Origin of the sequence: Paenibacillus sp. PK1-4R (assembly GCF_030369595.1) — a bacterium.
Lineage (GTDB): Bacteria > Bacillota > Bacilli > Paenibacillales > Paenibacillaceae > Paenibacillus.
Genome location: NZ_CP126535.1, coordinates 6,168,288 through 6,225,958, shown reverse-complemented (window position 1 = coordinate 6,225,958; position 57,671 = coordinate 6,168,288). Strand labels below are relative to the sequence as shown.

The window sequence follows — 57,671 nt, the reverse complement described above, 5'->3', positions numbered from 1 at the left end:
GACATTCAGGGCAGTCTGGCCCATGTGACGATGCTGGGCAAATGCGGTATTCTTCCGGCGGAAGATGTAGAGACGATCAAAGAAGGGCTGATCACCGTTTTGCACAAAATCCGTGCAGGTGAAGTGGAATTCTCCGTATCGGACGAAGACATCCACATGAATATTGAGAAAAACCTGATCGAGACGATTGGCCCTGTAGGCGGCAAATTACATACAGGCCGTAGCCGGAACGATCAAGTTGCAACAGATATGCACTTGTACCTGCGTGAGCGCGTGGTCGGATTTGTGGGCATGCTGCATTCCTTGCAGGAAGCACTGATTGGACAAGCAAAAGATAACCTCGATACAATTGTACCGGGTTATACGCATCTTCAACGGGCACAGCCAATTCTGTTCGCCCATCACCTGATGGCGTATGTATCCATGTTCCAACGGGATGCGGAGCGTCTGATGGACAGCTACAAACGCATTAACATCCTGCCACTGGGCGCAGGTGCGCTCGCGGGCACAACATTCCCGATTGACCGTCATTTTGTGGCGGAACAACTGGGCTTCGACGGCGTGTACGAGAACAGTCTGGACGCAGTAAGCGACCGTGACTTCATCGTTGAGTTTCTTGCGGCAGCTTCGCTGATCATGACTCACTTGTCCCGTCTGAGTGAAGAGTTGGTGCTGTGGAGCAGCACAGAGTTTGGATTCGTTGAACTGGACGATGCATTCTGCACAGGCAGCAGCATCATGCCTCAGAAGAAAAATCCGGACGTTCCTGAACTCGTTCGTGGTAAAACAGGACGTGTATACGGCAACCTGATCGGCTTGCTGACAGTATTGAAATCTCTTCCACTGGCATACAACAAAGACATGCAGGAAGACAAAGAAGGCATGTTTGATACAGTAGCGACGCTGGAGGGCGCACTGCAACTGTTTGCTCCAATGATCGCAACAATGACAGTGAACAAGGATCGGATGCGTCAAGCGGTCAACCAGGATTTCTCCAACGCTACGGATATTGCCGACTTCCTCGTGGGTGAAGGCTTGCCTTTCCGTCAGGCGCATGAAGTGATTGGTAAAACGGTGCTGTACTGCATCCAGAACAGCAAGTATTTGCTGGATCTGACGATTGATGAATTCCGTCAGTTCTCACCACTGTTTGATGACCGGATCTATGATGTGCTGCAACCGGAAGCGGTTGTGAACGCTCGTAATGTTTACGGCGGAACAGCTTCGGGTCAAGTCGCTGAAGCCATCGGACGCAGTGAAAAGGTACTTGAGATCACCGAGCAATGGATTACGAACCGCGGTTAATACCACCGCTAATATAAGGTACCCTTACAGATACGACAGTACAATAAAAAAAGCAGGCCAGAGAACTTTGTTCTCAGCGGCCTGCTTTTTGTGTTATACAGCGATATGCTTTAAATATATTCAATTCAACTGCGAATGGAAGGAAGGTTGTTCTGTCATCGGAGTACCAGCCTTCTTTATCCTCAGTAGCTCCCAATGATCCACTAATCGCGCTTGGGCAAAGGCAACCATTTCAATACATCCTGGATCTTGGCATCCCAGTAGCCCCACTCATGTTCACCAGGCCCTTCCTCGTATGTCAATGCGAAGTTCGTTTGTTCACAGGCATGACGGAAGGTTTGATTATCCTCATACAGGAAATCTTCCGTTCCGCAACATTGGTAGAGCAAAGGTCGAGGACTTTCGCTAGATTGATTTTCTTTTAACAGATGGATCAGATCGTTCTCTGTACCTGTCACCTCTGGTCCGAAAATACGTTGTAACTCAGTCTGTTGCAATGCTGAGGATGCGTTTCTATCCATATGTGCAGACATATCGAGTGCTCCAGACAAACTTGCAGCTGCAGCGTATTGATCTGGTTTACGAAGGGCCAGCTTGAACGCGCCATAACCACCCATAGATAAACCAGCAACGAAATTGTCCTCCCGTTGATCTGACAATGGGAAGAAAGAACGAGCAAGTGCCGGCAGTTCTTCACTGATAAAGCTCCAATAACGTCCGCCTTCTACCATATCTGTATAGAAGCTACGATGTACCTGTGGCATAACAACGGCGATCCCGAGGTTGGCCACATAACGTTCGATCGATGTGCGACGCAGCCAGATGGAATCATCATCAGACAGACCGTGCAGCAGGTATAGGGTTGGGTGCAGTCCTTTGCCGGTCACATTCTCCATACCGATCTGATTGTGGGTTTGTTGCGGCAGAATGACATGCATGCTGGTGCTAAGCCCGAGCGTATCTGAGTAAAAATCACATTTAATAAGTGCCATAAGTGTAAGAGACCCCTTTCATAAGTTCGTTAACCACGTGTTCTGACATGAGACGATGGGATGGAAATCGGATGCCTAAGCCTCCAAAGTGTTTATATGTAACAGGTTATACGCATTACTCTTCCATTGCAATAACAAGATCTACAGTAGAAAACAAAGAATTTCACACCAGTGGTCAATATGGAAGTATGTAATTGGATTATCGATTTTTAACGCACTTTACAACGTAACAATGTTATGTTACACTCGTTTCAATAAAAAGGGGGACCATATATGACGGATGATTTGATCTCCAAGAAAGAATTGTTGGACCTGACAGGAATCTCATACGGCCAGTTGTACCGCTGGAAGCGGAAAAATCTCATTCCGGAAGAATGGTTCATTCGGAAATCGTCCTACACCGGACAAGAGACCTTTTTTCCCAAACAACAGATTTTACTGCGCATTGACAAGATTCTCAATATGAAAGACGGATTATCGCTGGATGAACTGGCAGACGTGTTCTCACCTACATTGGGTGAAGTGGAGATGTCTGCACAGCTACTATTAGAGCGAAACATTGTTTCACAAATCTCGCTGGATCTGTTGAAAGAAGCAGGTCGGGAACAATCGCTGTATGCTTTGGAGCAGATTATGATGCTCTACGTCCTTGATAAGCTGTTAATGAGCGGAGATATTACTCGGCAAGAGGGTGCTTTGCTGATCGAAGTGATGTCCGAACATTATTATCGTTTTACAGGCAAACCCAGCGAACTCGTGCTTATTCGTAAGATGGGTGTTCCTTCATTCATGCTGGTAACAGCAGGAACGGAGTTTTATTTTGACAATGGTGTGAAGGTGGTTCTTAGGAAGCCGATGGGAACATTTATGGAAGAACTAAAACTCAAATTGGGATAAGGAGAGGATCATCTATGGAAGAGCGGAATAAGCGGAATGATCTGAATGTGGCGGGCATAAGTCAAACGGCAGGCGGGAATTTTCACCGTGTATCTATTGATGGCATGGCTAAGGTGAACGGCAACCTGGACTGCACCTCTATGGAAGTGAATGGAACATTGAAGATGCACGGCGCTTTGAGCTCCGAGAGTGTAACGATTAACGGCATGTGTACGTTGAATGGCCCTTTGACCAGTTCTCGTGTTCGGGTGGATGGCTTAACTACGATTAACGGAGATCTCCATAGCCCTGAGCTTGAAGTGAACGGAAAGTGTACCGTACGTGGAAGAGTGGATGGGGAACGAATTGATATTGGCGGTGTGATCGATATTGAAGGGGATGTCCAATGTGAGTCCCTGAATGTACGGGGCAATATTAAGATCAGCGGCTTACTGAATGCGGGAACAGTGGAGATCAGGCTGCATACATCTTCTTCGGCTAAAGAGATTGGCGGAGAGCGTATCGATATTCGTCGCAAGGAACAACAGAATGGATTTTGGAAAAGTATTGGTCTGGGCGGGACCCCTTCATTTAAGACTTCCTTAATTGAGGGTGATGAGATTGTGCTGGAAGATACTGAAGCTGATATTGTTCGGGGGAGTAACATTTTTATCGGTCGCGGCTGTAACATCAGGCTGGTCGAGTATTCGGGTGAACTTGAGATAGATCAGGATGCCAAGGTGGGCAGCAGTCAGCAAATTTAAAGTTTGGATATGGAGAGAAAGGGATGGGATCGAAATGAATAACAATCCTGGGCGTTCATTGGACAAAAAAATGGATATCAGCATCGTTGGTGATGGCAGTTCTTCTGGTGGCGTGTACGGCAAGATCAAGGTCGTAGGGGACGCGTCCTTTAACGACAATCTATCTTGTGATCGATTCAAATGTACGGGTACATCGGTCATATACGGATCGCTTGAATCCACAGATATTAAAATTACCGGCACCCTTACTCTGACAGAGCGAGAGGCCAGCAACGATGTTGAGGATGGAATCCAGGTATCTGGCCTGCATGCCAAAGCTGAGCATATAAAAGTTGTCGGTGAACTTCATCTGTCAGGGGATTGTCAGGCAGAAAATATCAAGCTGAACGGACGATTGACGATAGCAGGGATGCTCAGCGCTGAACACATGACACTCAAAATCATGGGTCCTTCAGAGGTGAAGGAAATGGGCGGTTCCATCATCTCGGTGAAGAGTGGGCGGTTGAATGACTTGTTTACGGGGAATAAATCAATTCTTAAAGCACAGATTATCGAAGGTGACGACATTGAATTAGAGAATACGGAGGCCGAGATTGTCCGTGGCGATAAAATAAAAATCGGTCCTGGCTGCCGGATTGGTACAGTGGAATACCGTTCATCTCTGCAAATTCATCCGCAATCGGAAGTTTTGCTGCAAAGCAATCGGTCCTTGGACTGATTAACGAAAACTTCTTTTCGGATATACTAATGCAGTCATATGAATAGAGCGTGAATGGAGAGATTGAGTACAATGGTTGCACGTAAAAACAGTATTGGATTGGTGCTGGCAGGGTTACTGCTCAGCATACTTATGGCTTCGATGGATAACACCATCGTGGCAACAGCTATGGGGGACATTGTCGGGAAGCTGGGTGGGCTCGACAAGTTCGTCTGGGTTACCTCCGCGTACATGGTGGCTGAGATGGCAGGGATGCCGATCTTTGGTAAGCTATCCGATATGTATGGACGGAAGAAGTTTTTTGTATTTGGTATTATTGTGTTTATGCTTGGCTCAGCGCTGTGCGGAACGGCAACGTCTATTGTGGAATTGACGATGTACAGAGCGATTCAAGGTATTGGTGCGGGGGCCCTGGTGCCGATTGCCTTTACGATCATGTTTGATGTCGTTGCACCAGAATCACGTGGTAAATTGGGTGGATTGTTTGGAGCCGTGTTTGGCCTGTCCAGCGTATTTGGACCTCTGCTCGGTGCTTACATTACCCAGTATGCGACATGGGAATGGGTATTCTATATCAACCTGCCGCTAGGCTTGATTGCATTTGTGTTTATTGCGTTCTTCTACAAGGAGTCTCATCAGCATCAATCCCAACAGATCGACTGGCTGGGTGCTGTAACGCTGATCGGTGCTGTTGTGTGCCTGATCTTTGGTCTGGAACTGGGCGGCAAAACGTTTGCCTGGGGTTCCTGGCAGATTCTTGGCTTGTTTGCCGGATTTGTAGCATTAGCGTTGCTCTTCCTTTTTGCAGAAACAAAAGCCAAAGAACCAATCATCTCCTTTGGCATGTTCCGCAACCGGGTCTACTGGTCCAGTAACGTTATTGGTATGTTCAGTGGTGCGGCGTTCATTACAGCATCCGTGTACATTCCGATCTTCATACAGGGGGTACTTGGTGGTAAAGCGACCAACTCCGGTCTTGTGCTGCTGCCCATGATGCTTGGGTCCGTTGTGACGGCGTCCCTGGGTGGGGTGTTGATGACCAAAATCAAGTATCGCAATATCATGATCCCTACGTTGGCCTTACTTGTCATTGGACTCGGATTGCTGACTACACTGGATGAGGGTTCTTCCCTCTGGACGATACGTATTTACATGGTGATGGTAGGTCTGGGTGTCGGTGCCTCGTTCTCAGTACTCAGCAATGCAGCCATGAACGCGTTTGAACCGCAAAGACGCGGTGCGGCGAGCTCCACGCTTAACTTTTTGCGGTCCCTCGGCATGACGATGGGCATTACGATCTTTGGTATCGTACAGAGCCAGGTATTTACGCGTAAAATGAACGATGCTCACGCTGGTTCAACTGCGGAAGCAGGCGGTGCTTCAGCGGGTGGCGTGCCTCAGGGAGTGGATCTGACCGATCCACATGCGTTGCTCTCACCAGAACTCAGACAGGCGATTCCGCCTCAGGTGCTGGATACCATCACACATGCCCTGTCTTCTTCCATCGTACAGTTATTTGCCTGGGCTGTAATTCCGGCTGCACTCGCGTTGGTCGCTTCCTTCTTCATGGGAAAAGAGAAGATGGTTGTAGGCGAAGAGCAAGGCGAATACACAGGCGGTCACTAAACCGTTATGCATACGATACAGCGGCTACTCGTAATTTATAAAAACGAATAACTTATCTTAGCTTAAAACATGAAAGACACACTTCTCGCGTACCTGCAAAAGGGACGGGATGTGTGTCTTTTTGTTTTTGTTGGCTTCAGAAAAGGAACCTAAGGCTGTTTTGTATCGCTAATCCCGTCCTCGACCACAGAAGGCCCTTGTGGATCAGGCAGGCTGCTATGACCGGAGCGGGCAATCAGGCGATTCTGAGCTTTGTACGTGTCCCGTGTAATCGTTTTGGATTCGACCACTTTGCCGTCCAGCCTTTTGGTTCTTACCGTCTCGACAATATATCCGGGCTGTCCGTCTTGCAGCACCTGCTGTGCACCATCAGGCAGTACAGTACTGGACACATATTTTACTGGAACACTTAATGTTTCAATGGTACGAGATTCAAGGGCATAGCTGACATTCTCCGGGAATGTGCCGAAAAATTTCACCATCAATTGGTGGTTCTTCACCTCTGCATGAATGAGTAAGGACTTTCCAGTATTATTCTTGAAGCGAAAATTGATGGCTCCCGAGGCAAAGGTGGCATCCAATCCTTTCGGCAAATATTTGACCGGCAGGGAATGGTTGCGACGCTCAATAATATCAAGACCCGTCAATAGCGCTGCGTTATACACCGTACTGGATACCTGGCAGATCCCCCCGCCAATTCCGGGGGTAAGTCTTCCATTGACAATGACCGGTGCCTCACGAAACCCATAATCCTTCTCCGCTTTACGGATGATCTTCTCATAATCGAATGTGGCATCCGGTGGCAAAATCATGCCGTTAATCGCTTCCGCCGCTGCGCTGACATTATGTATCCGGCCTTCACTACTATTGCCCAGACCCGTGGAGAACTGGATGATCTTTCGGTCAATGCCTTCCTGGCGTAGCGAATCAAGAGTTACTTCGGGTTTCAGCGTATACAGTGGTACCTGGATCAGCAGTGGGGCGGGTTTCTCATCCGGGTTCAGTACACTGAAATCTCGGTGCAACTTGGTCTGAATGAGATTTGTGAGTGTATCCCAATCAATCCGGCGGACGCCCTTTTCCGGGATATACTGGACTTTGTCACTTGTGGTAATGCGGCGAACAGCGTCCGCAGGTGTACCGAAGGTTTCTTTTTCCCAGGCAGGGCTGAGATGTTCTTGGAGTGGTCTTGAGTTGTAGGTCATATCGAGAGAGAACTCTTTCGGAAAATGATAACGTGCATAAGCGCGTTCCCACAGGTTACCTTCCTCCAGCTGCTGTATTGCGGACTCCAAGCTGTTAACGTTGTAACTCACCCCCACCTGAGCTGCGGTATACGACATCGTCTGGGGGTTGGGTTCAGTCACTTCAAATGTGACAGGCCAGTCCTCCAGCTTTTGGATCTGTTCATCCAATTCATGCAATACGTTCTTGCGATTCTTCCCCTCCACCAGCATGCCGCCAACATGAACATCTTTGGGCAGGGCAGGTTGATTCACGTACATATACAGCAATCCATAAGACGCGGAGCCGATCAAGAGGATGGAGAATAGAACAATGACCGTCACATGTATTTTTTTCATAACCGTACGCTCCTTTATACTTCTGTTGTTCCGCACTTTGTAACACTTTCTATATATATGATCCAATGCAGGAAAACTTTCGGGTACTCAATAGGTAACAAATTTGTTACAATAAACTTCATATGAATCCATGCTTCACCATTGAAACAGGAACGAAGTGGATTTTTTCCTGATGAAATTCAGGTCTTTTTAAAGGAAATGCCGGGATTGTGTCGAAATGATAATGGCTAACTATGCGAGCAGGAAGTGATGATGTGATAGAAATGCAGGACGTGTGGAAGACCTACGCCAATGGGACCCACGCATTACAAGGGGTGTCGGTGAAGATCGACCGCAATGAATTTGTCTATATCGTCGGTCCGTCCGGCGCAGGTAAATCGACATTTATGAAATTGATGTACAGAGAAGAAGTTCCGACCAAAGGACAAATATCCATTAACGGATTTAATATTGGTAAGTTGAAGCCAAGAAAGATTCCTTATGTGCGTCGTAACATCGGCGTTGTGTTCCAGGATTTTCGTCTGCTGCCACGGATGACAGCATTTGAGAATGTGGCATTTGCCATGGAAGTTATTGAAGCACCGAAGCGTCATATCAAGAAACGGGTGATGGAAGTGCTTGATCTGGTGGGACTGCGCAGCAAGGCGAATCGTGAACCTTCACAGCTCTCGGGTGGAGAACAGCAGCGAATTGCCATTGCACGGGCTATCGTCAATAACCCATCGGTTATTATCGCGGATGAGCCTACAGGTAACCTCGATCCGGAGACGTCATGGGGCATTATGCAACTGCTGGATGAAATTAATTTCCGGGGAACAACCATTGTTATGGCAACCCACAACAAAGATATCGTGAATACGATGCGTAAGCGGGTAATCGCCATTGAACGTGGACAGATTGTACGGGATCAGATGAGAGGGGAATACGGTTATGAATTTTAGTACTCTCTTGCGCCATTTGCGGGAGGGATTCAAAAACGTATTCCGCAACGGCTGGATGTCTGTGGCCTCCATCATGTCCATCATTGTGTCCTTATTGATTCTTGGTGTGTTTATGTTGCTGGTGCTCAATGTGAACTCGATGGCGAATCAGGTTGATAGCCAGGTGGAGATCAGCACGTTCCTCGAACTGAATGTGGACGAGAACCTGCGTAACACACTGGAGCAAGAAATCAGCGCGATGCCTGAAGTAAGTGAGATTCGTTTTGTTTCCAAGGAAGAAGGACTCAAGGAGTTCCGTGAGCGTCTTGGAGAGAGTGCAGATAACGTGCTTAGCGGTTTCGATGTGGACAACAACCCACTGCCGGAGACCATTGAAGTTGAGGTCATTGAACCGGAAACCGTCACTTTTGTGGCGCAAAAAATTGAAGCTTTGAACGAAAAACACCCGGAGAAGCCGATCATGAAAGTGAACTACGGCAAGGAAACGGTGGAAGTGTTGTTCAAATTTACGAAACTTGTTCGTAACATCGGATTTATTTTTGTTGGGGGACTGGGTCTCATGTCCATGTTCCTGATCTCGAATACGATTCGCGTAACGATTCTGGCACGTCGCCGGGAGATCGGAATTATGAAGCTGGTTGGCGCAACCAATACCTTTATTCGCTGGCCTTTCTTTATTGAAGGTGCACTCATTGGATTTATTGGCTCGGTCATTACGGTTGGTGTGCTGTTTGTTGGATACAGCCAGTTGATGAACACGATTGGTCAGGATGTCTTCATGCAGATGCTTAACTTGATTCCGCTGGGCGAAATCTGGGGGCTGTTTGGAACACTGTTGATCGGACTCGGTGTGCTGGTAGGTATTTTGGGAAGTACGCTGTCCATTCGGAAATCACTCAACGTTTAAATTTTGTTTTCAACGATCGAATTGCAGAATATGTCGAAAAGAATGGTAAAGCAGGTTCATTAATGGACGCTGTTTGACGATATGTAGGAAAGACGGAGTCTTTTAAGATTGAAGAAAGCAAAGAACATGCTGTTCACCACCTGTGCAGGTTGCTTTCTTGTGAAATCATAGGATGGGGGATCATCATTTTGAAAAAAACCGCTTCGCTGCTGGCCTTTACGTTATTGGCCGGTTTGACGCTTCAACCTTCTGACGGATATGCCAAGAGTAGCATCAGCGATATTGACCAACAGATTCAGCAACTGGAGAGCAAGGCGGCTTCTGCCAAGCAGGAGCAAAAAAAAGCGGCTTCCAATAAAAAGGAAGCACAGCATTACAAGAACAAAACCAACGCTTATCTGAAGGTTGTCATGGAACAGATCAATGTCGTTAGTGATGAACTGGCGAGTGTATCCTTGCAGATCGAGAACACGGAGGAAGATCTCCGTACAACGAAAAAAGATCTGCAAGCGGCAGAAGAACGCATCGTTGCAAGGGAAAAATTGTTGGAGTCACGCGTGCGCCTGATGTATACGGACGGTGCTGTATCCTATCTGGATGTATTGTTGTCCTCTACTAGCTTCACTGACTTCCTGACCCGTGCGGATTCACTCAAAACGATTGTGGATCAGGATCAGCATCTGCTGGATGAGCACAAAGCGGACAAGCAACTTGTCGTGGACAAAAAGGCAGAATTGGATGTGCAATATGCGGAAGCCAAGAGCCTGTATGCACAGAAGAAACAGCGCAAGTCCCAATTGAATGAAAAAGAAGCGGAAAAGCAAGTGCTTCTCGCTTCATATGATGCTAAAATTGAAGAGTCAGAAGAGCTGACACAAGAGCAGGAAGATGTATTAATGCAGATTGCCAGCAAACGTTCGGCACTTCTTCAAGAGAAAAATAAATTGCGTGAACAGCAGGCTGCAGCTGCAGCCAAAGCAAAAGCCGCGGCAGCAGCCCGGGCGAAAGCTGCAGCCAAGGCGCCAACCAGAGTGAGTTCGGATAGCAGCAGTGAGGTCACGTATTCATCCGGTAATGGTATCTTCTCAAGACCGGTATCTGGAGGACGTATTTCTTCTCCATTCGGTCCCCGTACCCATCCGATTACGGGCGTAGTGGGTAAGATGCATGCCGGTGTCGATTTTGCTGTTCCTCAGGGAACTTCGGTTCACGCTGCTTCTGGCGGAATCGTGATCATGGCTGAATGGTATAGCGGTTATGGCTATACGGTTATTGTGGACCACGGCGGTGGACTATGGACGTTATATGGTCACTTGCGCGAAGGTGGATTCAAAGTCAGCAAGGGAGACACTGTAAGCAAAGGGGATACCATTGCTGAGTCAGGAAATACAGGGAACTCTACTGGACCTCACTTGCACTTTGAAGTGAGAGATAACGGTACCGCTGTAAATCCGATGAACTATTTGTAATTATTGCTCCATCGTTCGAATGGAAAAAACATATTCCGTACAAGCTAGACATATAATAAGCTGGCATGTTCAGGGAATGGATTCTGGCAACAATGGAATCGGACACGCTTCAAAACTAAAGGCGGTGACAAACGGATGATGAAGAAAAGATCGGCGCTACTGCTTGTCATTGTGGGTCTCCTTGGCGGTAGTTTACTAACCCTGGTATTAATGACGTATCCGGGAATAGCGAGCCAGGCCACACCGGGCGAAGGTTTGCTGGCCAGTGTAACCGGTAATACACAGCAGAAGAACGATTTGAAGAAGATTGAAACCGCGATGGATTTGATCTCAAGCAACTATTATAAAGATGTGGATCAGACCAAATTGATTGACGGTGCGATCAACGGCATGATGGAATCGCTTGGTGATCCGTACTCCAACTATATGGGGCAGGAAACGGCTGCTCAGTTTGAAGAGTCGATCGAAGGTTCATTTACCGGTATTGGCGCAGAGGTATCCTCACAGGATGGAAACGTTGTTGTTGTTTCCCCAATCAAAGGATCACCTGCCGAGAAAGCGGGTATTCGTGCAAAAGACATGATTATGTCGGTCAATGGCGAATCCCTGCAAGGGTTGGAACTGAACAAGGCTGTTAACAAAATCAGAGGTCCCAAGGGCAGTGAAGCGAAGGTACAGGTCAAACGTGCCGGATCTTCCGAACTGATTGAATTTGTGATTGTACGGGATGACATTGATCTGGAGACCGTATATGCTCACATGGAGGATGGCGGAATTGGCGTTATTGCCATTACTCAATTCTCTTTGAATACAGGTGATCGCTTCAAGGAAGAGTTGGCGAAGCTTGAGAAGCAGAACATGAAAGGTCTGGTCATCGATGTACGGAATGACCCAGGCGGTGTATTGCAAGTCGTTATTGATATTGCTGAACAGTTTGTTCCTAAAGGCAAGGTTATTGTGCAAGTTGAAGACAAGAACGGCAAAAAGGAACAAAGCAAGTCCAATGGATCAGCAAAGGCTTATCCAGTCACAGTCCTGATGAACAAAGGCAGTGCGAGTGCGTCGGAGATTTTGGCCGGGGCATTACAACAGTCAGCAGGCGCTAAGTTGATTGGTGAAAACTCCTTTGGTAAAGGAACCGTGCAGACGAGTTATGACAAGCAAATGGGTGACGGCAGCTTGCTGAAGATCACAATTGCCAAGTGGCTCACTCCGAACGGAGACTGGATTCATGAAAAAGGAATCAAACCGGATATTGCGGTAGACCAACCGGATTATTTCTCGGTGGCACCGATTAATAAAGAGAAGTTACCACTGAAATATGACAGCAATAGCACGGATGTGAAAAGTGCGCAGACGATGCTGAGAGGACTCGATTTCAAACCGGATCGTGTGGACGGATACTACGACCAGAAGACAGAAGAAGCGGTTAAAGCATTCCAGAAGCAAAAAGGCATTCAGGCTACAGGCCAGATTGACGAGAAAACCGCTGAATCACTGGAAGCGGCTCTGATTGAACGTATTGCCAATCCTCAATATGATGCACAGCTGAAACGCGCGATCGAAAATGTCTCGAAGGATATTTCGTCCGCTGTGTCGAAGCCATAAAGAAGGCTGATTTTCAGCCTTCTTTTTTTCTGAACCGGCTGAAAGAGAGGGGTGACCGACCACAATGGAATGGGTATGGCCGTGGTTAACTACATTAGGGGAAGCTTTGTTGCAGTTGTTTATTCAGCCGTTTTATTATATTGCGGTGATCCTGATTGCGCTGATCTATCATCGTCAGTTACTGCAGGAGCGTAAATTGTTCCATGTTCGTTTGCAAAGCTCGATAACACAGACGATTCGTGCGGTGCTCGGAGGCATACTCATCGGTACCATCGTCTCAATTGTGTCCCTATTCCTGGGTGCACATCTTACACTGGGAAGCCTGATATGCATATGGGCTGCAACATTAATTCTATCCTTGTTCCGTATCCGGTATCTGTGCTTTGCTTATGCGGCCGGGTTACTGGGTGTGTTGCAATTTGGTTTGAATCTGGCTTCAGGCTGGCAACCATCGGGTTGGATAGGGAGTATAACGGGAACGCTACGTACCCTGGATTTGCCTGCACTGCTTGTCCTGGCGGCCCTTCTACATATGGGTGAAGCCCTGTTGGTACGCATGCAGGGGGTATCAATGGCATCACCACTTCTCTTCGAGGGAAAACGCGGGAAACTGGTTGGTGGATATCAACTGCAGCAGTTCTGGGCCATTCCTCTACTGATTCTTGTTCCAGTCACAGGAGGTGGCGCGGAGCTGGCATGGAATCCACTGATGAATGCAGGTCATAGTTACATGCTGGTTGCGTTGCCGATTATGCTCGGATTTGGTGAGATAACGCAGAGTATGCTTCCGGGACAAAAGGTACAGATCTCATCAAAGCGGTTGATGATATACGGGGCAACTTTGCTTGTGTTCAGTTTGCTTGCTGCATGGTGGTCTCCACTCATGGTGGTTGCTGCGCTGATCGCTTTTATTGGACATGAATTTCTGGTATGGTACAGCGCGTTTGAAGAGCAAAACCGCAGTCCGGTATTTGTTCATCCGCAGCATGGGTTGAAAGTATTGGCTGTTATTCCGGAGAGTCCTGCAGCGGATTTGGGGATTGAAGCAGGAGAGACCTTGTACAAGGTGAATGGTAAGTTGGTTCATTCGCCGGAAGAGTTGCATCGTGCCCTGCGGATGAACCCGGCTTTTTGCAAACTTGAGGTTCGCAATCATCAGGGAGAAAGCAAGTTCATGCAACGAGCGATCTATGAAGGGGAGCATCATCAGCTTGGGGTCATTATGGCACCGGACAATCACGAGGTTTGGGCGATTCGGTTACGTCCACTGACGCTGTTCCATATCATCAACCTCAAATTGTTTGCCCGTCTGAAAAAACCACAAAAGGACGAAGCTCCCTTGGCGTTACCGCCAGCCCCGGTGTCCAGTGATAAAGGGTCCGTGGAGATGTAACTAGCATACGTGATGAAGTATGTTTGCATAAATCAAGCAATGAAAAAGGTATTTCCTAACGCCGTCGCAGGCAAGGGAAATACCTTTTTTGTTATTGTTTTAACATAAAGATGGCGATTTGGGTCCGATCACGCAAGCTCAGCTTGCCGAGAATATCCGTCACGTAGTTTTTGACTGTGCCTTCACTGAGGAACAGTTTGGCGGCAATTTCCTTATTGGACAACCCCTCCGATATGGCCTCGGCAACCGCCAGCTCCATACGTGTCAGTCCATAGGCTTCGATTGGGTTCTGTGTCAGGGGAATCGCAGCGGGACGGAGAAGGCCTGCCAATTTGCGGGCAATATCCGGATGAATTAACATATCGCCGTTATGTACGGTCTTGATGCCTTGAATGATCCGCTCAGGGGGCACATTTTTGAGTAAATAACCGCTTGCGCCATTCTGCAATGCCTGAATAATATACTCATCGTCGTCAAACGTAGTCAGCATGAGCACCTGGATTTCAGGAAAACATGACTTGATGCGTTTGGTACCTTCAACTCCGTCACATTCCGGCATCCGAATATCCATCAACACCACGTCCGCAGGCGTTCCTGCTTCAAGCAATTCCAACGCTTCCTGTCCATTTGAGGCTGTGCCTGTAACGCGAATGCCGGAGTCCAGTCCGAGCAGCACTTTCAGGCTCTCACGAATGAAGTAATCATCGTCGGCGAGAATCAGCCGAATAAGTGGGAGTTGGGCTGAATCATTGTTTTGGTTCACATCATTCCGTTTGGACATGAAAACATTCACTTCCTTTTTTCAGAGTATATCCATCTGGTTCGTTAATGGAATGCGTGTAATCACTGTATACGGATAAGCTGATTGAATCTCCAGGACTCCTCCCACCATTTGTGTGCGCAGAAGCATGCCTTCCTGTCCTATGCCATTTCGCTTGGAAGAATGAGGATTGATTTTGCCATCATTACTCACACTCATACACACTTCTTGATCCCCGAATACCAACTCCACTGTGATCGAAGAAGCATTTCCATGTCGCAGGGCATTGGTCAAGGCTTCTTTGGCATTTTTGAACAAAACGATCTGTATGCTGGGATACAGCACATGAGATGGGCCATGAACTTCATAATTTGTCTTCACGCCGGTATCTCTGCCCACTTCCTCTAGGAGACGATCCAGGGCGTAGGCTTCGGATGCATAGGAATTAGGTTGCAGTTTGTGCAGTGTGCTGCGCATATCATCCATACTATCGGCCAATTGATCGCGAATCTGTCTCACCATTTCCGTTCCTTGTTCCATATTCAGGGGAAGGGTCAGCAGGGCGGCTTCCGACATCATTTTGGTGCGAATCAGTCGATGCCCGATATCGTCATGAAGCTGTCTGGAGATACGGGTACGTTCCTCTGCCTGAGCCACTCCTTCAAGTTGCTTTGTAAATAACAGCAGCTGCGCACGCGCTTCTTGTAGCTCGTAATGTTTGCTGCGGAGCTCGTCATAGACTTGTTCCAGTTGTCCGCGGCTGCTCGCCGTTCTTGATCCCTGCCAGGACAGAGCCGCTGTGATGAGCAGAAGCAGGTTGCCAAGAACCATCGCAATTGTCTCTGTGGAGAGTAATGCAGTGGCGGTTGTATTTAGTGTGGTTAACCCAGGCTGCGATGCCTGTGGGACAGAATAATGCCAATGCAAAGCGACATTGTTAGCAATGAGCTGAATCGCAAACATCAACCATCTCCTACTTCCCTCCAGTCTGTATATATATACGTAGAGCACGGATAGAGAGAGGAATAGCAGAAACGGTCCATACGAAACAATCAGCCAGCAGCTCCAGAGTATTTCGGCCAGAAGCAACAGCCATTGCTGTGTACTTGAACGGTTGAAATCTTTCCACACAGAGAGTCCAAGCGCGATGATGATATGCAGGGTGTAGACAGCTTCGTTTTCCAAGGGCAGCATCAACAGGTACAGCACTGCTGGAACGATAATTAATCCGTATTGCAGAAACCGCATCGGCATATGTAAATGACATCCTTTATATAAAAAGTGGAGTAGAAAATCTCTTGGTAATGCGCCCTTGATTATACCATAAGCAGCATTCGAATCAGGAGATGACTTAAGTCACCTTCGATTCATGACTTTTCGTACCTTCGCTACAGATTGCGATCCGTTACAATAAAATTATGAAATCCAGCGGCGGAAGCCGAAACGGAAAAGGGGCGTATAAGGGATGGGCATACTTGAAGTAGATCATGTAGTAAAACGATACGGCAGCAAGCTGTCCGTGGATCATTTGAACCTTAGTGTTGGCAAAGGCGAGATTTTTGGATTGCTTGGTCCCAATGGAGCAGGAAAAAGTACCACCATCAGCATGATTGCAGGGCTCTTGAATATGGATCAGGGTGAAATCAGATTAGATGGGATCTCGGTCAAGGAGCGACCGCTTGAAGTAAAGCGCAAGATCGGACTGGTTCCGCAGGATCTGGCTTTATACGAAACCATGTCTGCTGCGGAGAATGTGACCTTTTTTGCCAGACTGTATGGACTGCGTGGAAAATTGCTTAAGGAAAGAGTGCAGGAGTCCCTTGAATTTGTAGGGTTGCAGGATAAAGCAAAGGATGCCCCCTCGACCTTCTCTGGTGGTATGAAACGCAGGTTAAACATCGCATGTGCGATTACACATCGCCCGGATCTAATTATCATGGATGAACCTACAGTTGGCATTGATCCGCAATCTCGGAATCATATTCTTGAATCGGTACGCACACTTAACAAGATGGGTTCAACGATCATATATACAAGTCATTACATGGAGGAAGTGGCGGCGATTAGTCACCGGGTTGCGATTATGGATCAGGGGCGAATCATTGCCTGTGGGACTGAAGCAGAGCTGAGAGAACGGGTAGCATCGGAGGAAAAAGTAGTGCTCTCCACTTCCGGTATCGGTGCCGACGTTGTGGAAGAACTGAAACTTCACCCTCGCGTGCGGATGGTAGACGTTTCAGAGAATACGCTAACTATTACGCTGCCCTCGGCACAGCAGGATCTCCAGGATCTGCTCTTCATTTGCAGCAAACATGAAATATCCATTCAGTCGCTCAAGGTCGAAGAGCCGGATCTGGAAACGTTGTTCCTCAATCTGACCGGGCGTACGCTTCGGGACTAGGGGGAACAAGAGATGAATATATGGCATATTTGCATCTTTGAATTGAGGCGTATTCTTAAGATTCGATCTGTAGTGTTAAACCTGTTCATTTTGCCGTTGTTACTGATTTTTATATTGGGTACGGCACTTTCCAGTACGATGGGTACGGCGGAGGATGTTATTCCGGATACTGTACGTGTGGGAATCATCCATTTGAATACTGAATCTGGTGGAGGATCAAGTGCGGTTAATCAAGCACTGGATACATTCGTGAATTCCCCGGCGGTAGCTGAGATGGTCCAAGTGCAGAACTTTACGACAGAAGAAGAGGCAGTCCATTCGCTGCGTACCGGCAAGCTAGACTTTGCTGTAATGATTCCTTCGGATTTTGAGCAAAACTTGATGACGGGGAAAGAGGCCAGGTTACAGTGGATACGAGGAAAGGACAACACACTTAATACCTTGGGTGAAACTTTGTTCACACGTTTTACGGATGAATGGAACCGACATATGGCGATTACCAAAGTGCTCGGTCGGGAAGTGACTACTGCCATGGCCTCTGCTTCGGAGTCTGGTACGGCGAATTCCACCTCTATTGCTGTCACTAATCCCGGTAAGACAGGTACGGCGTATAGTGCCTCCCAATACTATGCAGCTTCCATGCTGGCGATGTTCATGTTGTACTCAGGCATGACAACAAGTACCAGCCTTTTTGGAGAGCGTGATAACAAAACGTTAATTCGCCTTCAGGCTGCGCCTATAGGCAATGGAGTTATTTTCGCTGGCAAAATTGCAGGTAATAGTCTGCTCGCTTTCTTACAAGCAACAACGATCATACTTATGACGTATTGGTTCTATGGTGTAGATTGGGGAACGCATCCTTGGTATATTGTGCTCACTTGTGTATGTATCACATTGGCATCCATGACCCTTGGCGTGATCGTGGCATTGGTATGCAAAAGCTCGGCATCGGCCAGCGCAACCATCCAAGGTATCATCGTTGCAATGACATTTATTAGCGGTGGGTTCACGCCCATTCCGATTGATTTTGTACAACGGATTAGCGAATTTACGGTTAACCACTGGGCGCTCCAAAGTTTTCTGAGAATGATGCTGGATGCACCTGTACGAGAGATTGTATATAACATTCTGATGTTAGGCGTGGTATGCGCTGTATTACTGTTCATCTCAGGATTGATCTATAGAAAGGCAGGATACCGATATGAATAGTCTACACATCGCCTGGTTGATGATTAGACGTACACTTGGCCGTAAAATGGGCTTCATTACGTTTCTGCTTCTGCCTTGCCTGGTGATTACAGGAGCGGTTGCTCTTTTTGGAAGCGAGCAGAGTGCACGTACTGTTATTCCCTATGTCAATGAGGATGGAGGGGTGGCAGGGACATGGATGATTCATGAACTTGCTGGCAAAGAGGAGTATCTGCTCAAGCCGATGAACAACCAAGCAGAAGTGAAGGAAGCCATCGCTCAGCAAAAAGGAATTTCTGGCATCATCATTCCGGTACATTATACGGAGGATCTGTTACAAGGAAAGCCAACCGAAATTCAATTGGTGGAACTGCGTATAAGTGAAAGTTCCTATACCCTACGAGCAGCAGTTGAAGGTTTGACGAGCGGATTGCAACAATCTGCTTCAGCTGTTAAGGTGGCCGCAGGTCCTGTTTCAAGTGAGACTGACATACTATCGAGTACACATAAGCCATTTGAACAGCTTTTACAGGAGATAGGAAAACATCAGGTTGCTGGTGAAGTCACCGATCTGCAGATCTATCCAAAGCCAGGCCTGAACAATGTGACTGGATTTACGATTATGTTTATGATGGGGCTGCTGACTAGTGCAGTGGCTGTGATAATGGAAGATCGCAGGAAACGTACGATGGCCAGAGTATATACGGCACCCGTCCGTGCATATGAGATTGCGCTTGGTAATTTCCTCGGCAGCTTTGTCATTGGTATGATTCAGATTGTTCTGGTTTTGGGAGTCAGCAGGTGGTTGCTGCATTATGATGCCGGTATTCCTTTTGGCATTCATTTCATCATCTTGGCCGCATTTATGCTGGTCTCCATGGGGATCGCAAGTACCGTGGCAGGATTAATCCGTAATCCCAAAAATGCCAACATGCTGAATTCACTTGTCATTATGCCAACCTGCATGATAGGTGGTTGTTTCTGGCCGATCTCGTTGATGCCGGATTATATGCAAAAGCTCGCCAACTTTGTACCACAGAAATGGGCGATTCAGGCGGTGGAAACGATCTCTGCTGGCGGTACATTGTCGGATATCACATTGCCACTATTGATTTTGTTTGGCATGGCTGCTATTTTACTGACCGTAGGCTCTGCGATTCTACGCCCTAGCCAGCCAGGAGTAGAGGCATAAGGTAATACGACATAAAAGAAAGCACGCTCTGCTGAATTGAATTCAGTTAGAGCGTGCTTTCTTTGCAAAAGGAATGATGCATTATGTGAGATATTGATGATTAAGGTTGGAGTTGCCGCAGGACCGTTATTTCAACCCGACGGTTCTTTTGTCTTCCGGCCGCTGTGGTGTTGTCACCCGTTGGGCGTGTATCCGCATATCCGGCATACTGGAAGCCGTCCGGCTTAAGCTTCTCTGTATCCAGAAAAAATCGTAATACAGACAGTGCGCGTTCTCCGGAAAGTTCCCAGTTGTCTTTGTACGTGGAGTTGGCCCCGACCGGAATATTGTCCGTATGTCCTTCGATGCTGACAACGGTATTCAGATCCCGAAACAGGCTGGCAAGTTTACTGAGCGTTGGTGCTGCACCGTCCTTTAGAGCGGCCTGGCCCTGATCAAACAGGAAGCGGTCACTGAGGGTAATGGATAGGCCCTGTGGCTTGTCCGCAACAAAAATCTGATTTTCCAGTTTATTATCCTCGATATATTGGGTAATCACATTGAACAGATTTTGCAATTCCTGCTCCTGTGATCTGAACTGTTCTTCCCGTTCTGTGAGGGGCTTGTCGTCATCATCTGGTGTTGCAGTCCCGGTATCGGAAGGGTTTCCTTCACCTTTTGAAGGATCTTCACCCTGCACCTCGGATGGCGGAGTCTCTGTAATCGTCTGTCCGGGTTTCTCACCGAGTCCCTCACCAAGCTCAAGGATAGAGTCGGACGCATTGAATGTATTTTGTAATGATTGAGTAACGACGTCATATTTACCGGAATCCAGATTGCTCATGGCATACATGATGACAAAAAAGATCAAAAGCAGGGTTATGAGATCGGCATAAGTAATCATCCAGCGATCCCGATGATCGATAGTTTCACGTTTTCCGCGCCGTTTACTGCGCCGACTCATCCAATCCCTCCTTTGCTAGGGGGCGTATATGCTGACGATGCGTGAGGGTGAAGGACTCCAGTCTTTTGCGTACAAGCTGGGGATTCTCACCGTTCTGAATGGCAAGTACACCTTCGAGAAGCATTTCCATCGTCTGCACTTCATCAGCACCTCTGGATTTGATCTTGGAGGCAATGGGCAAAAAGATAAGATTGGCACTGGCGACCCCATACAGGGTTGCGGTAAAGGCAACAGCAATGGCAGGTCCGAGTCCGGTTGGATCGGTCAAACTGCCAAGTACCTGAATAAGTCCCATCACGGTTCCGATGATCCCCATGGTTGGAGCGTACCCACCAGCGGATTCGAATATTTTGGCGTAGCCCTCATGTTTTTGTTCAATCGAGTCGATCTCCATCTCCAGGATCTGGCGAACCACATCCTGATCTGTACCATCAACAACCATCTGAATCCCGTCTTGCAAAAATGGATGCGGATGATCCATAACCTTGCGTTCCAATGCAAGTACACCTGAGCGGCGTGCGATTGAAGACATCTCCACCAGTTCTTCGACCCATAAGCCTGATTCATTGTTGTTACGTCCAAAAGCCATACGCAGGGCAGCTGGAATCGTACGAAGGCGATGCGCCGGGAAACTGGCAACCACAGCAGCAATCGTTCCACCGAATACAATTAAAGCAGCCGTTTTTTGCAGGAGACCGGACAATTGGCCGCCTTCCCACAAAAAACCGCTAATGACTGCGGCAATTCCGGCAATAATACCGATAAGTGTCGCAATATCCATAAATTAACCCACTCCTATCTTCATTTCACGTTTGCATCACTAAAACGAACGAGGTATAATTAAACGGGAACAAATATTCCTATTACTATAAGTTTTCCCATATGAAAATTCGGGGAACTTCGACAATATATAGTGACTATTATTTTAGACGATAGGGTGAGATACGGCAATGAGCGATATTATAATGAGCGACAAAACGTTCGAAATCGAGTCAGAGTTTTCTCCCCAAGGTGATCAGCCTGCAGCCATTAAAGAATTGGTGAAGGGTGTTCAGGAGGGGAAGAGGTACCAGACACTGCTGGGTGCGACGGGTACGGGTAAGACGTTTACGATAGCCCAGACGATAGCCCAACTGCAACGTCCTACGCTGATTATTGCACACAACAAAACGTTGGCAGCGCAGCTTGCAAGTGAGTTCAAAGATTTTTTTCCTAATAACATGGTTGAGTATTTCGTCAGTTATTACGATTATTTTCAGCCAGAAGCATATATCCCGTCCTCCGATACGTATATCGAGAAGGATTCAAGTATTAATGAAGAGATCGACAAACTGCGGCACGCAGCGACGAGTTCGTTGTTTGAGCGCAGGGACGTCATCATTGTAGCGAGTGTTTCCTGCATTTATGGTTTGGGTTCACCGCACTCGTATTCAAGCATGTTGCTGTCACTTCGGGTAGGCATGGAGAAACCGCGCAATCAGATTTTGTCTCGTCTGGTAGAGATCCAGTATCAGCGGAACGATATTAACTTTGTGCGGGGTACGTTCCGTGTTCGTGGGGATGTTGTTGAGATTTTCCCTGCCTCCAAGGGCGAACATGCAATTCGGGTTGAGTTGTTTGGTGATGAGATCGAGAAAATTACGGAGATTGATGTGTTAACCGGAGAGCTCATTGGCGAACGTGAACATATTGCCATCTTCCCGGCGTCTCACTTCGTAACGCAAGAAGAGACGATGAAGGTTGCGCTGGTGAACATTGAGCGTGAACTGGAGGAGCGTCTAGAAGTGCTGCGTGAACAGGGGAAACTGTTGGAGGCTCAGCGACTGGAGCAGCGCACACGGTATGATATCGAGATGATGAAGGAAGTTGGATTCTGTTCGGGGATTGAGAACTATTCCGGTCCGCTGACTTTCCGCGAACGCGGCGATACCCCGTATACACTGATGGATTACTTCCCGGATGACATGTTGATCGTGGTCGATGAGTCTCACGTGACTCTGCCACAGATCCGTGCGATGTACAATGGTGACCAAGCGCGGAAGACAGTATTGGTTGAACATGGTTTCCGTCTGCCGTCAGCGCTGGATAATCGTCCGCTCAAATTCGAAGAGTTCGAAGGCAAGATGGATCAGATTATTTATGTATCGGCCACACCGGGCCCGTATGAGATTGAGCATACCGATACGATGGTGCAACAGATTATTCGTCCAACCGGACTGCTTGATCCAATTATTGAACTGCGTCCAACGAAGGGACAGATCGATGACTTGATTGGTGAGATTAACGACCGGATTGCCAAAGACGAGCGTGTGTTGATTACAACATTAACGAAGAAGATGTCCGAGGACCTAACGGATTATCTGAAGGAAGTTGGAATCAAGGTTCGTTATCTGCACTCCGAGATCAAGACGTTGGAACGGATGGCGATTTTACGTGATTTAAGGTTGGGCGTTTTCCATGTCCTAATCGGAATCAACTTGCTCCGGGAAGGTCTCGATCTGCCCGAAGTATCCCTCGTAGCTATACTGGATGCCGATAAGGAAGGATTCCTGCGTTCCGAACGCTCACTGATTCAAACGATTGGTCGTGCAGCACGGAACAGCGAGGGTCGCGTTATTCTATACGGCGACAAAGTGACGGATTCGATGGATAAAGCGATAAAGGAAACAGAACGTCGTCGTGCAATCCAGATCGAGTACAACGAGAAACATGGAATTACACCACAGACGATTCGCAAAAAAGTGCGTGATGTAATAGAGGCAACCAAAGTTGCCGAATCCAAGAAAGACTATCTCACGGGCGCAGCCGAGAAGATGTCGAAGAAAGATCGCCAGGCGCTTATTCAGCGCCTAGAGGTAGAGATGAAAGATGCAGCCAAAAACCTGCAGTTTGAGCGTGCAGCCGAGCTTCGCGATGCGTTGCTGGAACTTCGCGCTGAATAAGATACTGCTTACTCATATGCTCCAGTAAAGATGGATCTGTAACAAGAGAACGGCCAATTGGCCGTTCTCTTGTTGAGTAAGGAAATCGCTTATATCTACCGATAATAAGAGATGTTGAAATCTTGAATTCGGGTCTATACTGATAGAAATGTTGAAATTGGTTAAAAGGTTTATAGGAAAGCAATCGGGAGTCGTGTCCCCCTGAGAGTCAAGAGCGCCCCGCTCTTGACTTGGAGCCGAGCCAAAGGCAATGGCGACCTGCCGCGATCAAGGCAAAGCCGAGAGCGTCCTGCTCTTGACCTTGGAGCCGAGCCAAAGGCAATGGCGACCCTGTCTCGACCAAGGCAAAGCCGAGAGCGTCCCGCTCTTGACCTTGGAGCCGAGCCAAAGGCAATGGCGACCCTGTCGCGACCAAGGCGAAGCCGAGAGTGTCCCGCTCTTGACCTTGGAGCCGAGCCAAAGGCAATGGCGACCTGCCGCGATCAAGGCAAAGCCGAGAGCGTCCCGCTCTTGACCTTGGAGCCGAGCCAAAGGCAATGGCGACCTGCCGCGATCAAGGCGAAGCCGAGAGCGTCACTCTCGCAGTAGAGCGGCCGTATAAGGTTCCGGCAATGAGCCAGAACCTTATACGGAGCCGCGGGCACACGACCACCCTTCACATAGCAAGACCCGACCCCTCACCGTTGCACCGCTTGTTTCGGGTGTCCAGAGGGCTGCGCCCTCTGGGGCCCTCCCTTGGAAGGGAGGGTTTGGGAGGGATCGAAAAGCCTTTATAAAGGTTTGGATTAACACACTGAGAGGATGAATACTATTGGCGAGCGATAACATTGTCATTAAAGGCGCACGAGCGCATAACCTGAAAAATATCGACATTACCATCCCGCGTGACCGCTTTGTTGTATTGACCGGCCTGAGTGGCTCAGGCAAGTCCTCGCTGGCTTTTGACACCATCTACGCTGAAGGACAGCGACGTTATGTAGAATCATTGTCAGCTTACGCACGGCAGTTTCTGGGACAGATGGAGAAACCGGACGTTGATTCCATCGAAGGATTATCTCCTGCCATTTCAATAGATCAAAAAACAACAAGCCGTAACCCGCGTTCGACAGTGGGAACCGTCACCGAAATTTATGATTACCTGCGTCTGTTATTTGCACGTGTGGGCCATCCACATTGTCCAGACCACGGCGTAGAGATCAGTTCCCAAACGGTAGAACAAATGGTTGACCGTATTATGCAATACCCGGAGCGTACCCGGTTGCAGATTTTGGCACCGATCATCTCAGGCCGTAAGGGTGAGCACAAAAGTGTATTTGCCGATGTGTCCAAACAGGGTTTTGTCCGTGTACGGGTGAACGGGGAATTGCGTGACCTGTCAGAAGATATTCAATTGGAGAAAAACAAAAAGCATACCATTGAAGTGGTTGTTGACCGGATTGTTGTGAAAGATGATGTACAGGCACGGTTGGCCGACTCTATTGAAACAGCACTTAATCTGTCTGGTGGGCAATTACTCGTGGATATTATGGGCGAAGAAGAGCTGCGTTTCAGTTCCAACTTTGCCTGCCCGGTGTGTGGATTCAGTATTGAAGAGCTGGCACCACGGATGTTCTCATTTAACAGTCCTTTCGGGGCTTGCCCGGATTGTGATGGGTTAGGTGTCAAAATGATCGTTGACCCTGATCTGCTCGTACCGGATCGCAGCAAGACGATCGAAGAGGGAGCTTTTGATGCCTGGACAGGTGGCACATCCACCTATTATCCGCAGTTCCTGAAGTCAGTATGTGAACACTTCAACATTCCGCAGAATGTACCTGTCGAAGATCTGCCCGCTGAGCAGATGAACAAGTTGTTGCAGGGTACAGGTACGGAGAAAATCCGTTTCCGTTATGAGAATGATTTTGGACAACGGAAGGAAGCGCTGGTTACCTTTGAAGGTATCGTGAATAACCTGGAGCGTCGTTACCGTGATACAGCATCTGAAGGTATCCGTGAATTTATTGAGGGTTACATGAGTGCGAAGCCTTGTGGTACATGTAAAGGTCAGCGTCTGAAACGCGAGAGTCTTGCGGTTACGATTAATGATCACAACATGGCCTATGTGACTAGTTTGTCCATTGGTGAAGCTGGCCGATTCTTCGATACATTGGAATTGACGGAGAAGGAGCAGACGATTGCCAAACTGATTTTGAAAGAAATCAACAGCCGTCTCGGCTTCCTGGTGAATGTTGGTCTGGATTACCTTACACTGAGTCGTGCTGCCGGAACATTGTCCGGTGGGGAAGCTCAGCGGATCCGACTGGCCACACAGATCGGTTCCAGCCTGATGGGTGTACTGTATATTCTGGATGAGCCAAGTATCGGTCTGCATCAACGGGATAATGACCGTCTGATCTCAACGCTTGCGCATATGCGCGACATTGGTAACACGTTGATCGTGGTTGAACATGATGAGGATACGATGATGGCTGCCGACTATATTATTGATATTGGCCCAGGTGCAGGTATCCACGGGGGTACCATCATGTCACAGGGTACACCGGAGGAGATCATGAATGATGAGAACTCCTTAACCGGTCAATATCTGAGTGGACGCAAATTCATTCCGATTCGTACGGAACGTAGAAGTGTAGGAGACCGTTGGTTGGAAGTACGTGGAGCCAAAGAAAATAACCTGAAGAATCTGAATGTGAAGATTCCTGTAGGTGTATTCACCGCGGTAACGGGTGTGTCAGGTTCTGGTAAATCCACATTAATCAATGAGATCCTGTACAAAACGCTGGCACGTGATCTGAACCGTGCTCGGGTACGTCCGGGTCAACATAAAGAAATTCGTGGTTTGGAACATATCGATAAAGTCATCGATATTGACCAGTCTCCAATCGGGCGGACCCCACGTTCCAACCCGGCTACGTATACTGGAGTCTTTGATGATATCCGGGATCTGTTTGCTCAGACGAATGAAGCCAAAGTACGTGGATACAAGAAAGGCCGGTTCAGCTTTAATATCAAAGGTGGACGTTGTGAAGCCTGCCGTGGAGACGGTATTATCAAAATCGAGATGCACTTCTTGCCGGACGTTTATGTTCCTTGTGAAGTCTGCAAAGGCAAACGATACAACCGGGAAACGCTTGAAGTGAAATATAAAAACAGAAATATTTCCGATGTGCTGGAAATGACGGTTGAAGATGCAACCCAATTCTTCGAGAACATTCCGAAGATCCATCGCAAAATGCAGACACTGATGGATGTGGGTCTGGGTTATATAAATCTGGGACAACCTGCAACCACATTGTCTGGTGGTGAAGCCCAGCGGGTGAAGCTTGCTTCCGAGCTGTATCGCCGCAGTACCGGGAAAACCATCTACATCCTCGATGAACCGACTACCGGTTTGCATGTCGATGATATCGACCGTTTGCTGAACGTATTACACCGCCTGGTTGATTCTGGGGAATCGGTGTTGGTGATTGAGCATAACCTGGATGTGATCAAAACGGCAGACTATGTTGTTGATCTGGGGCCGGAAGGTGGTAGCGGTGGAGGAACCATTGTTGCAACTGGAACACCTGAGGATATCATTAAAGTGGAAGCTTCCTATACTGGCAAGTACTTGAAGCCGGTTCTGGAGCGGGATACCGAGCGGAGCAAGGCACTACAATTAGTAGACTAAGGTCCTCTAACCCGTAGTTGTATCAATATGAAGTGGCAGTATTGGCCCTTCTTCTCGAAAAGGTAAAGACGTTGGATTACGATCTGATGTGCTTTGCTTCCGAGAAGAAGGGCTTTTTAATTTTGAATTATGCACCGTTTTTCTTCGGACTATAGTTATTTCGTGAAAGTGTTTACATATGCATGATGACGAGCATTACAGGAATATTCGGCCAAATTGGCTTTTTTTCATTTTTATGGATGATAGGGCTTGCATTACAAGCAGGGTACAGATAACATAGAGGAAGATATTAGGGTATGCGTTAGCTGTTCAACTATGGTAAGGAGGTCTGTCTATCCATGCTGTTTGCAGAAGCTGCCACGGCGAGTACATCGAATTTTAATGCATTTGATATTTTTGTCATCTTATTTACGATCCTGATTTTCATCGGAGTTGTTCGCCTTCTACGGGCACCGAAGAAAAATCTGTTTGCGATCGGATTTGCAGTAGTCAGCCTACTGGTATTTCTGATGACAGACTATGCGATGATAACAGGTTGGTTTGCTCAGTAGGAATACCGTTAAATGTAATTTAAGCCAAAAGAGGTACAGACGACACTTTCCAGAGAGACATGGGGGGTGTTTTTTTTCATTTAGTTTAAACGATAGAACAAGATTCTACCTTCTCTACTAAAATAGGACTTAAAACAATTGTATATCCAGATTCTGTATGATACATTGAGGGATACCGGAATTGCAGATGAGAGAAAGAGAGAATAGATTCAGCGATGAATCCGATGTCGAGTCGCGCAAGAAGGATGTATAGAGAGGGTCAGGTGAGAATATGAGCGTGTTGGGTAAAAAGGGGATAGCCATACTGATGGCTGCTGTACTCTCGATTAGTGTAGCGGCAACGGCCGGTGCAGCTGAATCCAAAGCGGCAATGCAAGCGAAGGTGGTAGACGGTCAAGTCTATGTGAACACCAAGGATCTGCTCAAGGCAGTTGGTGGAAGTGGACAATATGATGCCAAATCAGGAACGTACACGTACAAGGGAAGTGAAGCCATTCCCAGCGTGATCGAAAAGGTATCTCCTTCGGTCGTAGGCATTATTGGGAAATCTACCGAAGTGCAGGACGGTGCAACATCAGACGACCGTTATAATCTTGCACATGGTACAGGTGTCATTATCCGGTCGAACGGATGGATTGTAACGAATGCTCACGTGGTCGACGGATTAACGAATCCGGTTGTCGTAACGACGGATGGCAATACATACAAAATTACGAAAACATACAGTGATGCACTAAGTGATCTGGCGCTAATCAAAATCAATGCCAAATCACTCAAACCGGCGAGCTTCGCCAAAGCTTCACAAACCACTGTTGGAGAAACGGTGATTGCCTTGGGTACGCCGATTTCCTTTTCTTTGCGCAACTCGGCAACGGTAGGGGTAATTAGCGGCTTGAATCGTGGTGTTGAGGCGACCTACCGGTTGATTCAGACCGACACGGCGATTAACCCAGGAAATAGCGGAGGACCGCTGGTCAACCTGAAGGGTGAAGTGGTTGGTATCAACTCGATGAAATTCTCTGCGGTAGGCGTAGAGAGTTTGGGATTTTCGATTCCAGTGGATACCGTTCAATATATCATCGATCAGTTTTTTAAATATGGAAAAATAAAACGTGCAAGTCTGGGGCTACAACTTGAAGAAAGCTGGTCTGCGATTGTGGGCCTGCCTACAGATGATCCCTTAACGATTACGGGTGTACTGTCTCCTGAAGCCAAGAAAGCCAAAATCAAAGAGGGCGATGTCCTTTACAGTGTCGCGGGCACACGTGTCTCTTCAGTAGTGGATATCAATGAGTTGCTCAAAAAGTATCTGCCTGGACAAAAGGTAAAGCTGTTGATGCAATCGGATGGCGATATCGTCACCCGCACGTTAATGCTTGCTGATCGCGCAGACATCGTAGACGAGGAAGATGAAGCGTTCCTTGCAGATGAAGAACAATAAAGCCCGGCGATCAGCCCGGATGGAGAGAGGACGAAAGAACGGAATGAAAAAGTCATGGGTACGTGTGCTAAGCACAGGTGTATTAACCGGGATGCTGACCATTGGCGCAGCATTGCCTGTATGGGCATCTGATTTGACGACAAGTGAACTGCGTGTCAAAGCGGGTAGCACGAGCGCCTACATTAACGGCGATAAGCAGGCCATAGCCAAACCTTACAAGTTCAAGGGTGTAACGATGGTACCTGTCGGTGTATTCAAGAAAGCATTTGGCAGTGAAATCCGGCTGGAGAAAAATGATGTTGTCAAAATCAAGGAAGGCCCGCACACTGTGACTCTAACGATTGGCAGTTCAATTGCCTGGGTGGATGGTGTAAAACATGAGATGGGTGCCGCTCCCAAGATGGTGAATGGCGTACTTATGGTTCCACTTCGTCCGGTTGCTGCCGGTATCGGAGCGACGCTAGCTCCAACCAGTTCCGGAGAAATGGTCATTCGTCTGTTGCAAACCGATGATTCGGTGGATGACGAGGATGGCATTCATCCGGACGAAGGCAAAACCAGAATCGGCAACAGTTTTTACGGTTGGTCCATTAACTACCCGGCAGACCTTATGGTTTTCCAGACCGGTGAGCAGGAGCGCATGATAACTTTTGGCGCTGCGGACAACAGTTATTATCTTGAAGTGTATGTCAGCGATCAGGATGTGGCTCTGGATGCGGATGATTTGTTGCAGCAACTTGTCCAGGAGGCCAAACAATCGGGAGATACGGTGCTGGATCGTGAAGCGGTGTCGAAAGGCAAAACGCCTTATGCACGGATTATCGTGAAAGATGTAGACGGAATGTTATGGGAGATGCGTCAGTATCTGAGCGAAGGTCGTCAATATGATGTGTACCTCGCAGATTACGAAGCCCTGAATTATAAAGATCTGGGCAAACGTGCAGCGCTACTCAATTCATTCCAGCCAACCTATGCGGAATCGGATCGAACGATCAAGGATCTGTCCACCGTAGATAACGGCATGCGCTCCGCATGGAACGATGACTATGGTATTGAATTGAAGATACCTGCCGGCTGGTCGATGGATAACAATCAGATGATCTATGAAGCCAAAGATGGTGCATATCTGCAATGGCGTGTCACATCGGCGAAGGCAGGTACAACAGTAAAAGACTGGAGCGGCCAACTGGATAAGTGGATGCGCGAGACATTTACACCAGATAGTTACGAGCCAATTGGCTCATATACGATGGATATCTCGGGAGAGACTGCCGAGGTGAATGAATTCCGTTATAACTTTGGCGGAGGCTGGCAGACCGAGTTCGATGTTCTTTTGCAGAAGAATGGGTATCGATATTATGCAGAGTATACGTTCCCGGAGGAGCAGGCTGCAGATCGGGCATGGTTTGAACGGATCATGAAGAGTGTGGAGATTGATTTTGATACGGTTGCCGATAATTTCGGTCAGCTGGATGAAGATCCTTATTTGACAGACAAAACGAAGACACTTACACGTACGTCCAAACGTTATAAATACAGTGTAGATATTCCGCGTTACTGGACGCCGTATAGTGATCGATTCGAATATTCACCTGTGGTGTACACCTTTACCGGCGGAGAATTCTCCATTGCGGCGAGCGAAGACAAGTCGATCGAGATGACGGTCAGCCAACTGAGAGAAGCTTATGCAGAAGCCACCAAAACCCGTAAGAACTTCAAGTTGCTTGGCAGTGAGGAGCTGACGTTTGCGGGTGTGCCTGCATTTTCCTTCACGTATCATGAACTGGACAAAGGCGTGCCATATGCGGGTCGCCAGATCGTGTTTGAAAAGGACGGAACAACCTATACGATCACAAGTGGTCTGAATGATGCCAACAAGACAGAAGTTCAGGCGGCAGCCTTGGAAAAAGCAGTGAACTCATTTACTTTTATTAAATAATAGTGATACAAGCCGGAGGGTCAGAGACCTTCCGGCTTATTTGTTTCCTGTATAAGATAAATTAAAATATTTACACCGGTACTGCAATCGGAGTGTCTAGTGTAAATCTTAATGAAAATGAAAATGGTAAACGGTTTTTTCAGGAAAACGTAGAAGAGTCGGTGCAGAAGTGGTACACTATACTAGTTCAGGAGTTATGACTGCTGATCTGATGAATATGAATGACTGTAAGCTTGGAGTTCAGGCAATACAGACATAATAGATAGATATTGTAATACCGTGACAATGCAGGTGTACCCGATAAGGTGCAGTTTTAAGCTTAGGATGTTCAGGCGTTTAAGGATATAGGGATGAAATCCGGCGGATAGCCGGTATGGGGAGGATCTACATGAAAACAGCAACAATACGAAGAGAAGACGTTGAACTTCTGGCACCGGCTGGTGACTGGGATTGTATGCGTTCGGCGGTAGCCAATGGCGCAGATGCAATTTTCTTCGGAGTCGAAAAGTTTAATGCACGGGCACGGGCGAACAATTTCCGCATGGACGAGCTGCCGGAGATAATGGCGTTTTTGCACAGTTATGGCGTAAAAGGTTTTTTGACCTTTAATATATTGATTTTTGAAAATGAATTGACGGATGCAAAAGAACTGATTGATGCATGTGTCGATGCAGGTGTGGACGCTGTAATTGTTCAGGATTTGGGTTTGGTGAAGATGATCCGCGAGATCTCGCCGGATTTCCCGATTCACGGTTCAACGCAGATGACAATCACGTCACCGGAAGCGGTCGAGTTTACGAAGCCGTTTGATATGGAACGTGTCGTTCTGGGACGTGAGAACAACCTGAAGCAGATCCAGAAGATCGGGGAGCAGGCGAAGCTTCCAATGGAAGTATTCGTTCACGGTGCATTGTGTGTATCCTACTCGGGGCAATGTTTGACTTCCGAAATGTGGGGAGGACGTTCCGCGAACCGCGGGGAGTGCGCACAAGCTTGTCGTCTGCCATATGACCTGATGGTGGATGGAGAGCATAAGCCGATGGGTGATGTAGCCTATCTGTTGTCTCCAAAGGATCTGGCAGCGATTGATCTGATGCCTGAACTGATCGAAGCAGGAGTAACTTCCTTCAAAATTGAAGGACGTCTCAAAACGCCGGAATACGTAGCAAACGTAGTAAGCAAATATCGTAAAGCGATTGACCGTTATTTTGATGGAGATAACACACCGCCAAGTAAGGAAGAAGTTCGCGAATTGCAGCAAAGCTTCTCCCGTGGATTCACGCATGGTTTCCTGAGCGGTACAAACAATAAAGAACTGGTGGATGGAACATTTCCGAAAAGCCGTGGTGTCTATCTTGGTCGTGTAGATCAAGTCTTGCGTGATGGTGTGGTTCTGAAGTTGGATGCACCCGTGAAACGTGGGGACGGAATCGTTTTTGACGCTGGAGACCCGACTCAGAAGGAAGAGGGCGGACGTGTATACGATGTGCGTCGCAAAGGCGTAAAACTCGAAGGCGAAGCCGAAGAGGGCTGGATCGTTGACGTTGTGCCAGGCCGCAGTGACGTGGATCTGCGCCGCGTGAAAGTTGGCGACAAAGTGTGGAAAACAAATGACCCGGCGTTGGACAAACGTCTGCGTCAAAGCTTCGAGACCGAGAAGCCATACCGCGTATTCCCGGTGAAGGTGAAAGTCATCGGCAGCCCGGGGCAGCCGCTTAGCACGTGGTGGACAGACGTGCAGAAAGGCACAACCGTCCGGATTGATTCCGAGATGGAACTGGACATCGCGCAGAAGCGTCCAATGACACATGAATTGCTCGAAGAGCAGTTCGGACGTCTGGGAGGCACAGTGTTCCAGTTGGAAGGAATGGACGTCAATCTGCACGGTGACGTCATCATCCCGATGCGCGAGTTGAATAACATTCGCCGTCAGGCAGTAGAACAACTCGCGGGCGAACGTCCTAAACCACCCGTATACGTGAAACGGGCGGTAGATGTGTACGGCGATTCGGTTAAACCAGCATCGCCAGTCGCTCGCGGTCAAGCAGAGCTGACCGCGCTCTGTCGCAGCCTGCCACAAGTGGAGGCAGCGATTGAAGCAGGAATCGGCATGATCTATGCCGACTTCGAGTTTATCAAGCAGTTCCCGGCAGCCGTGGAAGCTGTGCATGCCGCTGGTCGCAAGATCGCGCTGGCAACACCGCGTATTCATATGCCAGGGGAGAACGGATATCATAACAACATCCTGCGTCTGAAGCCGGATGCAGTATTGGTACGTAATACAGGCGCACTGTACTTCTACCTTCGTCACCGGATGGAAAACCCGGATGCGAAGCACCCGGAACTGATCGGTGACTTCTCATTGAACATCGCCAATCACAAAGCAGTAGAACTGTTCCTGGAAGCCGGATGTGACTGGATTACTCCATCCTATGACTTGAACATTCAACAAATGGTTGATTTGCTGGGCCACTCCCGTACAAGTCAGACCGAAGTGGTTATCCATCAGCATCTGCCGATGTTCCACACCGAGCACTGTGTGTATTGTACGTTCATGAGTGAAGGAACGGACTTCACGAACTGTGGCCGTCCTTGTGAGGAACAGCGTGCATCCCTGCAAGACCGGATCGGTATGTCCCACCCGGTGCGTGTGGATGAAGGCTGCCGTAATACGGTATACAACGCAGTGGAGCAGTCAGGTGCCGAGTATCTGACCAACTTTATGGATCTGGGTGTATCCCGTTACCGTGTGGAGTTCTTGGAAGAGACACCAGAGCAGGTACGCGAAGTAATTGATCTGTACAACCGTGCACTGCGCGGTGAGATCACTGGTACACAAGTGTGGAAAACACTCAAAGCAACGAACCAACTGGGCGTTACACGTGGTCAATTGGTGAAATAAACAGCAACCCCAATCTCTGCTTCAAGGAGCTCTTGGGGTTTTTTTTACATCATGACACAGGAGGCGAAGAAGCGTGGCGCCATTCACAATTATGGATATCAAATTGCTGTGCGGGGTCACGGCATTCAAGCGCGGAGAAGATTATAACCAATCTGGCAGAGTGACCAATCTGGTGGTTAGTGAGGATCAGCTTCATTATGAAGCACAGGTACGTGGATCGGAGCGCTATCAGGTGACGGTGGATATAGATGGATCAGGTGAGGTTGTGGCAGGCTGCAGTTGTCCGGGTGACGGCAGACATTATGACTATTGCAAACATGTCGCTGCTGTCCTGTTGGCTATTCACGAATGGGGTGAGCAGCAGGAGCGTAATGCCACGATTGCCTCTGGGAAGCCTTCTCAACCTGCTACAGGCCAAGGAACTGGTTTCAGCTCAGGTTCCAAGTCCAGGGTCGGGACACTGGTCGAAGAGAGCATGTGGGAGCGCCCCCAATCTGCTTCACAACGAGAGCAACTGAATGATGCTCCAAAGCGTCCTCCGGTTCATTTTGCCCAGGCAGGTCGTCCAAGCTCATCTTCGGGGTGGGGGCGCTCGGCAGATAAACCTTCTTACCGTACGGCGGATCGGATTCTGTCCATGTTTGCCAAGGATCGGAGAACGCTGCATGGAAATGACCGTAAATACACCGCTCCTGTCAGCCGATCCTCCTTGCGGGAAGAGTTGCAGATTCAGTTTATACTCAAGCTGATACAAGTTCACAAGGGTGGCGGGAAACTAGCTCTTGAATTGAAAGTGGGTAACAAACGTCTGTATGTGGTGCAGAAAGTGAAACAATTCCTGAACTGCATCGAAAAGGGCGAGCCCATGTCATTTACCAAGCTGTTCCACTATGATCCACTGATGCATGTGTTCAATCCGCAGGATCAGGCGATTCTCTCGATGCTCATTCGAATGAGGCAAAGTGAAGAGGCATACCGCGAATCCATTTCCGGTTATCTGGGAGCTTCGGACGGACGGGATATATTGATTGCTCCGCTCGTATGGAAGCCATTGCTGGAATTGCTGCTACAGGCTGACAGCCGAATGGAGGGCACGGGATTTGCCAATGGACCACTCACACTGGGTGAGGGGGTACTTCCTTTATTTTACCGGATCGCCCAGGGAGCGAATGAAGGATATCAGCTTGAAATTTCCGGACTGCGTGAGCTGATCCTTCTCCCTGCATATGATGCCGCTGTGGTAGAAGGACAGTTACATATGTTGGAGCCGATGCAGATGCGAAGTCTGGAGGACTTGAGTGGGGCACTCACTTCATATGGAATCAAGGAAAGCATTGATATTTCGACTCAGCAGGTGGATGAGTTTGTACAGCATGTCGTGCCAGAACTGCGTACGCTTGGGCATTTGTCCATTGATTCGCAGGTGCGTGAACAGATCGCGGAACCGGAACTTTCACCGAAGCTGTACATTGACTTCTATCGTGAACGTATTACAGCGCGTCTGGAATTCGACTATGAGGTCATGGTTATTAATCCGCTTGCAGAGTATTTAATAGACGAAGAAGAAAAAAAGGTTATTTTGGTGCGTGACCGATACAAAGAGCGGAATCTGATTGAACGGCTTGATCGATCCTTTCTCGAAAGGGATGGTAGTGTCTGGGCTAGTGAACGGGAAGATGCCATCTATGATGTCATGTATCATCTGGTGCCTGAACTTGAGAAACAGGTAGACATCTACATGCCGAACGCCGTGAAGGCGATGGTGCAATCCTATCCAACACCGCCGAAAGTACGAGCAGATTTGGGAAGAGGATTGGACTGGCTGGAGATTTCATTCGAGATGGAAGGTGTGGACGAGCAGGAGCTTCAGGAACTCATGCGTCGCATTGTGGAAAAGAAACCATATTTCCGTCTCAAGAGCGGTGTCTTTCTCTCACTTGAAAATGAAGGTGCAGATAGCTTCGCTCACATGGCCGATTCACTCGGACTGGGAGCAGGTGACATCAAGAGCAGCCATATCCGGCTGCCAGCTGTTCGGGCGTTGCAATTGCCGGGCAGGGATGAAGTCTCCGGTCATGTGAAGTGGGGAGGCTCCCTTAAACGTTTCCTTGATGATCTGCGTGATCCCGAACGGATGGATTTTGCATTGCCGGGATCTCTGACCCCCATCCTGCGGGATTATCAGAATAGCGGATACCAGTGGCTGCGTACCCTCGCTTATTATCGTTTTGGCGGCATTCTGGCGGATGATATGGGACTTGGCAAAACGTTGCAAAGTATCGCCTATATCACAGCAGTGCTTCAGGAGAAGCCCGAGTACAATATGGAACATACGGGCGTTGATAAATACCGGGAGAGCGGAGCATTACGAGGCAGTGAAACGTTGGCGACTTCCGACATCGATCCCGAAACTGGGCTCCCATTGGATAAGATGGGTTCAGAGAATACGGATAGCTTATGGTCCACGATGCAGCAGGATGGACTGACAATCCGAACGAGGGTTATTCATCCCCCGGTACTCGTCGTTGCGCCTGCCTCGCTGACTTACAACTGGGCTAATGAGTTTGCGCGGTTCGCCCCGCATCTGAACGTACTGATTGCCGCAGGTCAGAAAGAAGAGCGAGCCAATATGCTTTCTGGCATGGATGAGGCAGATGTAATTGTGACGTCGTATCCTCTGTTGAGACGGGATTTGGACACCTACCTGGGCCGAACCTTTCATACGCTCATTCTGGATGAAGCTCAGGCGATCAAAAATGCTTCTTCTCAGACAGCGCAGGCAGTCAAACAAATTCAAGCCCCGCGCCGTTTTGCACTCACAGGCACACCTGTGGAGAACTCGCTGGATGAATTGTGGTCCATTTTTGAAGCGGTATTCCCTGGGTTATTTCCAAGTTACAGAAGATTCCGCGACCTTCCTCCGGAACGGATCTCACGGATGGTGCGTCCGTTTATTCTGCGCCGCCTGAAGAAGGATGTGTTGGAAGAATTGCCTGATCGAATTGAAACGGTACAGCGGTCAGAGCTTACGGTTGAACAGAAGAAATTGTACGCCGCATATCTTTCCCAGCTTCAGGATGAAGCAACGAAGGACATGGAGGATAACGGATTCCAGAAGAATCGTATCAAAATTCTGGCGGGCATCACGCGCTTACGTCAGTTGTGTTGTCACCCGGCCCTCTTTGTTGAAGGATATCAAGGCGATTCTGGGAAAATGGAGCAGTTGCTGGAAACGGTCGAGGATTGTTTAGCTTCAGGCAAACGAATTCTCATCTTCTCCCAATTTGCGAGCATGTTGAACCTGATTCGTCAGACCCTTGCGGCACAGGGAAGGAATCTTTTCTACCTCGATGGTCAGACCCCTGCACAGAGCCGGGTTGAGATGTGCCGCAGATTTAATGAGGGCGAAGCTGAACTGTTCTTAATCTCCCTGAAAGCTGGCGGTACCGGACTAAACTTAACAGGGGCAGATACCGTTATATTATATGATCTATGGTGGAATCCCGCCGTGGAAGAACAGGCAATTGGCCGTGCCCATCGTATGGGACAGAAACAAGTGGTGCAAGTCATCCGTCTGGTTACCGAAGGTACGATCGAAGAGAAAATTTTGGAACTCCAGCAGCGGAAGAAGGACTTGATTGCCGAAGTAATCGAACCGGGAGACGGAGGATCAACGACTTTATCCGAACAGGATATCCGCGAATTGTTGATGGTATAATGGAGTCCAATCATCGTAGCAATAAGAAGCATTAAATATATGAATCTATACAAGTTGGACTAATCATTTACAAGAGAAACGTAGAGGACAGAAAAAAGCTGGAGAAGCGGAGCATTCGCCTAAAAGCTTTCTGAAAGAAAGCTGCATCGGAAGCATACGCTATCACCAGATTTTCACCTTTGTAAAAGTGAATTAAAAAATCTGGGGATAACAGCGATCGGAAGGTTGTTCTGTCATCGGAGTGGTAAGTGTAAATATGCTTTAGTTCAACTTGTTTAACAAAAGGAGTGGGTTCGTGTGCGTATTCGCAAAGCGATTATTCCAGCTGCAGGGCTGGGTACCCGGTTTCTGCCTGCTACCAAGGCGATGCCTAAGGAAATGCTGCCCATCGTGGACAAGCCAACGATCCAGTATATTATTGAAGAAGCCGTAGCTTCAGGCATTGAAGATATCATTATTGTGACGGGTAAAGGGAAGCGGGCCATTGAAGATCACTTCGACTATTCTTTTGAGCTGGAGCAGAATCTCGCGGACAAACAGAAGTGGGACTTGCTTAACGAAGTACGCAAACCCTCCGAGATGGCAGATATCCATTATATCCGTCAAAAGGAACCGAAGGGACTTGGTCACGCCATCTGGTGCGCCCGCAAGTTTATCGGCAACGAGTCTTTTGCCGTCCTGTTAGGTGATGACATTGTGGAAGCGGAACATCCCTGCCTGAAGCAGATGATCGATGTCTACGATGAACTGCAATCTCCGATTGTTGGTGTACAGCCTGTTGATTGGAGCGAGGTATCCCGCTACGGGATTGTGGATGGAGAGTTGCTAACCCCTACCGATGATCGTGTCTTTCGCGCGCGCCGCTTAATTGAGAAACCAAAGACCGAAGATTCCCCTTCGAACCTTGCTATTATGGGACGTTACATTCTTACACCGGATATCTTTGAGATACTAGGTCAACAATCGGCCGGCGTTGGGGGCGAAATTCAGCTCACGGATGCCTTGTCCCGATTGAATGAACAGCGGCAGATTCTCGCATATCATTTTGACGGACTACGCCATGATGTTGGTGAGAAGTTGGGCTTTATTGAGACATCGATTCACTACGCGTTGCAGCGCCCGGATCTACGGACAGATCTCTTAAAGTATTTGGAACAGGTCGTAAAGGATCAATAAATGGTTTTCCGCATGCCCTTGAAGTCCAGCCGAAGAATGATATCGCGGCTGGACTTTAATTTATTTTATGGAAGAGTAAATATGAGGGTTATACAGGCCAATGAACAAACACTTACCCGACACTTTACATATACATAGTCAATATGAAGAAATGATGTTAACAGCAAAACGGAGGGATGTCATGAAGGTACTTCCGCTGTTTATGGATGGCGCTGCCATCTTGGAACCCAAGGTTTATGGTGATCACCGTGGATATTTTATGGAGAGTTATAATGAGCAGGTTCTGCATGAACAGGGAATACAGCACGTCTTTATTCAGGACAATCAATCCTTATCGGCTGAAGCGGGTGTTCTCCGTGGGCTTCATTACCAGCTCCAGCCCAAAGCACAGACTAAATTGGTGAGGGTTATATCAGGGGCTATATATGATGTGATTGTGGATGTCCGCACGTCATCCCCTACCTTTGGCCAATGGAAAAGTGTCATTCTAAGTGAGTACAACCAGCGGCAACTGCTTGTTCCTCAAGGATTTGCTCATGGTTTCTGCACCTTGGTGCCTCATTCCCAGGTAACTTATAAGGTAGACGCCTATTATTCGCCTGAACATGACCGTGGAATTCTGTGGAACGATCCTGCGCTCGCCATTGATTGGCCTGTGACGAAACCTATATTATCGGAGAAGGATCAGAAGCATCCTTTGCTGAAAGATGCTGAACTGAACTTCGACTAATTAATCAGACTTTTCAGATACTTCTGTATCTGGAGGCAGAGGGAGAGAGACAGCATGAAACTACTGGTTACGGGTGGGGCCGGATTTATCGGCAGCAACTTTGTATTATATATGCTTCGTGAACATCCGAGTTATGAGATTATCAATGTGGATGCATTAACATATGCGGGGAACTTGGAGAACTTGCATACAGTAGAGTCCAATCCCCAATATACCTTCATCAAAGCAGATATTGCAGATGTACAGCAGATGGAAGATGTTTTTTCCCAAGGCATTGATGTGGTTGTGAATTTCGCTGCCGAGTCTCATGTGGATCGAAGTATTCTGTCCCCGGATATCTTTGTGCGTACCAATGTGATGGGTACTCAGGTTCTATTGGATGCGGCAAAGAAATATCAAGTCACCAAATTTGTTCAGGTATCGACAGATGAGGTATATGGATCACTAGGTGCAACAGGTTTATTTACTGAAGAAACCCCTCTGATGCCTAACAGTCCTTACTCTGCAAGTAAAGCTGGCGGGGATCTGCTCGTAAGAGCCTATCATGAAACGTTTGGACTTCCTGTAAATATTACACGTTGCTCTAATAACTACGGACCTTTTCAGTTCCCGGAGAAACTGATTCCGCTGATTATATCCCGTGCATTAAATGATGAAGCCATTCCAGTATATGGTGACGGGCTCAATATTCGCGACTGGCTTTATGTCGAGGATCACTGCAGCGCGATTGATTTGGTGATTCATAATGGACAATCTGGAGAGGTATACAACATTGGAGGTAGTAATGAACGTACTAATATATACATTGTGGAGAGCGTATTGGAGCAACTGGGTAAGCCAGCGAGTTTGATTCAATATGTACAGGATCGGTTGGGTCATGACCGACGTTACGGTATAGATCCTACCAAGATACGTACAGAGCTCGGCTGGCAACCTGCACACAATTTTGAGACAGGGATCAAGGAGACGATCCAATGGTATCTGAAACATCAAGATTGGTGGACGAGAATTCAATCAGGCACGTATCAGGACTATGTTCAGCTTCAGTATGGCAAGCGGATGGGTGATTCGTCCAAATGAACTATAGAGTTATGGTGACTGGCGCGGCGGGACAGCTGGGTTATGATGTAGTGAAGACCTTCGAAGCAGAGGGTCATCAGGTATTGGCCTGTGACAAAAACCAGATGGATATTACCGATCAACAGCAGTGCACAGATATGATTAAGACCTTCCGACCCCACATCATAATTCACTGCGCTGCTTACACAGCGGTCGATCAGGCTGAGGTAGATGAGGATACAGCATACGAAATCAATGCATCAGGTACTAGAAATATTGCGGTTGCCGCCGAGAGTGTGAAAGCAAAGCTGGTATATATCAGTACGGATTATGTATTTGATGGGAGTGGTAGTACACCATATCGAGAATACGATGTAACGAATCCGCAGAGTGTTTATGGCAAGTCGAAGCTTGCTGGGGAACGGCTGGTTCAAAGTTTGTGCACGCAATGGTTTATCATCCGAACATCATGGGTGTTTGGCGTGTATGGCAGTAATTTTGTCAAAACCATGCTGGAACTTATGGCGAAACGTCCACAATTGCAAGTTGTTCATGACCAACAAGGTTCGCCTACCTATACGGTGGATCTTGCCCGATTCATTCATACCCTTTCTACGAGTGAAAAGTATGGCATCTATCATGCCTCCAATTCAGGAACTTGCACATGGTACGAGTTTGCACAGGCAATAAGAGAGGAAGCCGGTAAACAGAGTGGGTTCGAGCCGACAGCCGAACTTACGCCATGCACAACCGATCAGTTTCCGCGGCCAGCCCCTCGTCCTGCATACTCGGTGATGGATCATCTGGCGATTCGAACGAACGGTTTGGAACCTCTGAGACCTTGGCGTGAGGCGCTGATTGCATTTTTGAAAGAGTTGAGTGTACTACAAAAGGACTGAGCATGTCGATGGACCTTACTTTATTCCCACAGTCTATCCACCATTTAACAGCCGCCTCGGGCGGCTATTTTGTTTTATACCTCATCAATTCGGGTAGTTAGCTATCAAAAAGGTACTGAGGATGTGAATGCTATATGAAACGCATTGCCGCCGTGTTAATACTACTGATCGTTACCGTGGGCACACTCTTTTTCGCCTATGAAAGTGAGAGTGAGGAACAACGGGACGGATTTACCGCTTATAGATTAATCGCCCACGCCATGGGCAGTATTCGTGATCAACCATATACAAACGCCTATGAAGCGATGATTGCCAATTACGAGAAAGGCACACGTGTTTTTGAGATCGACTTTATGCTGACATCGGATCGCAAAGCCGTAGCCAGACATGAGTGGACCGCTAATATGAGTAAAATGCTAGGACAGGACCAAGAGCTTCCCGAGGAAAAACAGGCCGGAGCGTTGACACATGATGAATTCATGGATACGCCAATCTTGGGCATGTACCAACCCATGGATGCCGATGGCATTATAGATGTACTGGCTCAGTACCCGGATATGTATATCGTAACCGACACCAAGGAACAGAAGGATGAGGATATACAGCAGGTGTTAAGATCCCTCGTGGATGCAGCCAAAGAACATGATCCATCCGTGCTGGACCGGGTGGTTGTACAGATCTATAACGAACCGATGCTTGAAACTGTGAAAGAAGTCTATGCATTCCCTTCCATTATCTATACGTTATATGCCACACAGGATACAGAAGCTCAGGTTGTTGATTTTGTGCAAAAAAATGATATTGATGCTGTGACTATGCCGGAATATAAAGTAAACCAGAATTTTGTCGCCAAGCTGAATAGTGCAGGCTCAGTCACCTACGTGCATACTATCAATGACACTGAACAGGTGGCTAACTATGAGAAATGGGGCGTGTACGGGGTGTACTCGGACGTGCTGACGGAGCAGGAGTTGGATGAGATGAATACACGTTTTGCCTGGAAACCGTAAAAATTAATGTTTTTCTGTTCCCCTTTTTATACGAACATTGACACTCACTGTCTGCTGACTTAGACTTAGTTTACAAGCTTTCTAGGATGCAGAAGAACCTCTGGAGGAATGTTCGTTGATAGAAATGATTAAGCAGTGGAGACATGTGTTTAAGCTTGACCCGGACAGGGAGATTACGGACGAAGAACTCGATCTGGTCTGCATGTCGGGGACCGATGCGATTATCGTCGGCGGATCTTCCGGAATTACTTATGATAATACGGTAGACCTGATGTCCCGTGTGCGTCGTTATGAGTTGCCATGTGTGCTTGAAGTATCTGATCTGGAGGCTGTTGTTCCCGGCTTTGATGGATATCTGATCCCAATGGTCCTGAATGCAACGGACAGCAAATGGATGATTGGGCACCACCAGCAAGCCATAGAGCGTTATGGTTATCTTATCCCTTGGGATCTGCTGATTGCCGAGGGTTATATTGTGCTTAATGCAAACTCCACGGTAGCGCGGTTGACTGGTGCAGATACGGATCTGACGACAGGAGCTGCGGTGGCATATGCCCAGGCTGCGGAGCGTCTGCTCAATCTTCCCATTGTATATATGGAGTACAGCGGAACGTTCGGAGATATGGAACTTGTTGGTGAGACACACAGACAATTGGAGCGGGCACACCTCATCTACGGCGGCGGAATTGATGATCCGGAGAAAGCCACGCAAGCTGCCCAGGTGGCAGATACCATCGTGGTAGGCAACATTGTGTACAGCGATTTGAATAAGGCACTTGAGACGGTCTTGGCTGTAAAAGGTACCATTTAATCGGTTTAGTTTACCATTCCCCCATTTTCCCCTTATGATCTGTTAAAATAGAACTTTGCCCTTACTAATTAAAGCAGTTATATGAGTCGTTTACACGTGAACGCAGTGTTCTCTCTTGTGATTTCACTACCCTTAAATATAAGCTAAACTAAATTTTACACGAGAACGTAGAGGACAGAAATAAGCTGGAGAAGCGGAGCGTTCGCCTTTATTACCGGATCTTTATCTGGTACCAACAATTCGTATACAGGGACTATGTTTACACGGAAACGAAGAGTGCAGAAGCAATCTGAAGAAACGCAGTGTTCGTATTTATCACCGGATTTTCCCTTTAATAAAGGGAATCAAAAAATCTGGGGATAACGACGATCGGAAGATGCTGCTGCAGTCGAAGTCCAAGTGTAACCGATAGCTCACTTATACCGACCAACCAACCAACGAAAGGAGCATGCATGCATGCAACCTGTAAATATACATGATGCCGTTGCACGGCTTAACACCCCTCAACGGCAAGCCGTCGAGGCGACGGATGGCCCGCTGCTGATTATGGCCGGAGCAGGCTCAGGCAAGACCCGGGTGCTGACACACCGGATTGCCTACCTTATTGCAACACGGAAAGCACCCCCGTGGGGCATTTTAGCGATTACATTTACGAACAAAGCCGCTCGTGAGATGCAAGACCGGGTATCCCAACTCGTAGGTGGATCTCAGGGCCGCGACATTTGGGTATCCACGTTCCACTCCATGTGTGTGCGAATTCTGCGTCGTGATATTGAACGTATTGGCTTTACCTCCAACTTCAGTATTTTGGATTCATCGGACCAATTATCTGTAATTCGCAGCTGTATGAAAGACCAGAATATCGATACCAAGAAATTCGAGCCCAAAGCAGTTCAATCGATGATGAGCACGGCCAAGAATGAACTGATCAGTCCGGAGCAATATGAGAAGCAGGCAGGAGACTATTTCGAAGGTATTGTAGCGAAGATATATAAGATGTACCAGAAACGGTTAAGAGCCAACAACTCACTTGATTTTGATGATCTCATTATGCAGACTATTCAACTGTTCAAGGAAGTACCTGAAGTCCTCGACTTTTACCAAAAGAAATTCCAGTACATTCACGTGGACGAGTATCAGGATACGAACCGTGCACAGTACATGCTGTGCCGCATGCTCGCTGACAGCCACCACCGCATCTGCGTTGTAGGGGATAGTGACCAATCGATCTATCGCTGGCGCGGGGCGGATATCAGCAATATCCTGAACTTTGAGAAAGACTATCCAGAAGCAAACACGATTTTGCTGGAGCAGAACTATCGTTCAACTTCCAATATCCTGAATGCAGCGAATGAAGTGATCGGCCTGAATACAGGGCGTAAACCGAAGAAACTGTGGACGGACAAAGAGGGTGGTTCGAAGATCAAGGTATACCGTGCGGATTCCGAACATGATGAGGGGTATTTTGTTACCTCTGAGATTAGTAAAAATGTGAAGAACGGCAAATCCTATCAGAACCATGCCATTTTGTACCGTACTAACGCCCAGTCCCGGGTTATAGAGGAAATTTTGATCAAGTCTGATATTCCGTATCAGATTGTCGGCGGCATCAAGTTCTATGATCGTAAAGAGATCAAGGACATTCTGGCGTATCTGCGCCTGTTATCTAACCCCGACGATGATATCAGTCTCACTCGGATCATTAATGTACCGAAGCGTAGCATCGGTGATACAACGGTAGCGAAGCTTGCGGCTGCGGCAGGAGAGCGTGGAATTTCCATTTTCCGAGTACTGCAGGTCGTGGATGATCTTGGTTTTGCTGGCCGTACGCGTAATGCGCTCGTGGAGTTCTATGACATGATCGCTGCGTTGCATCAGATGGTAGAATATCTGTCTGTAACTGAATTAACCGAGAAGATTCTTGAGATGAGCCAATACCGTCTTGAGATGCAAAATGAAAACACACTCGAATCCCGTGCACGGCTGGAGAACATTGAAGAGTTCCTGTCGGTAACGATGGAATTTGAGAAAAATAATGAAGAAAAAACGCTCGTATCGTTCCTCACTGATCTTGCATTGATTGCTGACATCGATAGCATGAACGATGATGAAGAGGACCAGAGCGATGCTGTTACCCTGATGACCATGCACAGCGCCAAAGGTCTGGAGTTCCCGGTGGTCTTTATCGTGGGTATGGAGGAAGGCGTCTTCCCTCACAGCCGAGCCTTTATGGATAATGAAGAGTTGGAGGAAGAACGCCGACTTGCTTATGTGGGGATTACTCGTGCAGAAGAGCAACTTTTCCTGTCGTGTGCCCAGATGCGTACCTTGTTTGGACGTACCACAGCGAATCCGCCTTCCCGCTTCCTGGACGAAATTCCGGATGAGCTGAAGGAAGACACTTCCATGGCTCGTGATCGTTACCGCCGCGGAAGTAGCGGAGGCGGCTCATATGGTGGACGTGGGCTAGGTTCTAGTGGAGGAAGTAACTTTGGTGGTGGCACCAAGCTCTTTGATCACCAAAGCAAGAGTGGTTCATCTGCTACCTCATCCACGCCAACTTCGCGTGTGACCACGAGTACTTCTCGCCCAACATACTCTACGCCATCATCTGCTTCCAAGCCGGTGGCTTCTAATGGTGAAGCAGGATTCAAGGCAGGGGACAAAGTGCAGCATGGCAAATGGGGGACAGGCACGATTGTTGCAGTAAAAGGGACAGGTAATGATACCGAACTGCAGATTGCCTTCCCGGCTCCGGTTGGTGTTAAACGTTTGCTTGCCGGCTTTGCCCCTATTACGAAAGTGGAATAAGAACGAAACTTCCTTTTGCACGATAACGGAGAGAACAGAAATAACTTGAAGAAGCAAGGCGTTCGCCTTTATCCCTGGATTTCTACCTTTTAAAATGAATAAAAGAAATCCGGGGATAACAGCGATCGGAAATTATTCTGTTATCGGAGTCACGTGCAATAGGAGTGTTCGTTCTACATATATAGATCAAATTAACGGAGGGATGGCCCTGTATGGACCCGATGCACCGGATGGAGCAACTCGTTACCGAGCTGAACCAGCATAATTATCAGTACTACACGATGGATCAGCCACAGATCAGCGATAAGGAGTATGATCTTCTGTACGATGAACTGGTTACGTTGGAACAGGAAAGCGGCATGGTTCTGCCTGATTCTCCAACACAGCGTGTGGGCGGCGAACTGCTCAAGGGGTTTACCCCACATCGCCATTTATCCTCATTATGGAGTCTGGACAAAGCGCAGAATATTGAGCAGTTGCGCAGCTGGAATACCCGTGTACTGAAACTGATTAACGACTATAACAGTAAAAATCCGGATACGCCTTTACCGGAACCAGGTTATGTCATTGAGTTGAAGTTTGACGGATTGACGCTGAACCTGACGTACACCAACGGTGAGTTGGTGCAAGCCTCTACTCGTGGTAACGGTACTGTAGGCGAAGGGATTTTGGCACAGGTGAGAACAATCCGCTCCGTTCCGCTCAAAATTCCTTATACAAGCGGTACAATTGAAGTACAGGGTGAAGGCATCATGAATCTGTCTGTCTTGGACCGATATAATGAGACGGCAGCAGAGCCACTCAAGAATGCGCGGAATGCAGCAGCAGGAGCGCTGCGTAACTTGAATCCGAAAGCGACGGCTGAGCGTCGGCTGAATGCTTATTTTTATAATGTAGGTTATTCGGATGACATTCAGTTTGCCAATCATCAGCAGATGATGGACTTCCTGCGTGAGAACCGCTTCAAAGTTAATCCGTCGATTACTTACTTCCACGAGTTTGATGATGTCATGGAACAATTGGCTGCGATTCAGGAAAACCGGGGTAAGCTCGACTATCTGATCGATGGAGCGGTTATTAAAATTACGGACATGCGCACCCGTGAGGTGTTAGGTTATACCGATAAATTCCCTCGCTGGGCGGTAGCATATAAATTCGAGGCAGAAGAGACCACGACGGTTCTGAATGCTGTGGTATGGAATGTGGGTCGTACTGGCAAAGTAACTCCGCTGGCACGCGTAGAACCAGTTGAACTTGCCGGGGTAACGGTACAGAACTGTACGCTGAACAATGTCGGCGATATTGAGCGTAAAAATCTGAAGTTCGCTCTGGGCACAAGGGTCTTTATTCGCCGCTCCAACGACGTCATTCCTGAAATTCTGGGTAAAGTGACGGAGGAGAGTGATGGGGAGGAGATCGTCTTCCCTGAGCAGTGTCCTGCATGTGGATTCCCACTGGAGCAACGCGGAGCGCATCTGTTCTGTAACAACAGACTGGCATGTAAACCGCAAACGGTAGCACGTATTTCCCATTTTGCTTCCCGTGATGCCATGGACATCGAGACGTTCAGTGAGAAAACGGCGATTCAGTTGTATGATGAATTGAATGTACGTGAGCCTGCTGACCTGTATACGTTACAGTTTGATGATCTGGTGAAGCTGGAGCGGTTTGGGGAAAAGAAAGCGAACAACCTTATCGCTGCGCTTGAGCTTAGTAAAGATAGAGACTTGGCTTCCTTCTTATACTCACTGGGTATTCCGAACACAGGTAAATCTACAACGCGCATGCTGGCTGATCATTACCGAGATCTGCACGCCATTATGAATGCAACGGTAGAAGAATTGGTTGAACTACCTGACGTCGGTGGTATTGTGGCGGAGAGCATCGTAACTTTCTTTGCAGATCCGTTTACACAGGCTGCAATTGAGAAGATGCTCAACTTGGGTGTGAAAGCTCAGGCACCTGAGGCGCCAGCCGTTGCTGTTGTGGAAGATTCCTTTTTCAGTGGTAAAACGGTCGTCTTGACCGGAACGCTGCACCAATTGACGCGGGAAGAGGCGACGCAAAGACTGGAAGCGCTCGGAGCGAAGGTGACTGGCAGTGTGTCGAAAAAGACAGATCTGGTTATTGCCGGAGAGAAGGCAGGTAGTAAACTAACCAAAGCCCATGATCTCGGTATTCCAACGATTGAGGATGAGGACGAACTTGTACGTCTTTTGAATCCCTAGGGTTAAAGGATGAATTAACAGAAGAGCTCATATAATAAAGCCCCCGAAGACACGAATATGTGATCGGGGGCTTTTGCTGTTTATTGAATTATTTGATACAACGAATGAACGCTCATCAATCTTATCTTATCATGATCCACTTAAATTGTTAGGGATACGTTGAGATGCGCCTGTAAGCCATGCATCCTTATCATACCCTCGCTCTTCCCAGTAACCGATATGTTCGCTGTCGATGAGTTCAATGCGATTTAACCATTTTACTGATTTATAGGCATACATCTGAGGAATGACGAGCCGTACCGGACCGCCAAGATCAGCCGGGATGGGTTTGCCATCATGCATGACAGCGACCATAATATCTTCCATTTGTGCTTGATCCATCGTAATCGCATCTGTATATACACCATCACCGGAATAAAACTTCACACTATGAGCTTCCGGTTTGACCCCGGCTTGTTTCAAAAGCTGTGCAAGAGAAATGCCTTCCCAGGTATTCTTATATACAGACCAGCCCGTTACACAGTGGAAATCACTAACCTGTACGGTACGAGCGAGCTTCACGAATTGTTCCCAGTTCCATACCTGTGCCCGTTCAACCAACCCATCAATTCGAAAAGACCAGTTAGCATTGGAGAAGGACGGTATGGGCGTAACCGTATATACGCGGAAATGACCTTCAGCTCCGCCTCCAATGGGAGGTGAAGAGGCAGACAGCGGTTGTGGCAGAGGAACCATACGGTTAGGATCGTTCTCCAGCATGCTATCAATACTATTATCGATCTTGAGATTTCGTCCTACCCAGGATATAAAAGTAGGTCCAAGAGTCACGGCGAGACCAACCCCCACAGCAGAACGGATGAAAGCTCGTCGTGTATACAACGGTTGAGGTCGCTCCTCAGATTTGAGGGGATCTCTCTCGGAACTGCGATCAAACTGTGAAGAAGATATAGCAGCCGGAGTTTCTTTTTCATCCGATATTGAATCAGATGGATCAGCAATATTTTGAGTTTTTGTTGAAGTTGTAGTAGTTTTAACCGCACGACGTGCAGGGTCCTTTAACCATTTGGTCCGAGTGATGGAGTGATAGATAATATAAGGTAAGCCCACCCAAGTCAGCAGGTCATGGATCAAAAGTGCAGCATTCGACCATCGAGGTCCAGCTAGCTTGAACTGCCATAACACAATACCCGAGAGTAGCCAGCCTACCAGCAGCGCAAGAACAAAGATGGTGTTCACCCTTTGCCAAGGTCTATTACGAAGCTGTTTCCAGTGCTTTCCGGCCAAAATCAAGTAATATACTACGGGTGCCAGCATAGCTAGACCAACGATGATATGTAGCCATTTTAACCAGACACGACCGATTCCGAGTATCTCTCGCCAAAAGCCGCCTACCAGCATAAGACCTGATATAGCAAGGATCACAACAATCCAGGCATTCCAAGCATGGATGGAAACCAACTTTTTGCCATAACCTTTGCGCATGTTCTTCAACCATTGTTTCAAGTGCGATCACCCCATATAGGTTAGTAATGAGTTTATTCAGAACTTTAATATGTAATAGCCAGCTGCAAATGGAGTGCGTTATCGGTGTAAAGGTACTCATACGAGACGATTAACGATTGTTCATAACTACGTATGAAGAAGTACACTTGATTGCTTAGCCTTATCTCTATATCTATATACCTTATTATAGAGTTTTTGGATCACTTTCTTCAAACCAACAGGAGGGCAGGGCTCATTATCCCAATCGGGCACTCTAGCTGTCTTTCATCTAGATCCTTATTACGTATGGTTTTAGAAATCAATAGTATAGAAAGGACATGTTTCTTGGATATAAAGTAGCCTTTAATAGGGTTCCATTTTTGTTTCAGATATTGTGTTAATGTGCCGCATATAGGCTGAAGGCAAGATAGCGTTGTTGAAGATTTATATAATATCAAATGGTAGATTAAAAATGCTTGCTAAATAAATCGCTACATGATATATTATTTCTTGTCGCTTCAAACGAATGATTGTCATAATCATTTGAAAGGTGACGAAAACAAAGTGTTGACAGTAAGTTAGTTAACATGATATGATAAGATTCCTGTCTGCTTGATAAACATCAACATAAACGGACATACAAGTTCCTTGAAAACTGAACAAATGGATAGTAACTTTTGATTCACAATGAATCGTCAGATTCAAAATGAGCTTATCGCTCTTTTCAATACTTTATTGGAGAGTTTGATCCTGGCTCAGGACGAACGCTGGCGGCATGCCTAATACATGCAAGTCGAGCGGAGTTGATAGGAAGCTTGCTTCCTTGATACTTAGCGGCGGACGGGTGAGTAACACGTAGGCAACCTGCCCTCAAGTTTGGGACAACTACCGGAAACGGTAGCTAATACCGAATAATTGTTTTCTTCGCCTGAAGGAAACTGGAAAGACGGAGCAATCTGTCACTTGGGGATGGGCCTGCGGCGCATTAGCTAGTTGGTGGGGTAACGGCTCACCAAGGCGACGATGCGTAGCCGACCTGAGAGGGTGATCGGCCACACTGGGACTGAGACACGGCCCAGACTCCTACGGGAGGCAGCAGTAGGGAATCTTCCGCAATGGGCGAAAGCCTGACGGAGCAATGCCGCGTGAGTGATGAAGGTTTTCGGATCGTAAAGCTCTGTTGCCAGGGAAGAACGCTTGGGAGAGTAACTGCTCTCAAGGTGACGGTACCTGAGAAGAAAGCCCCGGCTAACTACGTGCCAGCAGCCGCGGTAATACGTAGGGGGCAAGCGTTGTCCGGAATTATTGGGCGTAAAGCGCGCGCAGGCGGTCATTTAAGTCTGGTGTTTAATCCCGGGGCTCAACCCCGGATCGCACTGGAAACTGGGTGACTTGAGTGCAGAAGAGGAGAGTGGAATTCCACGTGTAGCGGTGAAATGCGTAGATATGTGGAGGAACACCAGTGGCGAAGGCGACTCTCTGGGCTGTAACTGACGCTGAGGCGCGAAAGCGTGGGGAGCAAACAGGATTAGATACCCTGGTAGTCCACGCCGTAAACGATGAGTGCTAGGTGTTAGGGGTTTCGATACCCTTGGTGCCGAAGTTAACACATTAAGCACTCCGCCTGGGGAGTACGGTCGCAAGACTGAAACTCAAAGGAATTGACGGGGACCCGCACAAGCAGTGGAGTATGTGGTTTAATTCGAAGCAACGCGAAGAACCTTACCAGGTCTTGACATCCCTCTGACCGGTACAGAGATGTACCTTTCCTTCGGGACAGAGGAGACAGGTGGTGCATGGTTGTCGTCAGCTCGTGTCGTGAGATGTTGGGTTAAGTCCCGCAACGAGCGCAACCCTTATATTTAGTTGCCAGCACTTCGGGTGGGCACTCTAGATAGACTGCCGGTGACAAACCGGAGGAAGGTGGGGATGACGTCAAATCATCATGCCCCTTATGACCTGGGCTACACACGTACTACAATGGCCGGTACAACGGGCTGCGAAATCGCGAGATGGAGCCAATCCCAACAAAGCCGGTCTCAGTTCGGATTGCAGGCTGCAACTCGCCTGCATGAAGTCGGAATTGCTAGTAATCGCGGATCAGCATGCCGCGGTGAATACGTTCCCGGGTCTTGTACACACCGCCCGTCACACCACGAGAGTTTATAACACCCGAAGTCGGTGGGGTAACCGCAAGGAGCCAGCCGCCGAAGGTGGGATAGATGATTGGGGTGAAGTCGTAACAAGGTAGCCGTATCGGAAGGTGCGGCTGGATCACCTCCTTTCTATGGAGAATCGTTTCCTGCAACGGAAACATTCAAATAAGCAGGTTCTTAGAACCTGCAACAGCAACACAGTTACTTATCCATTTGTTCAGTTTTGATGGAATTTGAGGGGCCATAGCTCAGCTGGGAGAGCGCCTGCCTTGCAAGCAGGAGGTCAGCGGTTCGATCCCGCTTGGCTCCACCAAACAATTTCATCTATTTGGCTTGTTCTTTGAAAACTAGATATCGAAACGAAACAAATGCGAATTAGAACATTCCTTTAAGCTGAACTTGTGCAAACAAGTCAAGTGTATAAAGGTAGTTAAATTGCTTTTGTGATGGTATCGGGTGAGAGCGACTTTTGGATTTGGACGCAATTCAAACCAAGGGAAGCGAGCGACCGAAACCGGAACAAAATGGTTAAGCTACTAAGAGCACACGGAGGATGCCTAGGCGCTAGGAGCCGATGAAGGACGTGGCGAACAACGAAACTGCCTCGGGGAGCTGTAAGCAAGCTTTGATCCGGGGGTGTCCGAATGGGGAAACCCAGCTGGGGTAATTTCCAGTTACTCACAACTGAATACATAGGTTGTGTAGAGGCATACCAGGGGAACTGAAACATCTAAGTACCCTGAGGAAGAGAAAACAATAGTGATTCCGTCAGTAGCGGCGAGCGAACGCGGAGAAGCCCAAACCAGAGAGCTTGCTCTTTGGGGTTGTGGGACGTCTCACATGGAGTTACAAAGGAACCGGTTAAGCGAAGAGGTCTGGAAAGGCCCGCCAAAGAAGGTAAAAGCCCTGTAGTTGAAAGCCTGTTCCCTCCGAGACGGATCCCGAGTAGTGCGGGGCACGTGAAACCCCGTATGAATCCGGCAGGACCATCTGCCAAGGCTAAATACTTCCTAGCGACCGATAGTGAAGCAGTACCGTGAGGGAAAGGTGAAAAGCACCCCGGAAGGGGAGTGAAATAGAACCTGAAACCGTGTGCTTACAAAAAGTCAGAGCCCGTTTTAGGGGTGATGGCGTGCCTTTTGTAGAATGAACCGGCGAGTTACGTTCCCGTGCAAGGTTAAGGTGAAGAGCCGGAGCCGCAGCGAAAGCGAGTCTGAATAGGGCGACTTAGTACGTGGACGTAGACCCGAAACCGGGTGATCTACCCCTGTCCAGGGTGAAGGTGCGGTAACACGCACTGGAGGCCCGAACCCACGCATGTTGAAAAATGCGGGGATGAGGTGGGGGTAGCGGAGAAATTCCAATCGAACTCGGAGATAGCTGGTTCTCCCCGAAATAGCTTTAGGGCTAGCCTCGGAAAACAGAGTCGTGGAGGTAGAGCACTGATTGGGTGCGGGGCCCGCAAGGGTTACCAAGCTCAGTCAAACTCCGAATGCCATAGACTTACTTCCGGGAGTCAGACAGTGAGTGCTAAGATCCATTGTCAAAAGGGAAACAGCCCAGACCATCAGCTAAGGTCCCCAAGTGTGTGTTAAGTGGGAAAGGATGTGGAGTTGCACAGACAACCAGGATGTTGGCTTAGAAGCAGCCACCATTGAAAGAGTGCGTAATAGCTCACTGGTCGAGTGACTCTGCGCCGAAAATGTAACGGGGCTAAACACACCACCGAAGCTATGGCTTGATGCTTTGCATCAGGGGTAGGGGAGCGTTGTATAAGGGTTGAAGGTGTACCGTAAGGAGCGCTGGACATTATACAAGTGAGAATGCCGGTATGAGTAACGAAAAGATCAGTGAGAATCTGATCCGCCGAAAGCCTAAGGGTTCCTGAGGAAGGCTCGTCCGCTCAGGGTAAGTCGGGACCTAAGGCGAGGCCGAAAGGCGTAGTCGAAGGACAACAGGTCGAAATTCCTGTACCACCGTAAGCCGTTATGAGCAATGGGGGGACGCAGTAGGGTAGTGACGCGGACTGATGGATGTCCGTCTAAGCAGTAAGGCTGATGTGTAGGCAAATCCGCACATTGTAAGGCTGAGCTGTGATGGGGAGCGAAAATTATAGTAGCGAAGGTCATGATCTCACACTGCCAAGAAAAGCCTCTAGCCAGGTGAAGGTGCCCGTACCGCAAACCGACACAGGTAGGCGAGAAGAGTATTCTAAGGCGCGCGGAAGAACTCTCGTTAAGGAACTCGGCAAAATGACCCCGTAACTTCGGGAGAAGGGGTGCCCCGGTAGTGTGAATAGCACGAGGGGGCCGCAGTGAAAAGGCCCAAGCGACTGTTTAGCAAAAACACAGGTCTGTGCGAAGCCGTAAGGCGAAGTATACGGGCTGACGCCTGCCCGGTGCTGGAAGGTTAAGGGGAGTGGTTAGGGAGTAATCCCGAAGCTGTGAACCGAAGCCCCAGTAAACGGCGGCCGTAACTATAACGGTCCTAAGGTAGCGAAATTCCTTGTCAGGTAAATTCTGACCCGCACGAATGGCGTAACGACTTGGGCGCTGTCTCAACGAGAGATCCGGTGAAATTTTAATACCTGTGAAGATGCAGGTTACCCGCGACAAGACGGAAAGACCCCATGGAGCTTTACTGCAGCTTGATATTGAATTTGGGTACGATCTGTACAGGATAGGTGGGAGCCTTTGAAGTGGGAGCGCAAGCTTCCATGGAGGCAACGTTGGGATACCACCCTGATCGTATCTAGGTTCTAACCTGGTACCGTAATCCGGTGCGGGGACAGTGTCAGGTGGGCAGTTTGACTGGGGCGGTCGCCTCCTAAAGAGTAACGGAGGCGCCCAAAGGTTCCCTCAGAATGGTTGGAAATCATTCGAAGAGTGCAAAGGCATAAGGGAGCTTGACTGCGAGACCTACAAGTCGAGCAGGGACGAAAGTCGGGCTTAGTGATCCGGTGGTACCGCATGGAAGGGCCATCGCTCAACGGATAAAAGCTACCCTGGGGATAACAGGCTTATCTCCCCCAAGAGTCCACATCGACGGGGAGGTTTGGCACCTCGATGTCGGCTCATCGCATCCTGGGGCTGAAGTAGGTCCCAAGGGTTGGGCTGTTCGCCCATTAAAGCGGTACGCGAGCTGGGTTCAGAACGTCGTGAGACAGTTCGGTCCCTATCTGTCGTGGGCGTAGGAAATTTGAGAGGAGCTGTCCTTAGTACGAGAGGACCGGGATGGACGTACCGCTGGTGTACCAGTTGTTCCGCCAGGAGCACCGCTGGGTAGCTATGTACGGACGGGATAAACGCTGAAAGCATCTAAGCGTGAAGCCCCCCTCAAGATGAGATTTCCCAGTATGTAAGACCCCTTGAAGACGACGAGGTAGATAGGCTGGGGGTGGAAGTGCAGCAATGCATGGAGCTGACCAGTACTAATCGGTCGAGGGCTTATCCAAATATGCAAGTTGTAATTCGCGTGTTTCGTTTCGAATCTAGTTTTCAGAGAACGATCTCTGAAATGAAAATTGGTACATCACAGAACGTGTGTATGATTTTCAGTTCCATATCTGATTTCAAGAAGCTATGCTTCGACAAATCGCGTTTGGTGGCGATGGCGGAGGGGTTCCACACGTACCCATCCCGAACACGACCGTTAAGCCCTCTAGCGCCGATGGTACTTGTACCGCAGGGTCCTGGGAGAGTAGGACGCCGCCAAGCGAAGAACCACTGCCGATGTTATTCGGTGGTGGTTTTTATTTGTTTATTTAAGGGGATGCGTAAGCATCTCTTATTTGACTTTGTAAGAATCCTCTGACACACTCTAAGGGGTACATATATCACATATCAGGCCATGATTTGGATTGATAATAACTCTAGCGAATGGGGTGTAGGACGACATGGAAATTCAGAAATTGACGGTAGATGATTTTGAACCGGCTATGGCACTCTCCGAATATGCTTTTCAGGTGGTAATGAGTGAGGAACAAAAAGAAAAACGGCGGAGTCAATTTTCGTCACAGGATATATGGGGTGTATATGAGGACGGGCAGCTAGGAGCCAAACTTCACATCATTGCTTTTCAAACCTATATTCATGGCAGATCGTTCGAGATGGGCGGTATTGCGGGTGTAGCCACCTGGCCAGAGTATAGACGCAAAGGCTGGGTAGCGGGTCTGCTGAAGCATGCATTGGAAGAAATGAATCGTAACAAACAAAGTATATCGTTCTTGCATCCATTCTCTTTTGGTTTCTATCGGAAGTATGGATGGGAGACTTATGTTGAATTTAAACGTTATAGAGTACCTACAGCTCATTTGCCTCTGAAAAAGGCGACACCTGGAACGATTCGGCGTGGGGATCCAGGTCTCAGCATATTAAAGGAAGTATACAGTGCTTATGCTGAGCGTTATAACGGAACTCTGGTTCGGGATGATGCAAGGTGGGAGAATTCAGTTCTTGTTAATGGGACCAGCCAGAAGGCTGTATATTACGATGAAGCTGATGCAGCACAAGGTTATCTTTTATATGAGGTTAAGGAAAATAAGTTTACCATTAAAGAGATCATCTATCTGAATGAAGAGGCTAGGCAAGGGCTGTGGACCTTCATTGCTAACCATGATTCCATGATTCAGGAAGTTACGTTGCAGGCACCAGCCAGTGATACGCTTGCTTTCCAATTGGATAACCCACGGATTCAGCAAGAAATCGTACCTTATTTTATGGCGCGTATCGTTAGTGTAGAGCAGTTTATATCCCAGTATCCATTTGCAAGCCAGGACTCACCGGTGCAGATTGTTCTACAGGTAGAGGATACCCACGCTCCGTGGAATGAAGGAGTATGGCAATTAAACGTAGCGATGAATGGAACAGCGTCCATATGGAAAACTTCAGAACCAATTACTGATGATCAGACCATTAAGGTGGATATTCAATCCCTTACCGCAGTGCTGATGGGGTATCGCAGACCAACGGAAATGGCACGGATCGGAAGAATTCACGGACCAGAAGCAGCAATTAAGGCTTTGGAACAAGCGATTCCTGAACGGGAAACCTATTTGCTCGATTTCTTCTGATGACTATTCCCACTGCTCCATTTAACTTGATTAGCTTATATAGAAATATGGCGTGATCGAAAGACAAATGGACTTCTCCAGCAATTTTGGGGAGGTTTTTTTGTGTCTGGGGAATATTTCGTGTAAAATCGTAAAAAATGAATAGTGACCCCACTTGGCAAAACCACAAAATATGCTATAATGGTTATAAAGTCAAAGAAAGTCAAAGTCAACTAAAGGTTTAATACTTAAGTAGCTTTCTTTCAACAATCTGATGCATGATCGCCAATATACGGGATTCATCTCATCGGAGGATCAAGGGAATATTAAAGGACCTTCGTGCTTCCTTCGCTCTCCTGTTGATACCTGTGGAAGCAAGATTCGCTGTTTTCCTGATTGGTTAAATGGGTAGAGAAGGTGTACTCTGTGG

At 48.0% G+C, this 57,671-nt stretch carries 36 protein-coding genes, 1 tRNA gene and 3 rRNA genes (1 of these 40 only partly in view); 33 read left to right on the top strand and 7 right to left on the bottom strand.

Annotation, left to right across the window (positions count from 1 at the left end; translation table 11 throughout):
* A protein-coding gene (gene argH, locus QNO02_RS27135) for an argininosuccinate lyase (protein WP_036612430.1) crosses the window boundary here: on the top strand, window positions 1-1,305 show its 3' portion. It extends 99 nt beyond the left edge of the window; 1,305 of the gene's 1,404 nt are visible here — the last part of the coding sequence; the start codon falls outside the window, past its left edge; the stop codon is at window positions 1,303-1,305.
* A gap of 203 nt (window positions 1,306-1,508) precedes the next feature.
* Here argH and QNO02_RS27130 read toward each other — a convergent pair whose 3' ends face one another.
* A complete protein-coding gene (locus QNO02_RS27130; protein ID WP_289390475.1) occupies window positions 1,509-2,297 on the bottom strand; it encodes an alpha/beta hydrolase in 789 nt (262 codons plus the stop codon).
* Window positions 2,298-2,570: 273 nt separating this feature from the next.
* On the opposite strand from QNO02_RS27130, the gene QNO02_RS27125 reads away from it, so the two are divergent.
* The 4 genes from QNO02_RS27125 (at window position 2,571) to QNO02_RS27110 (ending at window position 6,281) form a co-directional block, all read left to right on the top strand.
* On the top strand, window positions 2,571-3,194 hold the full coding sequence (locus QNO02_RS27125; protein WP_133386062.1) for a YhbD family protein: 624 nt from the start codon (window positions 2,571-2,573) through the stop codon (window positions 3,192-3,194).
* 14 nt (window positions 3,195-3,208) lie between these two features.
* Window positions 3,209-3,937, top strand: a complete 729-nt coding sequence (locus tag QNO02_RS27120; protein WP_091036410.1) for a polymer-forming cytoskeletal protein — start codon at window positions 3,209-3,211, stop codon at window positions 3,935-3,937.
* A gap of 34 nt (window positions 3,938-3,971) precedes the next feature.
* Complete coding sequence (locus QNO02_RS27115) at window positions 3,972-4,655, top strand: hypothetical protein (protein ID WP_289390474.1); 684 nt, start codon at window positions 3,972-3,974, stop codon at window positions 4,653-4,655.
* Window positions 4,656-4,727: 72 nt separating this feature from the next.
* The gene (locus tag QNO02_RS27110; protein ID WP_289390473.1) at window positions 4,728-6,281 is read left to right on the top strand and encodes an MDR family MFS transporter; all 1,554 of its coding nucleotides are present in this window, start codon (window positions 4,728-4,730) and stop codon (window positions 6,279-6,281) included.
* Between the two features lie 149 nt (window positions 6,282-6,430).
* Here the strand turns inward: QNO02_RS27110 and QNO02_RS27105 are convergent, their stop codons facing one another.
* Window positions 6,431-7,864, bottom strand: a complete 1,434-nt coding sequence (locus QNO02_RS27105; RefSeq protein WP_289390472.1) for a VanW family protein — start codon at window positions 7,862-7,864, stop codon at window positions 6,431-6,433.
* A gap of 254 nt (window positions 7,865-8,118) precedes the next feature.
* On the opposite strand from QNO02_RS27105, the gene ftsE reads away from it, so the two are divergent.
* The 5 genes from ftsE to QNO02_RS27080 all read left to right on the top strand — a co-directional run bounded on the left by ftsE (window position 8,119) and on the right by QNO02_RS27080 (window position 14,182).
* Complete coding sequence (gene ftsE / locus QNO02_RS27100) at window positions 8,119-8,805, top strand: cell division ATP-binding protein FtsE (RefSeq protein ID WP_024631580.1); 687 nt, start codon at window positions 8,119-8,121, stop codon at window positions 8,803-8,805.
* The gene (ftsX, locus tag QNO02_RS27095) at window positions 8,795-9,712 is read left to right on the top strand and encodes a permease-like cell division protein FtsX (RefSeq protein ID WP_091036421.1); all 918 of its coding nucleotides are present in this window, start codon (window positions 8,795-8,797) and stop codon (window positions 9,710-9,712) included. Before ftsE ends, ftsX begins: the two co-directional genes overlap by 11 nt.
* 188 nt (window positions 9,713-9,900) lie before the next feature.
* Window positions 9,901-11,181: a murein hydrolase activator EnvC family protein gene (locus QNO02_RS27090; protein WP_133386058.1), complete on the top strand. Its 1,281-nt coding sequence runs from the start codon at window positions 9,901-9,903 to the stop codon at window positions 11,179-11,181.
* A 135-nt stretch (window positions 11,182-11,316) separates the two neighbouring features.
* Complete coding sequence (locus QNO02_RS27085; protein ID WP_289390471.1) at window positions 11,317-12,789, top strand: S41 family peptidase; 1,473 nt, start codon at window positions 11,317-11,319, stop codon at window positions 12,787-12,789.
* Window positions 12,790-12,853: 64 nt separating this feature from the next.
* The gene (locus tag QNO02_RS27080; RefSeq protein WP_289390470.1) at window positions 12,854-14,182 is read left to right on the top strand and encodes a PDZ domain-containing protein; all 1,329 of its coding nucleotides are present in this window, start codon (window positions 12,854-12,856) and stop codon (window positions 14,180-14,182) included.
* A gap of 91 nt (window positions 14,183-14,273) precedes the next feature.
* On the opposite strand, the gene QNO02_RS27075 is transcribed toward QNO02_RS27080, so the two are convergent.
* Together QNO02_RS27075 and QNO02_RS27070 are read right to left on the bottom strand one after the other, a co-directional pair.
* Window positions 14,274-14,963: a response regulator transcription factor gene (locus QNO02_RS27075; RefSeq protein WP_289390469.1), complete on the bottom strand. Its 690-nt coding sequence runs from the start codon at window positions 14,961-14,963 to the stop codon at window positions 14,274-14,276.
* 21 nt (window positions 14,964-14,984) lie between these two features.
* Complete coding sequence (locus tag QNO02_RS27070) at window positions 14,985-16,196, bottom strand: sensor histidine kinase (protein ID WP_249912629.1); 1,212 nt, start codon at window positions 16,194-16,196, stop codon at window positions 14,985-14,987.
* Window positions 16,197-16,407: 211 nt separating this feature from the next.
* Between QNO02_RS27070 and QNO02_RS27065 the strand changes: the two genes are divergently transcribed.
* Genes QNO02_RS27065 through QNO02_RS27055 form a run of 3 tightly spaced genes read left to right on the top strand, consistent with a single transcriptional unit; the run spans window position 16,408 to window position 19,723 of the window.
* Entirely contained in the window at window positions 16,408-17,343 is a 936-nt protein-coding gene (locus QNO02_RS27065) for an ABC transporter ATP-binding protein (protein WP_289390468.1), read from the top strand.
* A 12-nt stretch (window positions 17,344-17,355) separates the two neighbouring features.
* Window positions 17,356-18,552, top strand: a complete 1,197-nt coding sequence (locus tag QNO02_RS27060) for an ABC transporter permease (protein WP_289390467.1) — start codon at window positions 17,356-17,358, stop codon at window positions 18,550-18,552.
* Window positions 18,545-19,723, top strand: a complete 1,179-nt coding sequence (locus QNO02_RS27055) for an ABC transporter permease (RefSeq protein ID WP_289390466.1) — start codon at window positions 18,545-18,547, stop codon at window positions 19,721-19,723. The genes QNO02_RS27060 and QNO02_RS27055 overlap by 8 nt, the downstream gene beginning before the upstream one ends.
* A gap of 100 nt (window positions 19,724-19,823) precedes the next feature.
* Here QNO02_RS27055 and QNO02_RS27050 read toward each other — a convergent pair whose 3' ends face one another.
* Window positions 19,824-20,666 carry a flagellar motor protein MotB gene (locus QNO02_RS27050; protein ID WP_133386052.1) on the bottom strand — a complete coding sequence of 281 codons (843 nt, stop codon included), beginning with the start codon at window positions 20,664-20,666 and terminating at the stop codon, window positions 19,824-19,826.
* Window positions 20,650-21,447: a flagellar motor protein gene (locus QNO02_RS27045; RefSeq protein WP_062837042.1), complete on the bottom strand. Its 798-nt coding sequence runs from the start codon at window positions 21,445-21,447 to the stop codon at window positions 20,650-20,652. Before QNO02_RS27045 ends, QNO02_RS27050 begins: the two co-directional genes overlap by 17 nt.
* Before the next feature lie 169 nt (window positions 21,448-21,616).
* Here QNO02_RS27045 and uvrB point away from each other — a divergent pair, with 169 nt between their 5' ends.
* From uvrB to ligA, 15 genes are all read left to right on the top strand, one after another.
* Window positions 21,617-23,608, top strand: a complete 1,992-nt coding sequence (gene uvrB / locus QNO02_RS27040; RefSeq protein ID WP_091013102.1) for an excinuclease ABC subunit UvrB — start codon at window positions 21,617-21,619, stop codon at window positions 23,606-23,608.
* Window positions 23,609-24,419: 811 nt separating this feature from the next.
* Complete coding sequence (uvrA, locus tag QNO02_RS27035; protein ID WP_289390465.1) at window positions 24,420-27,278, top strand: excinuclease ABC subunit UvrA; 2,859 nt, start codon at window positions 24,420-24,422, stop codon at window positions 27,276-27,278.
* Window positions 27,279-27,616: 338 nt separating this feature from the next.
* Window positions 27,617-27,829, top strand: coding sequence for a hypothetical protein (locus QNO02_RS27030; RefSeq protein ID WP_017692026.1), 213 nt, complete (start codon window positions 27,617-27,619; stop codon window positions 27,827-27,829).
* A 271-nt stretch (window positions 27,830-28,100) separates the two neighbouring features.
* Entirely contained in the window at window positions 28,101-29,270 is a 1,170-nt protein-coding gene (locus QNO02_RS27025; RefSeq protein ID WP_249912624.1) for a S1C family serine protease, read from the top strand.
* Window positions 29,271-29,313: 43 nt separating this feature from the next.
* Window positions 29,314-31,209, top strand: coding sequence for a stalk domain-containing protein (locus tag QNO02_RS27020; RefSeq protein WP_289390464.1), 1,896 nt, complete (start codon window positions 29,314-29,316; stop codon window positions 31,207-31,209).
* Between the two features lie 388 nt (window positions 31,210-31,597).
* Window positions 31,598-34,111, top strand: a complete 2,514-nt coding sequence (locus QNO02_RS27015; protein ID WP_289390463.1) for a U32 family peptidase — start codon at window positions 31,598-31,600, stop codon at window positions 34,109-34,111.
* A gap of 73 nt (window positions 34,112-34,184) precedes the next feature.
* Window positions 34,185-37,829, top strand: a complete 3,645-nt coding sequence (locus tag QNO02_RS27010; RefSeq protein ID WP_289390462.1) for a DEAD/DEAH box helicase — start codon at window positions 34,185-34,187, stop codon at window positions 37,827-37,829.
* A 297-nt stretch (window positions 37,830-38,126) separates the two neighbouring features.
* Window positions 38,127-39,005 (top strand): UTP--glucose-1-phosphate uridylyltransferase GalU, encoded by an 879-nt coding sequence (gene galU / locus QNO02_RS27005; RefSeq protein WP_289390461.1) that lies wholly within the window; start codon window positions 38,127-38,129, stop codon window positions 39,003-39,005.
* A gap of 181 nt (window positions 39,006-39,186) precedes the next feature.
* Window positions 39,187-39,735 (top strand): dTDP-4-dehydrorhamnose 3,5-epimerase, encoded by a 549-nt coding sequence (rfbC, locus tag QNO02_RS27000; protein ID WP_091036460.1) that lies wholly within the window; start codon window positions 39,187-39,189, stop codon window positions 39,733-39,735.
* Between the two features lie 54 nt (window positions 39,736-39,789).
* Window positions 39,790-40,815 carry a dTDP-glucose 4,6-dehydratase gene (rfbB, locus tag QNO02_RS26995; RefSeq protein ID WP_289390460.1) on the top strand — a complete coding sequence of 342 codons (1,026 nt, stop codon included), beginning with the start codon at window positions 39,790-39,792 and terminating at the stop codon, window positions 40,813-40,815.
* On the top strand, window positions 40,812-41,693 hold the full coding sequence (rfbD, locus tag QNO02_RS26990) for a dTDP-4-dehydrorhamnose reductase (protein WP_091036465.1): 882 nt from the start codon (window positions 40,812-40,814) through the stop codon (window positions 41,691-41,693). Before rfbB ends, rfbD begins: the two co-directional genes overlap by 4 nt.
* 134 nt (window positions 41,694-41,827) lie before the next feature.
* Window positions 41,828-42,703: a phosphatidylinositol-specific phospholipase C/glycerophosphodiester phosphodiesterase family protein gene (locus tag QNO02_RS26985; protein WP_091036467.1), complete on the top strand. Its 876-nt coding sequence runs from the start codon at window positions 41,828-41,830 to the stop codon at window positions 42,701-42,703.
* 115 nt (window positions 42,704-42,818) lie between these two features.
* Window positions 42,819-43,514, top strand: coding sequence for a heptaprenylglyceryl phosphate synthase (pcrB, locus tag QNO02_RS26980; RefSeq protein WP_091036470.1), 696 nt, complete (start codon window positions 42,819-42,821; stop codon window positions 43,512-43,514).
* A 456-nt stretch (window positions 43,515-43,970) separates the two neighbouring features.
* The gene (gene pcrA, locus QNO02_RS26975) at window positions 43,971-46,325 is read left to right on the top strand and encodes a DNA helicase PcrA (RefSeq protein ID WP_289390459.1); all 2,355 of its coding nucleotides are present in this window, start codon (window positions 43,971-43,973) and stop codon (window positions 46,323-46,325) included.
* A 212-nt stretch (window positions 46,326-46,537) separates the two neighbouring features.
* Window positions 46,538-48,553, top strand: a complete 2,016-nt coding sequence (ligA, locus tag QNO02_RS26970; RefSeq protein WP_289390457.1) for an NAD-dependent DNA ligase LigA — start codon at window positions 46,538-46,540, stop codon at window positions 48,551-48,553.
* Between the two features lie 129 nt (window positions 48,554-48,682).
* Here the strand turns inward: ligA and QNO02_RS26965 are convergent, their stop codons facing one another.
* Window positions 48,683-50,056, bottom strand: coding sequence for a molybdopterin-dependent oxidoreductase (locus tag QNO02_RS26965; RefSeq protein WP_289390455.1), 1,374 nt, complete (start codon window positions 50,054-50,056; stop codon window positions 48,683-48,685).
* 711 nt (window positions 50,057-50,767) lie between these two features.
* On the opposite strand from QNO02_RS26965, the gene QNO02_RS26960 reads away from it, so the two are divergent.
* The 5 genes from QNO02_RS26960 (at window position 50,768) to QNO02_RS26940 (ending at window position 57,262) form a co-directional block, all read left to right on the top strand.
* Window positions 50,768-52,320: ribosomal RNA gene (locus QNO02_RS26960) — 16S ribosomal RNA — on the top strand.
* A 108-nt stretch (window positions 52,321-52,428) separates the two neighbouring features.
* Window positions 52,429-52,504 (top strand) — tRNA-Ala (locus QNO02_RS26955).
* Window positions 52,505-52,717: 213 nt separating this feature from the next.
* Window positions 52,718-55,645 (top strand): 23S ribosomal RNA (locus QNO02_RS26950).
* A 145-nt stretch (window positions 55,646-55,790) separates the two neighbouring features.
* A 5S ribosomal RNA gene (gene rrf, locus QNO02_RS26945) occupies window positions 55,791-55,907 on the top strand.
* The 16S, 23S and 5S rRNA genes sit together here with 1 tRNA gene alongside, the layout of an rRNA operon.
* A gap of 179 nt (window positions 55,908-56,086) precedes the next feature.
* A complete protein-coding gene (locus QNO02_RS26940; protein WP_289390454.1) occupies window positions 56,087-57,262 on the top strand; it encodes a GNAT family N-acetyltransferase in 1,176 nt (391 codons plus the stop codon).
* The last annotated feature ends 409 nt before the right edge of the window (window positions 57,263-57,671 follow it).

Coding starts and splice junctions, on each gene's coding strand:
- QNO02_RS27130 (WP_289390475.1), bottom strand. CDS start 2,297: ATGGCACTTATTAAATGTGATTTTTACTCAGATACGCTCGGGCTTAGC.
- QNO02_RS27125 (WP_133386062.1), top strand. CDS start 2,571: ATGACGGATGATTTGATCTCCAAGAAAGAATTGTTGGACCTGACAGGA.
- QNO02_RS27120 (WP_091036410.1), top strand. CDS start 3,209: ATGGAAGAGCGGAATAAGCGGAATGATCTGAATGTGGCGGGCATAAGT.
- QNO02_RS27115 (WP_289390474.1), top strand. CDS start 3,972: ATGAATAACAATCCTGGGCGTTCATTGGACAAAAAAATGGATATCAGC.
- QNO02_RS27110 (WP_289390473.1), top strand. CDS start 4,728: ATGGTTGCACGTAAAAACAGTATTGGATTGGTGCTGGCAGGGTTACTG.
- QNO02_RS27105 (WP_289390472.1), bottom strand. CDS start 7,864: ATGAAAAAAATACATGTGACGGTCATTGTTCTATTCTCCATCCTCTTG.
- ftsX (WP_091036421.1), top strand. CDS start 8,795: ATGAATTTTAGTACTCTCTTGCGCCATTTGCGGGAGGGATTCAAAAAC.
- QNO02_RS27085 (WP_289390471.1), top strand. CDS start 11,317: ATGATGAAGAAAAGATCGGCGCTACTGCTTGTCATTGTGGGTCTCCTT.
- QNO02_RS27080 (WP_289390470.1), top strand. CDS start 12,854: ATGGAATGGGTATGGCCGTGGTTAACTACATTAGGGGAAGCTTTGTTG.
- QNO02_RS27075 (WP_289390469.1), bottom strand. CDS start 14,963: ATGTCCAAACGGAATGATGTGAACCAAAACAATGATTCAGCCCAACTC.
- QNO02_RS27070 (WP_249912629.1), bottom strand. CDS start 16,196: ATGCCGATGCGGTTTCTGCAATACGGATTAATTATCGTTCCAGCAGTG.
- QNO02_RS27065 (WP_289390468.1), top strand. CDS start 16,408: ATGGGCATACTTGAAGTAGATCATGTAGTAAAACGATACGGCAGCAAG.
- QNO02_RS27060 (WP_289390467.1), top strand. CDS start 17,356: ATGAATATATGGCATATTTGCATCTTTGAATTGAGGCGTATTCTTAAG.
- QNO02_RS27055 (WP_289390466.1), top strand. CDS start 18,545: ATGAATAGTCTACACATCGCCTGGTTGATGATTAGACGTACACTTGGC.
- QNO02_RS27050 (WP_133386052.1), bottom strand. CDS start 20,666: ATGAGTCGGCGCAGTAAACGGCGCGGAAAACGTGAAACTATCGATCAT.
- QNO02_RS27045 (WP_062837042.1), bottom strand. CDS start 21,447: ATGGATATTGCGACACTTATCGGTATTATTGCCGGAATTGCCGCAGTC.
- uvrB (WP_091013102.1), top strand. CDS start 21,617: ATGAGCGATATTATAATGAGCGACAAAACGTTCGAAATCGAGTCAGAG.
- QNO02_RS27030 (WP_017692026.1), top strand. CDS start 27,617: ATGCTGTTTGCAGAAGCTGCCACGGCGAGTACATCGAATTTTAATGCA.
- QNO02_RS27025 (WP_249912624.1), top strand. CDS start 28,101: ATGAGCGTGTTGGGTAAAAAGGGGATAGCCATACTGATGGCTGCTGTA.
- QNO02_RS27020 (WP_289390464.1), top strand. CDS start 29,314: ATGAAAAAGTCATGGGTACGTGTGCTAAGCACAGGTGTATTAACCGGG.
- QNO02_RS27015 (WP_289390463.1), top strand. CDS start 31,598: ATGAAAACAGCAACAATACGAAGAGAAGACGTTGAACTTCTGGCACCG.
- rfbC (WP_091036460.1), top strand. CDS start 39,187: ATGAAGGTACTTCCGCTGTTTATGGATGGCGCTGCCATCTTGGAACCC.
- rfbB (WP_289390460.1), top strand. CDS start 39,790: ATGAAACTACTGGTTACGGGTGGGGCCGGATTTATCGGCAGCAACTTT.
- rfbD (WP_091036465.1), top strand. CDS start 40,812: ATGAACTATAGAGTTATGGTGACTGGCGCGGCGGGACAGCTGGGTTAT.
- QNO02_RS26985 (WP_091036467.1), top strand. CDS start 41,828: ATGAAACGCATTGCCGCCGTGTTAATACTACTGATCGTTACCGTGGGC.
- pcrA (WP_289390459.1), top strand. CDS start 43,971: ATGCAACCTGTAAATATACATGATGCCGTTGCACGGCTTAACACCCCT.
- ligA (WP_289390457.1), top strand. CDS start 46,538: ATGGACCCGATGCACCGGATGGAGCAACTCGTTACCGAGCTGAACCAG.
- QNO02_RS26940 (WP_289390454.1), top strand. CDS start 56,087: ATGGAAATTCAGAAATTGACGGTAGATGATTTTGAACCGGCTATGGCA.